The following is a 55,221-nucleotide window of genomic DNA, read 5'->3' as shown; positions in this document are numbered from 1 at the left end:
GGCGTACGACACCGGAGGGGGCCCGACGGCACAGGGGCCCAGGCGGAGGGCGCCCAGGGGGAAGGGCACAGGAGAGGGGCGGTGGGACACGGGCTCAGGCGGCGAGGGCGCCGTCCGGTCCCAGGCGGTCCAGGAGCTGGTCGAGGTGCAGCTCGGCGACGGGGGCGAGAAGGTCGGGGTGGCGCAGCAGCGCGGCGGCGCGGCAGTCACCGTCGTCGGGCGCGAGCAGGCGCCGGAACTCCACCGGTGCGCCCGAGGCGTGCTCGCCGTCGGCGAGTGCGGCGACGGCGAGCCCGGCCAGCTCGGGATCGGTGAGCAACCCGGCCGCCCAGCTCGCGACGACCTCGTCCACCCAGGTGCGCCAGGCCCAGTCGTCCACCGGGCCGTCCTCACCGGCCCGCTCGGTACCGGTGATCCAGTCGAGGCGTGCGGCGCCGCCGGGACCGGCCATCGTGACCAGGGCCGCGTCGATCTCCGTCGGGTAGCGCAGCCACGCGGCGACGGTCACGGCCTGCCGGGCCTGTGCCTCGCACAGGGCGGAGGCCAGCGCGCCGCCACTGGGTGGGTAGGCGACCGTCAGCCAGCGTGCCGTCGCGGCGATGAGAGGGGACAGATCAGTGAGCACAGCCGGGCCGTCCGAGAGGCGAGGGGAAGGGGAACAGGGGCTCGTCGCAACGGTAGCCTGGCGCGGGTACGACGGGGAGGGGGTTGCGAACCAGGTCATATGTGGCATTGCCCACGTCACAGGGGGTCTCGCACCACGCATCGGGTGGACGCCGCCCCGCCCGCGGGTCGGCGCCGTCCCGTCGGCGTCGGCAGCCGTCGCCGGCATCGGCGTGGGGCCAGCGGCGGCGGAGCGGTTCGGACGACCCTGACCCAGTCCACCGGTGCCGCATGCCGCCCCTGCCCGTCCACCCGTGCCCAGCCGGTGTCCCGGCCCGTCCACCCGTGCCCGGTCGGCATCCCGGCCCGCCCTCTCGCGCCGGGCCCGGTGCCCAGGGGGTACGTGTCGCCACCCCGGCCCGGGGAACTCGAGGCGGGCCCGCTGCCTGCTGGGCGGACGTGCGGGGAGGTTTGGGAGGTCTCATGACGACGGACGCCGTGCGGTACGACGACCAGGGCGACGTCCCGCTCGCCGGGTATGCCGTCCTCGCCTCCGTCTTCACGGCGGGCGCCGGCACCTTCGCGGTGCTGGCCCGGCGCCGGGGGGTCCGGCTGCCGGACGAGGTGCCGCCGTGGGACGTCGTACTGATGGGTGCGGGGGCGTACAAGGCGTCCAGGCTGCTGGCCAGGGACAAGGTCACGAGCTTTCTGCGGGCGCCGTTCACCCGCCGCGCGGACGAGGGCGAGGCGAACGAGGTCATCGACGAACCGCGGGGCCGCGGGATCCGGCGAGCCGTGGGCGACCTGCTGTCCTGCCCGTTCTGCATCTCGGCCTGGACCGCCGGCGCTCTGGTGTGCTCGTACGCCGCGACGCCGAGGCTCACCCGCCTCGTCTGCGGGGGCCTCGGCGCGCTGACGGTCGCGGACTGGCTGCAGTACGTCTGGACATGGACACAGCAGACGGAACAGACGCAAGGGAGCTGAGCGGCACGGGACCGGCGCTCCTGCGCCGGAGCGGCCGTACGCGCTATTCGTCGTCCGCCGCGGCGCTCACCTCGACGTCGAGCACCCCCGCGTCCTGGAAGAACTCCGACGCCAGCCCCGACGAGTCCCCGGTGCCCTCCAGTTCCAGCAGCACCCGGGCCGCGTCGTCCGCCCGGCCGGGCAGCCGTTCGACCTTGACCTGCACGATCCGGAAGCCGCGCCGCGTGCAGGTCTCCATCAGGCGTGGCAGCAGTGCCGCACCGGTCCGGTAGGTCAGCCGCGCCTCGAAGGTGCCTGCGGCCGTGCCCGGGATCAGACGGGACGTGAAGAGCGGATAGCCCCGCACCACCAGGAAGTGCAGGGCGGTCACCGCCAGCGCGAGGAGGGGCAGTCCGCCGCCGCAGGCCATGCCGACCGCACAGGTCAGCCAGATGGTGGCGGCCGTCGTCAGCCCCCGTACGGCGTCCCGCCGCACGAAGATCAGGCCGCCGCCGATGAAGCCGATGCCGGACACGATCTGCGCCGCGACGCGGGAGGGGTCGAAGGAGACGTTCTCCAGCCCGAGCACCGCCGTGAACCCGTGCTGGGACACCTCCATCATCAGCGCGCTGGCGATGCCGACGAGCGTATGGGTGCGCAGTCCGGCGCTCTTCTGCTGGGCCGCCCGCTCCCAGCCGATCAGGCTGGACAGCAGCAGCGCCAGCCCCAGCTCGGCCAGCTGCCGCAGCCCCTGGCCGTTGTGCACGTCCCACAACGGTGCCGCCAGTCCCGCTCCTATCATGCACACCTCACATCTCGCTCCGCCGGTGTCCGGTCGTTCGATGGTCCGCCGCCGGCGCCTACCCCGCGACGGGAGCGCGACTCCACCGGGGCGGACACCGGCCGCAACCGGGTACTGGGCCGCGGCAACCGGGTACTCGGCAGGCCCAGGTACCCGGACGGGCCGAGGCTCGCGCCTCACCCGCGGCGAGGGACGTACCACTGCGTCAGGACTTCGTGCGGAAGGAACCGGCCTCATGCGGCACGACGAGATGATCGGAAAGGTGCAGGAACTGGCCCAGCTGCCGGACCGGGGTTCGGCCGAACGGGCCGCGCACGCCGTCGTCAGCACCCTGTCGGAGCGGCTGCCGTCCGGGCTGGCCCGGCATGTGGCCGCCCAGCTGCCGCCCGACATGGCGGCGGCCATGCGGGAGGCGGCCGACGCCTCGGCGGCCGCCGACTCCGGCGTGGCGGGCGAGCGGTTCGGGCTGACCGTCTTCGCCGGACGCATCGCCGACCGGGCGGGCACCGACGAGGACACGGCCCTGCGGGAGGCCGCCGCGGTGCTGGAGGTGCTCGACGCCGCGCTCGCGCCGGAGCTGACCGAACGGATGGCCGGCGCCCTGCCCGCGGACATCCGTGACCTGCTGCCGGTGGGCCGGGCGACCGAGAGCGCCGAGAACACCCGTGGGGGCGGGCAGGGCTGACACCTGGGCACCTGCGCGACCCGGCGCGCTGCTGGTTCAATCTGTGTGTCGGCGCCCACCGAGGGCAGGCGTAGCAGTGACGCCCCCACTCCTGCAAAGGTGCTCCATGGCCTTCTTCGCGCTCTCCCGGCATCAGCCACTGGTCCTGCTCTCCTCCACCGACCTGGCAGCCGAGTACGAACGGCTGATGACCGAGAACGAGCAGCTGCGCCGCGCCGTGTCCTCGCACGCGGTGATCGACCAGGCCATCGGAGCCGTGGTCGTCATCGGGCAGATCGCCCCGGAAGAGGCCTGGCGGGCGCTGCGGGACGTCTCCCAGCGCACCAACACCAAGCTCCGGACGGTCGCCGAGCACATCCTGCAGTACGCCCGGGGCGGGTCGCTCCCCGAGCCGGAGCGGCTGGAACTCGCCAGGGCGATCGCGCGCTACCGGAGAGCCGCCGACCTTGACGAGATCCCGACGGGACGTCGGGCGACGGGGGATCCGGCACCGGATCAGTGACGGCCCGCCTTTGTACGGTTCGTCTTTGTACCGTTCGCGCGGCGAAGTCGGCGGTGCCTGCTGTGCCGGGCGGCCGGAGGCCGCAGGATCCACCGGTCCTCGACCTGGTCCAGCCCGTACAGCAGGATGCTGAGGATCGGAAGCAGCAGTACGGCGATGGTGATCACTGGTGGATCCCTCTCTGCCGGCGGCAGCTCCCGGGTGCCCCGCTCGGTCCGGCCCACCCCGGGCTGTTGTGAAGGTCCTGTGACGCACGCTCCGGTCACATCCCGAAGAAGCGCGCGGGCGTATTCCGCGCGCTCCGCCGGCCACGTGCGCTTACGGTGCTGTACATGTGACCGACCGTCATCAGGGGTGGCGGAGAGGAGCCGGAATCGGTGGAGGGCGATGGGCCGCGGGTGGCCGGAGCGGGCGGCCGGCGCCGCGGGAGGCGGGTACTGGGCAGCCGGCCGGCGTATGCGGTGCGGATCCCGGCCGCCCCGCGGCCCGAACCCGTGCCCGTGGCCGAGCGGACGGTGCCCTGGCTGCGGGTCGGGGCGGCCTACTCCTGGCGGCTCATCCTCGTCGGGATCGTCGTCTACGGCGTCTTCAGCGTCCTCGGCAGCTTCCAGCTCATCGCCGTCGCCCTCTTCCTCGCGCTGGTCGTGACCTCCGTCCTGCGCCCGCTGACGGACCTGCTCAGCCGGATCGTGCCGCGGCCGCTGGCCGTCGCCGTGACGCTGGTGGGCAGTGTGCTGCTCCTGCTGGGCCTGCTGGCCCTGGTGGGCAATGCCGTGGCGGGCGAGTCGGCCCGACTGGCGGGTGAGTTCCGGGGCGGGGTGCACCGCATCGAGGAGTGGTTGCGCAGGCCGCCGTTCAAGCTGAGTCCCGGACGGCTGTCCGAGCTGGAGAACCAGGTCACGCACTACATCTCCACGCACCGGTCCAGCCTGCTCAGCCGCGCCGTCAGCGGACTGAGCAGGGTGGTCGAGCTGGTCACCGGGGTCGCGCTGGCGCTGTTCGCCTCGGTGTTCTTCATCCACTCCGGCGAGCGCCTGTGGGGATGGATCCGCGACCAGCTGCTGCCGAGCGGCGCCCGTACGGCGTGGGACCGGGCCGGCCACGCGGCCTGGCAGGCCTTCGCCGGGTACACGCGCGGCATCATCATCGTGGCGGCCACCAATGCCATCCTCGTCGGAGTCGCACTCCTCGTGCTGCGGGTGCCGCTCGCGCTGCCGCTGACGCTGCTGGAGTTCTTCGCCGCGTTCGTGCCCCTGGTGGGCTCGCCGGTCGCGCTCGCCGTCGCCACGGTCGTCGCGCTGGCCGGACGCGGGCCGATCACGGCGGTGGCCGTGCTGGCGCTGATCGTCGTCATCGGCCAGCTGGAGGGGCATGTGCTGCATCCGCTGGTGATGAGCTGGGCCGTACGGCTGCATCCGCTCGTCGTCGCGGTCTCGGTGATCGCCGGCAGCATCATCGCCGGTGTGATCGGTGCGGTGGTGGCCGTGCCGCTGGTCTCGGTCGTGTGGGCGGTGCTGCGCGCGCTGCGCGCGGTGCCGCCCTGAGAAGAAGCGCGCCGCCGTCGTACCGCTCAGCGCAGAGCCGCCGCCACAAGGCCCCTGATCTCCTCCTCCGACACACTTCCGCCGTTCACCAGCCGGTCGAAGATCAGGCCGTCCACACAGGTCAGCAGCGTCACCGTGCGTTCCTCCGGGTCCGCCACACCCTGAGCTGCGAGAAAGTCGCATGCCGCCTGCCGCGCACGGTTCTCGCGCGGCAGCAGGATCTCGCGCAGTTCGGGATGACGCGCGCTCTCGACTGCACACGCGTAGCGCGCCAGGGAACGTCTGCGCCCCTCCCCGGTGAGCCGCGCTGCGGCGAACTGCGCCAGTCCGGCGACCATGTCACCGACGGTGCGCGGCACCGGCACCCGGGCGCCGATCTCCTGCAGCTCGGCCTGGTCGAGGGCCACCAGGCGCCGGACCAGCGCGGTGAGCAGGGCCTGACGGGTGCGGTAGTAGGCGGAGGTGGTGCCGTCGGGCAGTCCTGCCGCCCGGTCCACGGCGCGGTGCGTCAGCCCCCGCATACCGGTGTCGGCGAGCACGGCGATGGCCGCGTCGGTGAGGACAGTACGTCGATCTGTGGACACCCCCTCTTTCTACACCCCCGTTTCTACAGCCGTAGAACACGCCTGTACGCTCTTCTACATCTGTAGAAGACGAAGGGGGACCGGCATGGGCGGTACGGCGGTGGTGGTCGGCGGCGGCATAGGCGGGCTGGCGGCGGCGATCGGTCTGCGCCGGATCGGCTGGGAGGTACGGGTGGTGGAGCGGTCCGCGACCCTGGCCGACGCGGGAGCGGGCATCTCGCTGCACGCGAACGGTCTGCGCGCCCTGGACGCGCTCGGCGTCGGAGCAGCCGTGCGCGCGGCGGCCCGACCGCAGTACAGCGGCGGCACCCGCACTCCCGAGGGCCGCTGGCTGGCCCGGATGGACGGCACCGCCCTGGAACGCACGCTCGGCACGCCGATCGTCGGCATCCGGCGCGCGGTCCTGCACCGCCTGCTGCGCGCGGCCCTGCCGGCCGAGTGCCTGCACACCGGGATCACCGTGCCCGCACTGGACCGGTCGGCCCCGGACCGGGTGGCGGTGCCGGTCGGGGACGGCGTTCTGGACGCCGACCTGGTCGTCGCGGCCGACGGGGTGGGCAGCCGGCTGCGCGGACTGCTGTTCCCCGGCCATCCCGGTCCGGTCTACGGCGGCTCGACGGTGCTGCGGGCGATCACCGCAGGGCTGCTGGAGCTGAGCGGCGACTTCGAGCTGACCTGGGGCGGGGGTGCGGAGTTCGGGCACATCGCCTTCGCCGACGGCCGGGCCGAGTGGCACGCGGTGCTCACCGCCCCGGCCGGGGTCCGCCACCCCGACCCGCTCGGCATGCTGCGCCGGCGCTTCGGCGCCTGGCACGATCCGATCCCCGCGCTTCTGGAGGCGACCCGGCCGGAGGATGTGCTCCACCACGACATCCACGAGCTGGCCACGCCCTTGGGGTCGTTCGTCGCGGGTCGGGTGGCGCTCCTCGGTGACGCGGCGCACGCGATGACGCCGAATCTCGGCCAGGGCGCCTGTCAGGCGCTGGAGGACGCGGTCACGCTGGCCGCCGCGCTCGCCGGTGAGCCGTCGGTCGGCGCGGCACTGGCCCGCTACGACGCCGAGCGCCGCCCACGCTCCCAGGCGGTCGCCCGCGCCGCCCGGCAGGCGGGCCGCATGGGTCAGCAGCTGTCCCACCCCCTCGCCGTGACCCTGCGCAACACCGCGCTACGGCTCGCCCCGTCCCGGGCGACGACGCGGGCGATCCTGCGCCACGCCGACTGGACACCGCCCAGCCTGGGTTGACCGCCGACCGCCTGTTCGGCGGTGCGCGTCCCCCGTCGCCTTCGCTGCTGGCCCCGGCCTCCGCATGGGCGATCGCCCGACCGGCGGCTGCCGGTGCTGATCCTGGCCGGCCGGGCGCCCTCCGGACACGCCACAGACGTCGGTGGACGCCGGGCAACGGTTGATGCCTCGGTCGCCCACGTACAGGCGGACCGGAGGCAGGCCCGCTCCCGCGCGGCCGACGTGCTGCTCGTCCGGGCTGCGTGAGCCGCAGGCACCGGGCAGGCCGTTGGACGTCTGCGATGCGGGCGCCGGCATGGAACGAACGATTCAGGTTGGGCGGCATCGAGCGGGCGATTGGGGCGGCCGGCGTGGAGCGGAGGATTCGGGCCGCCGGCATGGAGCGCTGTCCGGGGTGGCACCCGGGCTCGGTGTGTGGCATGCGAGTGAGCTGGCAGGCGCTGTGGCGTGAGGTGAGGGCCGCGGCGCACGGTGCGGCACGGGCCTGGGCGGGGCCGTGCCGGGAGCGGGATCTGGCCGCCCAGGCGATGAAGGCGGCACTGGCCGCATGGCTGGCGTGGGCGGTGGCGGGCTGGTGGCTGCACGCACCGGTGGCGTTCGTCGCGCCGTGGGTGGCGGTGGTCCTCGTGGAGTCGACCGTGTACCGGTCGATCGCGCACGGGCTGCAGCAGCTCGCGGCGATCGCGGCCGGCACGATCGCGGCCACCGCGATCGCGCTGCCACTGCACGACACGGTGGCCGCGATGGCCGTCGTCCTGCCCCTCGCGATGCTGCTCGGCCAGTGGCGGCGCCTGGGCAGCCAGGGCATCTACGCCGCCACCGGCGCCCTGTTCGTCCTGACCAACGGGTCCGTCACCGTCGCCACCTCCGCGGCCCGGCTCGCGGAAGCCCTGTTCGGAGCCGTGGTCGGCATCGCGGTCAACGCCCTGGTCCGGCCTCCGCTGTATCTGCGGGACAGCCGGGCCGTCCTCAAGGACGCGACCGAGGAGGCCCACGACATCCTGCGGGCCGTGGCGCAGGGGCTGGCCGAGGGACGCTGGGACACCGACGAGGCCGGCGCCTGGCACGAGCGGGCCCTGCGGTTGCACCGGCTCGTGGAGCAGGCCCGCTCGGCGCTCGCGTGGAGCCGGGAGAGTCTGCGCGGCAACCTGCGCCGCAGGCGCCCCCGTGCCGCGCCACCGCCCGGCAAGGGGTACGACGACGCGGTCGTGGTGCTGGACTACGCGGCCGTGCACACGGCGGGCGTGACCCGCACGGTACTGGAGGCCGCGACCGAGCACCGCGCGGCATCCCGGCCGCACCCCGAACTCGCCCGCTGCTACGCCGAGTTCCTGCGCCGCACCGCACACGCGCTGCGGCTCTACAGCCACAGCCGGTTCGGCGACGAGGCGTGCGACGGAGAACTGCGCACGGCCGTCGCGCGGCTGCGCGGGACGTTGGACGAGCTGCGCCGGGACCTGGTCCGCTCCACGACGGACGACCCCGACGAGGTCGCCACATACGGCGCGCTGCTCGCCCAGGCACACCGGCTGGCCGATCAGCTGGCCGCCTCGGGGACGTGACACGGGGACCGGTCACCGAACGGCACGACGCCGAGCAGGCCCGCTCGGCGCTCGCTCGATGCCGCCCGCCATGCGCTCGTCAGTGCCGTTCCGGGGGCCGTGGCCGGCCGCGAGCTGCTGTGAAAAGGAGTTGTCCGGGCGGACGCGCCGCCGTCATGCTCGGCCCATGACCTCGCTGACCGTCCTTCTGCCGTCGACCGCCGCCGACCGATCGGTGTGTGGCCGACAGCAGCAGCCCGGTCGCCCGCGGAGGCCGCTGCCCGTCCGCGCATGACGGCGGCGCTGGTCGCGGGGCTCCTCGCGGGGTACGGCATCGCCGTTCCCGTGGGGGCCGTCGGGACGTATCTGGTGGCGTTGACCGCCCGGACCTCGTGGAAGACCGGCGCGTGCGCCGCGCTGGGGGTGGCGGTCGCTGACGGCCTCTACGCGTTGATCGCCGTGCTCGGAGGCTCCGCGCTGGCGGGCGCCCTTGAGCCGATCACGCACCCTCTGCGCTGGATCGCCGGCTCGGTGCTCGTCGTCCTGGCCGTACGCGGCGCAGCACAGGCGATCACCCACTACCGGGAGCCACGGACGGCCGCACGGAGCGAGGAGGCTCCGCCCCGCCCCGCACGGGCCTTCATCGGACTGTGGGGTGTCACGATGATGAACCCCCTCACCGTGCTCTACTTCGCGGCTCTGGTCCTGGGCGGCCAGACCTCGGCGGAGCCGAGTCACCTGGAGCGGGCCGTGTTCGTGGTGGCCGCCTTCGCGGCGTCCGCCAGTTGGCAGCTGCTGCTGGCCGGCAGCGGAGCCCTGCTCGGCCGGCTCCTGACCGGCAGCCGCGGGCGGCTCGGCACGGCCCTGGCGTCCAGTGCCGTGATGACCGCCCTCGCCCTTCGCATGCTCTTCGCACACGCCTCCTAGTCGGGCAACCGCTCCAGGAACGCCGCCAGTTCGGCATCGAAACGTGCCGGGTCCTCCATGTTCGGGTAGTGCCCGACGCCCGGCACGGTAACGGCCCGTGCGCCGGGCACGAGACGGGTCAGCCGGGTGGCCGCGGCGAGGTGATCGGGGGCGTCGAGGGCGCCGTTGATTGCGTACACGGGGACCGTGATGCCCGCTACGCGCTCCCAGGTGGCGGTGACGGGCACCCGGTGGTCGGGCTCTTCGGGCGTGTGCTTGGCGAGTGTGCCGTGGGCCATCTCCGCTATGCGGCGGACGACTTCGGGGGCGACGTCGGCGAGGTCGCGGTGCGGTCCGGCGGTGAAGCGCTGGAAGGCGTCCACCCAGCCGGCCACGTCACCGGCGACCAGGGCCTGCTGCTGGGCGGCGAACACGTCCAGGGCCCAGGGATCCTCGAAGACGGGCTCGCTCGTCCCGACGCCGCTGACGACGACGGCGCGGACCAGTTCGGGGTGTTCCAGCGCACAGTCGACCGCCGTGGCCCCGCCCATGGAGACGCCGACGAGCACGGCGGGGGCGGCGTCGAGGCCGCGCAGCAGCGCGGCGAGGTCGTCGACGGGCCGGAAGGGGCCGGTCGCGTTGGCCGAGCCGCCGTGGCCGCGGGCGTCGTAGGCGATGACCCGGTGGTGGGGCGCGAAGGTGCGGACCTGTTCCTCCCACATGCGGTGGTCGAGGAAACCGGCGTGCAGGAAAACCAGGGGCGAACCGGAGCCCGCCTCGCGGTAGGCGAGGGAACCGTCGGCGGTCGGCAGCAAACGGGTGGGCAATGAGGCGATGTCCACAATCATGACAACCAAGGTGTCATTTCTCGCGCGCGTTGGCAACCGAGGTGTCATCCTGGTGCCATGAAGGACGACCGCACCGCAGCCCCCGCCGAACGCTCCCCCGACGAACTGGCCGAACGCCTCACGGAGGTGTTCGACCTGGTCGGTCCGCTCTACCGGCGGGTGCACCGCAAGGTGGAGCAGACGGCGCCGATCGAGGGCCTGTCGGTCGGCGTGCGTGCCGTACTGGATCTGCTGCGCACCCAGGGGCCCATGACGGTGCCGCAGATGGGGCGGGCCCAGGCGCTCAGCCGGCAGTTCGTCCAGCGCATGGTGAACGACGCCGCGCGGCTCGGTCTGGTGGAGAGTGTCGCGAACCCCGCCCACCGCCGGTCCTCGCTCATCCGGCTCACCGGCCCGGGCCGGGCCGCGATCGGCGCGGTACGGGCCCGTGAGCACGCACTGCTGCGCCGCGTGGACGGGGATCTGACCCTGGCGGACGTGGACGCGTGTCTGCGCGTGCTCGGCGCGATGCACGCGCTGTTCGAGGACGTGGACGTGGACTGACCCAGGGCCGTCGGCGGTGCAGCCGGTGCCGGGTCAGCCGTTCACGAGGGCCTGCAACCGGTCCTGGGTGCCGTTGAAGCGGTCGTGATCGCCGACGGTCTTGCCGGACGAGGTGTACTGCCACATGGTGTGATACGGCCAGCCCGCCGGCAGTGTCCCGGCGGTCGAGGCATAGCGGGCGATCCACAACGGGTTGGTCTTGCCGAAGCCCGAGTAGTTGCCGGTGCACTCGGTCCACCAGCTGGTCGCCGTGTAGATGACCGCGTCCCGGCCGGTGCGGGACTTGTAACGGTTCACGAAGTCACGGATCCAGCTGACCATGCCGCTCTTGGACTTGCCGTAGCAGGAGCCGCCGTACGGATTCCACTCGATGTCGAGCACGCCGGGCAGGGTCTTGCCGTCCTTCGACCAGCCGCCGCCGTGCTTCAGGAAGTAGTCGGCCTGGGCGGCGCCGCCGGATGTGTCCGGGGTCGCGAAGTGATACGCGCCGCGGACCATGCCCGCGTTGTAGGAGCCGGTGTACTGCTGGGTGAAAGAGGGGTTGGTGTAGGACGTCCCCTCGGTGGCCTTGGTGTACGCCCATTTGACACCGTCGCCCCACAGCGTCGCCCAGGCGACGTTCCCCTGGTGGCTGGAGACGTCGACGCCCTCGATCTGGTTCGCGCGGGCAGGGGCGGGCGTGGCGTCGGGGCCACTGGCGCGTCCGTCGTGGGCGAGGACGCCGATGCCCATGTACGCGCTGCCGCGGGGAGGGACGTCCGGGGCCGACGCGGACTGGGCCGCGGGGCCGGGCAGGGAGAGCAGGAGGCCGGTCAGGACGCCCGTGACGACAAGGCGTGAGCGGCCGCGGGAGAGGGACATGACGCTTCGCACGAACACCATCTGACCCGTGGTCGGGCCACGGCGCACTTCGGGTTCCCCCCAACGAAGCCATTGCGGGCCGTGTTTGGTCCGTTCGGGTGGGCGCGGGGTGGCCTGCGAACGGTGTGCGGGCGACCTACGAGTGGTGGCGGGCGGTGTGCAGGGCCGGTCGTGGGAGCCACCCGGGGCGCTCCCGCGACCGGCCCGCACCCGTTCAGCCGTCGATGCGGTGCTGGGCCCAGAACGAGGTGAGGTCGGTGCTCGTGGCGGCCTGGGCGGCGGCCTTGAACTCGGCCGTGGTCGACACGCCGTACCAGTGGGCGGTCGCGTAGTCCTTCATCAGCTTGGTCATGGCGGTGTCACCGAGGACGCGGCGCAGGTCGTGCAGCGCGCACTTGCCGTAGCCGTAGACGACGGTGGAGTAGCGGGAGGAGTGCGCGTCCCAGTAGGCCATGGAATTGGTGATCTTCTCGGCGCTGGAGGCCCAGGAGACACTGCTCCAGCAGTTGGTACCGCTCTTGCCGAGGGCGAGGTCGGTGGCGTAGTCGGTGAACGCCTCGTCCAGCCACGGGCTGTTGTACTCGTCGTCGCCGACGATGCCGTACCACCACTGGTGGCCTATCTCGTGGGTGAGGGCGGTGGTGCTGACCAGGTCCAGGACGAAGCCGGGGTACTCCATTCCGCCGAACCAGTAGTTGTTGTCGATGACGGCGTCGAGCTCGCCGTAAGGGTAGGCGCCGAAGCGGGCCGCGTGCGCGTCGACGGCGGTCTTGGCGGTGCTGAGCATGGACTGGGCGCCGGAGGAACTGATGCCCGAGACGGAGTACACGTTCACCGCGACGCCGGCCGACGAGGTACCGGAGATCTTGGCGAAGGGCCCGGCGGCCCAGGCGAAGTCGCGGACCTTGGACGCGGTCGCCGTGGTGACGGTACGGCCGCTGGAGCCGGGGGTGTCGGTGGAGGTGCCGGTGGCCGGGACCAGCAGGCCGCTGGGGTGGTCGAGGGTCACCTTGAAGTCGGCGGCGAGGGAGTAGAACGACTCGCCGTTGTTCGTGTACGGGTCCAAGTGCCAGCCGGCGCTGTCACGGACCGCGAGGACGGGCAGGGCGTTGCCGATGAAGCTGTAGGCGCCGTCGTGGCCGAACCGGTCGGCGCCGCTGGGGACGGTGATGCCGAGGTCGAAGCCGATGGTGGCACTCTGGCCCTGGGCCAGCGGGGCCGGCAGGTCGATCTTGAGCGCGGTGCAGCCCACGGAGAGCGCGCCCGCGGTGCCGCCGGTGACGCCCGTGACCCGGATCGGCATGGCGTCGCAGGTGCCGTGGTAGTTGTCCCACAGCCTCAGGTAGACCTCGTTCAGCGCGGTGGCCGAGGCGTTGGTGAAGGTCGCGCTCTCGTGGCCGGTCCACAGGGTGCCGCTGGTGTCGCTGCTGAGGTTCACGGTGTACGAGGGCGCGGCCGGGGTGCGGGTGGAGTCGCCCGGCGGTGTGGTGCCGCCGGAGGTGGCGAGCGCGATGTCGTCGAGCACAAAGCTCGTCTGGAGGCTGGAGTCCTCGGTCCCGGTGAAGGAGAGGCTGACGGTCTGCCCGGCGTACGCCGACACGTCGATCGACTTCTGGACGTACCCGGTGTTCTCGTCGAGGTTCGAGTAGGTGGCCAGCGTCGTGCTGCCGATCTTGGCCGTGAGCTTGTCGTACGCGATGGACGAGGTCGTCTCGTCGGTGTCTATGTGCAGCCAGAAGGTGAGGGTGGCCGCATCGCAACCGGCCGGGATCGTGACGCTCTGGCTGAGCGTGTCCGTGTGGGTGCTGCCGGTTCCATCCAGCCAGGCGTAGGAGCTGCCACCGTGGGCGGCCTCACCCGTGCGGCTGGTGATGACGGTGGAGGAGGACGTCGACCAGGGCGATGTCCCGCTCTCGAAGCCGCCGTTGCCGACGACCTGCGCCGGAGTGCAGGCGGCGGGTGCCGCGGCCGGGCGGGCTGCGGCGGGCGTGCCGGGGAGCACGAGGGCGGCGACCGCGGCGACGGTGAGCGCACCGGCGCCGAGGGCCTTGTGGGGGGTCGATCTCACACGCTACTCCTTTGCGGCGGCCGGGATTCCCGGCCTGCTCGATGGCCGACGGCTGGGGTGAGCCGGGGCGGCCACGGACGGGGCTTGCGCGATCGCTGCACCGAGCGGTGCGCCGCGCCCTCACAGGCGTCAGGGCGCGGAATGCCGGACCTTCGAGAGAGTGCCAGATTTGACCGGGCCATGCCAGAAGGCGCGGAGTTTTGTGTGAGCGTGCCGGGTCAGGTGCCGGTCAGGGGGTGCGCAGCGTCACGAAGACCGCCGACAGCCCGGCACCCTGCGGGTCCTGCCAGCCGCGCGCGACATGGCCGATCGCTCCCTCGGGGCGCTGCGGCGGGTTGTCGGGGACGGGGTTCAGGACGCGATGCAGGTGCAGGACCGTGCCGTGCGGGGTGCGCAGCCGGGTGCCGTCCTGGTCGTCGGCCGGCTCGGGGGTGAAGCCGTCCGCGCCGAAAGGGGCGCCGGTGTAGGAGCGGACCACCTCGGAGTCGAGGGCGCCGTCGATGCTCTGGGCGTGCGCCTGCGCCTTGCCCTCGATCAGCGACAGCAACTCGCCGACCAGCACCGGATCGTGGCAGCCGTCGTAGACCCAGCGCTTGCCCAGCACGCCGTGCTCCATCGTGCCGACGAGCGCATGCTCCGCCCCCTCCAGCGGCGCACCGCGATAGGACAACACGGCCAGGTAGGCGGTCGGTTCGGGAGTGGAGGTGTCCGTGGCCACCATGAACTCCATACCGACCTCGCCCTCGGGATCCTCCAGCCGGAAGCCACCGGACTTGGTCAGCACCGGGGCGTCCGGGCCGCCGCGGTACCAGGGGCGGGTGGGCAGCCAGTCGGTGAGCAGTTCCAGCTTTGTGGGCTTGAGCGTGGTGTGATGGATGACGGCCATCCCGGCCGCTCCCTTCCGTCGTACGCAAGTTGACCAGCGCAGCTTCGCACACCGTTCGCTCTGTGCGGGGCGGAGGCCTGGGCCTACGGCGTCAGGGCGGCGCCGGGAGCGGGCCCGGAGGCCGAGTACGCAAACGCGCGACTGGGCCGCCCCTGCGGGGCGGCCCAGCGCGCCTCATGCTCCTACTCCTTCTCACCGCCCGACTTCGACGACTTCTCCGGGTGCTTCGGGTACTCGGGCTTCTCCGGGTGCTTCGGGTACTCGGGCTTCACCGGGCGCTGCGGGTACATGGGCTTGACCGGCTTCTCGGGGTAGACGGGCTTCACCGGAACCGCAGGCTTGACGGGCTTCTCCGGATACACCGGCTTGACCGGAACGGCCGGCTTCACCGGCTTCTGCGGATACACGGGCTTGACCGGAACGGCCGGCTTCACCGGCTTCTGCGGATACACGGGCTTGACCGGAACCGCGGGCTTCACCGGCTTCTGGGGATACACGGGCTTGACCGGATACGCAGGCTTCTCCGGATACACCGGCTTGACCGGCTTCTGCGGATACACGGGCTTCACCGGAACCGCAGGCTTCTCGGGGTAGACGGGCTTGACCGGCTTCTGCGGATACACCGGCTTCACCGGAACCGCAGGCTTGACCGGATACGCAGGCTTGACCGGGTAAGCAGGCTTGACCGGCTTCTCCGGATAGACGGGCTTCACCGGAACGGCCGGCTTCACCGGCTTCTCCGGATACACCGGCTTCACCGGGTACACAGGCTTTGCGGGACTACGCGGGTAAGCAGGCTTCTCTGGATACACCGGCTTCACCGGAACAGCCGGCTTGACCGGCTTCACCGGGTACGCGGGCTTCTCCGGGTAAACGGGCTTGACCGGCTTCACCGGGTACGCGGGCTTCTCCGGGTAAACGGGCTTGACCGGCTTCTGCGGGTAAACGGGTTTCACCGGAACGACCGGCTTGACCGGCTTCTCCGGGTAGACGGGCTTGACCGGAACCGCAGGCTTGACCGGGTAGACAGGCTTCACCGGAACCGCAGGCTTGGCCGGCTTCTCCGGATACACCGGCTTGACCGGATGCGCAGGCTTCTCCGGATAGACAGGCTTCACCGGATACGCGGGCTTCATCGGATGAACCGGGTACACGGGCTTCACCGGATGAGCCGGGTACACGGGCTTCACCGGCGTGACAGGCTTCTCGGGATGCATCGGATACGCCGGCTTCACCGGGTACGCGGGCTTCTCCCGGTGATGCGGATAACCGGCCTTCTTCGGGGCCGGCGGGTTCGGGGTGGTGTGGTCCTGGGCGTAGGCGGCTCCCGCGTTCGCCAGCGTGGCTGCGGCGAGCGCGGCTACCGTAGCGGCCGACGCCAGAACGTATCGCCGTCGCGGCGATGTCGTCATTCTTTCCACTCTCCTCGACTTGGGTCAGAGCTTTATGACGGCTGGTCAGTCCCAAGGGCTCGATAGTGGAATGATCAGGAAATCCGAGACACGAATAACGCTGCGGCAGCCATAAGCCACCAGATGGGGTAGCGCAGGGCGCCAGTTGGCCCGGTCGGCGACGGCAATCGGTGCAAGCCGGTGACGACCGGAGATACGGGCCGGCACATCGCCGCGGCAGCGCGGCACCCCGTGATCGCCGCCGTGGCATGCCGCGCGCCGCTGCGGGTAGTCGCGCTTGCGACTTCGTACACCGGCGACCCCCCAGGGAGGCGGAACCCATGCTGATGGCACACCCCGCGGTACTGCAGGACCTCATCGCCCAGTACGAGACCCTCACCCTCCTCGGGGCCGGGAAGAGCACCCCGCAGGCCCGGCAGCGACTCGCGGACATTTCGTACACGCTGTGCGTGGCCACGGGGACGGGCGACACCGACATGGCCCTGATCGCCGCCCGGCACCGTCTCTCCGGGGCCCGGCCCGACGACGACTCCCTGCTGCAGACGTCCGCCTCGCCGGCGGCGCCCGCTGTCTGATGCAAGAGACGTGAGAGATGCGAGAGATATGAGACGGGCCGCCGGCCGAACCCGCGGCCGGCCGGGCTCGGCCCGCTGAACACACCGGTTCCTCGGCGCGGTTGCGCCCGATACTCCGCCCAGTCGCCCCCGCGCCTCGGCGCCCCTGCCCCCTGCCTCCGCCCGGTTGCTCCCCCGCCGCGACGTCGGCGCACCCGCCCCCGAACTCGTTGCTTCCCGCTTCTGGTCGGCGAGACCTACCGGGCGGTATACAGAGCCGGTCGAACACGCGAGGGACGTTCTACGGTCCGTCACCGCGCGAGATACCGGTCTCAGGGGGAGGACTCATGGCGAACGACACGCGTCCGGCGGACGGTGCGAGAGGCCGACGGCGGGTCGCCGTGCTGGGTACGGCGCTGGGCGGTTGCGCGCTCGTCGCCGCCGCCACGGCACCGGCCGCCGCACACCCCGCCGGACACGGCCGCGACCTCGATTACGTGGCCCTCGGCGACTCCTACACATCGGGCCCCGGCATCCCGCGCCAGGTGGACGCCGGCTGTGCCCGCTCCGACCACAATTACCCCTCGCTGGTGGCGGCACAGCGCCAGGTGACCGCCTTCACGGACGTCAGCTGCGCCGGAGCGACGACCGCCCAGATGTGGCAGGCGCAGGGCACCAACCCGCCCCAGCTCGACGCGCTGGGCCGGGACACTGATCTGGTGACCGTTCAGATCGGCGGCAACGACGTCGGGTTCGGCTCGATCATGACCACCTGCGCCCGCCTGGCCGGCCAGGATCCGACGGGCAACCCCTGCGAGCGCTCCTACGAGGCGTCCGGTTACGACGAGCTGGCCCTGGCTGTGCTGCGGACCGCGCCGAAGGTCGACCGGGTGCTGCGGGCCGTGCACGCGAGGGCGCCGCACGCGCGCGTGGTGGTCGTCGGCTACCCGGACCTGCTGCCCGACGACGGCAGCGGCTGCTTTCCGCAGGTGCCTTTCGCACAGCAGGACTTCGCCTACCTGCGGGACACCGAGAAGCGGCTCAACCTGATGCTGCGCGTGGCGGCCGGCCTCAACCGGGCCGAGTACGTCGACACCTACGGCCCCACGGTCGGGCACGACATGTGCAAGGCGCCCGCGGACCGCTGGATCGAACCGCTGCAGCCGGCCTCGCCCGCAGCCCCGGCCCACCCCAACGCCACGGGCGAGCAGGCCATGGCGCAGGCGGTCCTGGGCCGGCTGGACAGGCGGCACGGGCGCGGCTGAACCGGCGGCGGCCACCGCAAACGCCCGCCGGGGGCCGCCGTATCCCTGCCCCTCAGTCGCCAAGGGCGCCCAGCACCACGGCCTGGGCCTCCTCCTGCACGCGGGCGAGGTGCTTGGGGCCGAGGAAGGACTCGGCGTAGACCTTGTACACGTCCTCGGTGCCCGAGGGGCGGGCCGCGAACCAGGCGTTGTCGGTGGTCACCTTGATGCCGCCGATGGCGGCGCCGTTGCCGGGCGCCTCGGTGAGCACGGCCCTGACCGCCTCTCCGGCGAGCGTGTCGGCGGTGACCTGGGCCGGGGACAGCTTGCCGAGCAGGGCCTTCTGTTCGCGGGTCGCGGGCGCGTCGATGCGGGCGTAGGCCGGTGCGCCGAAGCGGGCGGTCAGGCCGGCGTAGTGCTCCGACGGGGTGCGGTCGGTGACGGCCGTGATCTCGGAGGCGAGCAGCGCCAGGATGATGCCGTCCTTGTCGGTGGTCCACACCGAGCCGTCGCGGCGCAGGAAGGAGGCGCCCGCGGACTCCTCGCCGCCGAAGCCGAGAGTGCCGTCGGCCAGTCCGTCCACGAACCACTTGAACCCGACCGGAACCTCGACCAGGTGACGGCCGAGGTCGGCGGCCACCCGGTCGATCATGGTCGAGGACACCAGCGTCTTGCCGATGCCCGTGCCGGCGGGCCACTGCTCGCGGTGCCGGTAGAGGTAGGAGATGGCGACCGCGAGGTAGTGGTTGGGGTTCATCAGGCCCGCGTCCGGGGTGACGATGCCGTGCCGGTCGGCGTCGGCGTCGTTGCCGGTGGCGATGCGGTACCGGTCGCGCTGCTCGATGAGCGAGGCCATCGCGTACGGCGAGGAGCAGTCCATACGGATCTGGCCGTCCCAGTCCAGCGTCATGAAGCGCCAGGTGGGGTCGGTGTGCGGGTTGACCACGGTGAGGTCGATGCCGTGCTGTTCGGCGATGCGGCCCCAGTAGGCGACGGAGGCCCCGCCGAGCGGGTCGGCGCCGATGCGCACGCCGGCCGCGCGGATGGCGTCCAGGTCGAGCACGCTCGGCAGGTCGCCGACGTAGGCGCCGACGAAGTCGTACCGCCCGGTGGTGTCCGCGGTGAGGGCCCGGGCGCAGGGCACCCGGCGTACGTCCTTCAGGCCGCCCGTGATGATCTCGTTGGCCCGGTCCTGGATCCAGGAGGTCGCGGCGGAGGCCGCCGGGCCGCCGCTCGGCGGGTTGTACTTGAAGCCGCCGTCGGCGGGCGGGTTGTGCGACGGCGTGACGACCACGCCGTCGGCGAGGCCTGAGGTGCGGCCCCGGTTGTGGGTGAGGATCGCGTGCGAGACGGCGGGGGTGGGCGTGTAGCCGTCGGCGCTGTCGATGAGCACGGTCACGCCGTTGGCGGCGAACACCTCCAGCGCGGTGACCTTCGCGGGCTCGGACAGGGCGTGGGTGTCGGCGCCGAGGAAGAGGGGGCCGTCGGTTCCCTGGCGCGCGCGGTACTCGCAGATGGCCTGGCTGGTGGCGGCGATGTGATCCTCGTTGAAGGCGCTCGCCAGGGACGAGCCCCGGTGCCCGGAGGTGCCGAACGCCACCCGCTGTGCCGGGTCGGCCGGGTCCGGGTGCAGTGCGTAGTACGCCGTGACCAGCCGGGCCACGTCGACAAGGTCCTCGGGACCGGCCGGCCGGCCGGCGCGCTCGTGCGGCATGGGTCCGCTCCTCCGCGTGGGTGTGGTCGATCGCTCACTGCCCATCTTTCCTCGTCAGGGCCCTGACACGCGAGTCCGCCCCGCCTCATGATCCGGTGCTTCGATCTTCCCGCCGTCCCGCCGTCCCGCTGTCCAGACAGGACGCCTTCCACAGACAGGTCTTCCACCGCGCTCGCCGTGTCGGCGGCGGCCGGGGCCGACGTGGTCCGGGTGCTGAAGGCGCGCGCTGTTCCTCGTGTGGTTCGCCCGCCGGCGGCGCAACGCCGGCCTTCTCTCCCCCGACGCGGTGCGCGGCTCGGCCGGGTGGGCCGTGGTCGCCTGGCCGATACCGGTGATCAATCTCTGGCCGCCGCCCTGGCGGTCGCCGTGATCCAGCGCATCACGGCACGGCAGGCCGCCGCATTCGGCTCCGGGAACCCCGGTGCCCGCGTCCGACGGCCTGCCGCACACGCCGTAGCACGCGCGCGTCAGCCGATGTGGTAACTGTCCCCGTACACCTTCCAGTCGAGCGGGGTGTGCAGGTCGAGGTTGCCCTTGCGCAGGAACACCCGCTGCTCGGTGTCGACGCGGCTGGTGTCGCTGTGCGCCTCCTCCTGCTTCATGGCCCACACCCTGGCGTCGAGGAAGGCGTTGAGGTACGTCGTCTCGTTGCCGCCCTGCGCCGGCGGCTTGGCGCTGCGCAGGGCGCGCTTGCGGATGTTGCGGAAGCTGGTCGGGTCGTCTCCGTCGCCGTGCATGACGATGGCGTCGTAGTAGCAGAACTGGCCGAGGGCACGCAGGCCGTCCGCCTTGCCCTGGGTGACCGCGGGGTCGAAGTAGACGCGGTCTCGCTCGTCGTTCTGGCACTGCTGGAACACGGTGTCCTGGGCGGCCCTGCGCCAGTCCTTGGGGAAGTTCGGGTCGAGGCCGGCGTGCGAGTCGGTGCCGTTGACCTTGCGCAGGGCGGGCAGGTACGCGGCGAGGACGTTGCCGGGCTTGCGGTCGGTGTAGAGCTGGACCACATCGAGCATGTCGCCGGTGCCGGAACAGAAGCCGATGATGCCGCCGGTATAGCCGCGGCCGTCGCCGATGTCCTCGATGTACTTGTACTGGGCCTTCCAGTCGAGCGAGGAGTTCTCCGCGCTCGACACGAGTTCCATGGCGATCTCCTTCTTCGCCGGGTCGTCGAGGCCCGGCGCGGCCGCAGGGGCGGCGAGGGCGCGCTGGGTGCCTATCAGGGCACCGGAGGCGAGTGCGCCGAGCGCGGCGACGACGGTCCGGCGGGAGAGGCGGGCGGGGGCTGTTTCGCGGTCTGCGTGCACCACAGGGCTCCAAGGAGGGGTGGGGGGTGGCGAGTTGGTCCGTACGCCTACTGGTAGGAAAGTTTCCTATCAAAGCCAGCCGGCCCGGGTAACCCGGATGCGACAAGTTCGTAGGTTCGAACAGCTGGCACCGCGTGTCAGAAAACCCTGGACAGAAGGAAAAAGTAGGACATAATGGAGGTAGCTCGGACAGCGTTGTCATCGGGTGGCCACTGTCCCCTGCCTCTCATTCCCCCGCGTTCGTCCCGCGACTTCGAGGAGCCGCTCACCGCATGGCGTACGGAGCCCACCGCAGCCCCCTTCTGCCTCCCCACCCCGATCTGACCCTCGCCCGCGACTGCGAGCAGTGCCTCGGCTGGGGAACGGTCGTCACCCGCGACGGGGACCACGAACTGTGCCGCATCTGTCAGCCCGCCTCCGGCGACGACGAGGACACCTACCCCGCCGGTTCCTGACACACGTCAGCCCGCCACGTCGGCCGGTGAGCCGCCGCCCGGGCGAGAACCTGGCCGCTGATCGCGGCGACGTACCGTGGAGGCATGGCCGCCCCTCCGCTCCCGGGTCCGCTGGCGCACCTGGCGCCTCTGCTCGGCCACTACGGCTACTGGGCCGTGGGGGCCGTCGTCTTCGTGGAGGACTTCGGGATCCCTGCGCCCGGCGAGACGATTTTGCTGGCCGCCGGGGTGTATGCGGGCGCAGGGCGGCTGAACGTCGTCGCCGTGGCGGTCGTCGCGTTCATCGCGGCCGTCGCCGGGGACAACGTCGGCTATCTGATCGGCCGGGTCGGCGGGCGGGCCTTCGTGCACCGGTGGGGCCGGTACGTCTTTCTGACGCCGAAGCGGTTCCAGGCCGCCGAGGCGTTCTTCGGCCGGCACGGCGGCAAGATCGTGACCGTGGCCCGCTTCATCGAGGGCCTGCGCCAGGCCAACGGCATCATCGCCGGCACCACCGGCATGCGCTGGCGCCGCTTCCTCGCCTTCAACGCACTCGGCGCCGCCCTGTGGGTCGGCCTGTGGACGACGCTGGCCTACCTGGCGGGCCGGCACATCACGACCGTCTACGACGAGATCTCGCGCTACCAGCTCTACGTCCTGATCGCCGCCGCCGTCCTGGTCGCGGCTCTCGTCGCATGGCACTTCGTACGACGGCAGCACGAGCACTGACCCGCCCCGCGCGCCCCGCCCAGCCGCCCGCGGCGCACTGGCGGGGGCGTCGAGCGTTCCCGACAGCCCACTGACCGGAGGTCCGGGAGCGAACTGGTATGTGCTCAGGTGTTACCTGTGGGTAATCGCGGGTGGTTTGATGTGCGGCGCCACTTCGCCCCCTTCGTCCGACAGGGAGATCCAGTGACACCCTTCGCATCGCGCCGCGCACTCGCCGCTGCCGTGCTCGCCCTCGCCCTGCCCGCTGCCGCGCTCGCCGGCCCGACGCCCGCAGCCGCCGCCGAACCGGCACCCGCGCTGAAGGTCCTGACGTACAACGTCTTCCTGATGAGCAAGAACCTCTACCCCAACTGGGGGCAGGACCACCGGGCCGCCGAGATACCGAAGGCGTCCTTCTTCCGGGGCAACGACGTCGTGGTGCTGGAGGAGGCGTTCGACAACTCCTCCTCGGACGCGCTGAAGAGCGCGGCGGCAGCCGCATACCCCTACCAGACACCGGTGGTGGGGCGCAGCCGCACCGGCTGGGACGCGACCGGAGGGGCGTATTCCTCGACCACGCCGGAGGACGGCGGGGTCACCGTCCTGAGCAAGTGGCCGATCCTCCACCGGGAACAGTACGTCTACAAGGACGCGTGCGGCTCCGACTGGTGGTCCAACAAGGGCTTCGCCTATGTGGTGCTGAACGTGAACGGAACCAAGGTTCATGTGATCGGCACCCATACGCAGTCCACGGACTCGGGCTGCGCCGCGGGTGAGGCGGCGCAGGACCGCAGCCGCCAGTTCCAGGCGATCGACGCCTTCCTGGACGCCAAGAACATCCCGGCCGACGAGGAGGTGCTGGTCGCGGGAGACCTCAACGTCGACTCGTGGAGCGCCGAGTACACCTCGATGCTCGCCGACGCCGGCCTGACCGGGGCCGACGCGCGCACCGGGCACCCGTACTCGTTCGACACCCAGGAGAACTCCATCGCCCGCTACCGCTACCCGGGCGATCCACGCGAGGACCTCGACTACGTCCTTCCCCGCGCCGGCCATCCCCGTCCCGCCAGGTGGACGAACGAGGTCGTCCAGGAGGAGTCGGCGCCCTGGACCGTGACCAGCTGGGGCACGTCGTACACCTACACCGATCTGTCGGACCACTATCCGCTGCGGGCCTGCGCCGGCTAGGACGAGGTGCGTGTGGGCCGGGCCCCGGCCGGGTCCGGCCCGGGCTGCCGGGTGTCGTCGTCGGCGCGCTCGTGGCCGCCGCGCAGGGCGGAGGCCAGCGCGGCGGCCAGTGACATGACCGCGGCCACCGTGAAGACGATGGTCAGACCGTGGTGGAAGGGTCCGGAGACCAGCTCAGGAAAGAAGGTGTGGCCCGTCAGCCCGGCCCGCTGGGCGGCGGTCAGGTGGCCCAGGGTGCCACCGGAGCCGAGCAGATGACCGATCGGGTTGTCGCCGAGGAACGTGGCGAACAGAGTGCTGACCGGCGGCAGCGCGGCCACCTCGTGCGCGGTCCCGGCGGGCACGCCGTGCGCCTGGAGTCCGCTGCTGAGGGTCTTCGGCAGGGTGCTCGCGAGGCCGGAGACCATCAGGGAGAAGAAGACGCCGATGGACAGGGCCGTGCCGGAGTTCTGGAAGGTGGCGCGCATGCCGGAGGCCACGCCCCGGTGGCGGGCCGGCACGCTGCCCATGACGGAGGAGGTGTTGGGCGAGGAGAACATGCCCTGGCCCAGGCCGTTGAGCAGCAGCAGCGTCGCGAAGAGGCCGTACTCGAAGTTCACCGGGAGGGCCAGCAGGCCGAGGAAGGAGGCGGCGACGATCACCAGTCCGGCGGTGGAGAAGACACGCGCGCCGAACCGGTCGGACAGATAGCCGGAGACCGGCCCGGCGACGAGGAAGCCGAAGGTGAGCGGCAGCATGAAGATGCCCGCCCACAGCGGGGTGTCCTCGAAGTCGTAGCCGTGCAGCGGCAGCCAGATGCCCTGCAGCCAGATGATCAGCATGAACTGCAGTCCGCCGCGGGCGATCGCGGTCAGCAGGGCGGCCAGATTGCCGGCGGCGAACGCCCGCACCCGGAACAGCGAGAGCCGGAACATGGGCTCGGCGGCCCGCGTCTCGACGAGGCAGAACACCAGCAGCAGGCACACGCCGCCGATCAGGCCCGTGAGCACCCAGGGGTTGGTCCAGCCGGTGGGACGGCCGCCGTAGGGCTGGATGCCGTAGGTGATGCCGGCGAGCAGGATGCCGGCGCCGGAGGCGAAGGTGAGGTTGCCGAGCCAGTCGATGCGGCCGCGCCCGCCGGCCGAGGTCTCGCGCAGGCTCAGGTACGACCACACGGTGCCGGTGACGCTGACCGGGACGCTCACCCAGAACACCGCCCGCCAGTCCACCGCCGCGAGCAGGCCGCCGGCGAGCAGGCCCAGGAACTGCCCGGCGAGCGCGGTGATCTGGTTGACGCCGAGGGCCATGCCGCGCTGCCGGGCCGGGAAGGCGTCGGTGAGGATGGCGGCCGAGTTGGCGGTGAGCATGGAGCCGCCGAAGGCCTGCACGATGCGCCACAGGATCAGCCAGAGCGCGCCCGCACCCGCCCGGAACGGGTCGAGGGAGAGAGCGACGGAGGCGCCGGCGAAGACCAGGAAGCCCAGGTTGTAGATCCGCACCCGGCCGAACATGTCGCCGAGCCGGCCGAGGACGACCACCAGGACGGCAGAGACGAGCAGATAGCCCAGGATCATCCACAGCAGGTAGCCGATGTTGCCGGCCGCGAGCGGGTCGAGGCCGATCCCACGGAAGATCGCCGGCAGCGAAATGATCACGATGGAGGCGTCCATCGTGGCGATGAGCACGCCGAGCGTGGTGTTGGAGAGGGCGACCCACTTGTAGCCGGGGCCCGGAGGTGTGTCGCGCAGGCGGGCGGAGCGGGCGAGCAGCCGGGCGCGCAGACCGCCGGCCGGGGAGCCGTGCGGGGCGGAGGCGGGGCCGGTCACAGTCGTTCCGCCAGCCGGTCGAGCAGGGGCAGGGCATCGTGCAGGGCCTGCCGCTCCTGCGGGGTGAACTCCTCCAGGGCGTGCGCGAGGCGGCTCACGGACTCCGAGCGGCGCTGTTCCAGCACGGTCCGTCCCTCGTCGGTGATCGACACGATGGCCCGGCGGCGGTCGGCCGCGTCCGGGGTACGGCTCACCAGTCCGCGGTGTTCGAGTCCCGTGAGCGTGCTGGCCATCGCCTGCGGCCGGACCCGTTCCAGCTCGGCCAGCGAGCCGGGCGAGTCGGGACCGGTGCGGGCCAGCCGGGCCAGCACCGAGACGCCGGACAGCGTCACGTCCCCGACCGCGTGCGCCTGCCGCAGTCGGCGGACGACCCGGCCCATGGCCAGCCGCAGCGCGGCGGCAAGTGCAACCGTGTCCATGGGTACTAACGATAGGCTTATCAGTTTGGACTGTTCAACCAAACGTAAGTAGTCACGGGTCCGGTTACTGGTTTGGATGGCGTCCCAGTGGCAAGCCGAATGTCGTCCAGACACCGCGAACACGTTGGGATGTGACACCGATGGCTGGCAATCAGAAGGCGAAGGGCAAGGTCGAGCAGGCCAAGGGCAAGGCCAAGGAGGCCGTGGGCCGCGCGGTCGGCAACGAGCGCCTGGAGGCCGAAGGGCGCATGGAGGGTGCCCGCGGAGACGCGCGGCAGGCCAAGGAGAAGGCCAAGGACACCTTCAAGCACTGACGCATGCCGGTTCAGGCGGCTGTTCGACTCCGAGCGGGTCCGGGAAACCCAGCGGACGCTGGCCTCCCGGGCCCGTTCCGCCGTGTACGGGGGACCGTTTCCACTGCCCGTGCCCGTGCGCCTCGCACGGCCGCGGCCCCTCACCAGGGGGGCCTGCGCAACTGGAGGATTCCCCGCGAACGTGCCCTTGACCGATGGCTCAGCGGGTAACCGGGCAAGGACGGCACGACCCCCCGTGTGCGCAGGAAGGGACCCTGATCCCGGAGGAAAAGGGCAACGACGTATGGACATCTCGCTCAGGACCCTCGCGACGACGCAGGCGCGCTCCGCGCCCCTGCGCTACAGCCGCACCTGGGACACCGGCGTGACCAGCATCGGCGACGCCAGAGACGCCGTCGCCTCCCTGCTCTCCCGGGCCCGGCCCGCACTCGCGCGACGCTCGGTTCAGGATGCCCAGCTCGTCGTCAGCGAACTGGTCACGAACGCGGCCAAGCACGCGCCCGGCCCGTGCGCCCTGTGCCTGGAACTGCTGCCCGACGCCGCGGCGTTGCGGATCACGGTGACGGACACCTCCGCCGAGCCACCCCGGCGCCGCCCGCCCGATCCCGGCCGGGTCGGCGGCCATGGACTGCACCTCGTCGCCATGATCTCCCGCGACCTGGAGGTGACCCGGCTCCCCCGCGGCAAGCGGGTCACCGTCACCGTACCGCTCACCGACGGGGAGACCGGCCCCGCGGTCAGCCGACCCTGATGCCCACGATGCAGGTGTCGTCGTCGGTGTCCGACTTGCTGTAGGTGAGCAACCGGTCCAGCTGCTGGTCCAGGGTCGTCGGCGCCGAGCGCGCCATGTCCAGCAGATGGGACAGCGACTCCTCCACCGAGCGGTCCCGGCGCTCGATCAGCCCGTCGGTGTACATCAGCAGGGTGTCCCCGGCGGCCAGTTGCTCCTCGGTCTCCTCGTACACCGCCTCCGGCAGGGCGCCCAGCAGCAGTCCCTTGAGCGCGGGCAGCGCGGTGGCGTCCCCCTCACGGACCAGCACCGGCGGGAGATGGCCCGCGCGCGCCCAGCGCAGGGTCCGGCGCTCGCCGTCGTACAGGCCGCAGACGGCGGTGGCGGTGACGGCACCCGTCAGATGGTGGGCGACGATGTTCAGCCAGGCCAGCAGCTGGGCCGGACCGGCTCCGGTGACGGCGAGCCCGCGCAGCGCGTTGCGCAGCACGACCATGCTGGTGGCCGCCTCGATGCCGTGCCCGGCGACGTCCCCCACGCACAGCAGCACCAGCCCGGAGGGCAGCACGACGGCGTCGTACCAGTCGCCGCCGACCAGCTGCTCGGTCTCGGCCGGTCGGTAGCGCACCGCCACCTGCAGGCCGGGCACTCGCAGCGGTGCCTGGGCGGGCGGCATGATGGCGTGCTGGAGCTGGAGGGTGAGCCTGTTGCGTTCGTGGGCCTGCTGCTCGGTCTGGGCGAGCTGGTCGCGGGTCGCGGCCAGGGCGACCTCGGTCCAGTGCTGGGCCGAGATGTCCTGGTAGGCGCCCCGGACGACGAGCAGCTGACCGCCGGTGTCGAGGACCGGTTCGGCGACCACGCGGATGTGCCGGGTCACCCCGTCCGGACGCAGCAGCCGGAACGCGGCCGACGCCGGCCTGCGGTGGTGCAGCAGCGCGCGCAGGAAACGGCCGATGGTGACGGCGTCGTCGGGGTGGGCGTGGGCGGGCAGGTCCTCCAGGGGGACCGGCGGGCTGGTGGTCGGGCGCCCGTACAGGTTGAACAGCTGGCCGTTCCAGGTGATCTCACCGGTCAGCTGGTTCTCCTCGAAGCCGCCGATCCGCCCGAGCCGCTGGGCGTGCTGCAGCAGGCTGGCCAGCCGCGCGGCCTCGTCCTCGATGCGCCAGATGAGCAGCACGCTGCAGCCGTGCCGGCTGATGCTGATGTCCGCAACCGCGGAGAGCGGCACCTGGTCGACCAGCGCGGTGAGCCGCATACGACTGGCGCGGAACGGCTCGCCGGTGGCGTAGACCCGCTCCACGCGCTGGAACAGCTCGCTGGAGCCGGCGGCCATGGGATAGGCCTCCAGCAGCAGGGCGCCCCCGACGACGGCCCGCGGCCGTCCCGCGGGGTCGAGGAAGCGGCTGTTGACGTGCTGGATGCGGAAGTCGACGAGCTGCCCGGTGTGGTCGAGGTGCGGCACCAGGACCAGCGCCGGGTCGTGCAGGCCGTCCGCCAGGTCCATCAGCTCCACCACGTCGGGCAGCACCCGGAGGTCCTGCGTGGCCGCGGAGGGCAGTACGAAGGTCTCCAGGGTGTGCGCGCAGAGCTCGGCAAGCGCCTCCACCTGCCGCACCACTGGGCGCGGCAACGGCTCCTCGGGTCCCGGCCAGGCGATCTCCAGGACGCCGTGGATCCGCCCGCCCGCACCCGCGGGTACGGCGATCCGGGCGCCGTCGGCGTAGTCCCGTCGGCCGATCGTGGGCAGCCCGGAGGCGGTGAGCGAGGGCAGCCACTGCCCGTCCGGCTCGGTCAGGCCGCGCCGGGCCACCGTGGCCACGTCGGGTGGGACGTAGCGCCAGCGGGCTGCCTCGGCCGCAGGGAATCCGGCGCTGCCCGCCAGGGTCAGCGACCCGTCGGAGCCGGCCGCCCAGATCGCGACGGCGACCGCGCCGAGCGGGCGCAGGGCGTGGTCGAGCAGCGAGTCGGCCATCGCCTGGGTGTCGGGCGCGGCGAGGACGCCGCTCTCGGCGGCACGCAGCCGTACGGCGGCCGACTCCTCGACCGGCCCGGCGGGGTCCGCGGCGACGGACAGGAACGCCTCGCTGACCTCCGTGACCCGGTCCCGGGCCGCCTGGTTGATGACGTCCACCGCGAACTCCAGCGGGGTCACCTGGGCCTGCTCGGCGAGTTCGGCGAGCTGGCGGGCGGCCTGGGCGGGGCCACAGCCCAGGCGCTCCACCAGGATGCCCTTGGCCAGCTCGATCAGCGCCCGGCCCTCGGCCTCCGCCTGCGCGGACCGCACCTCGCGGCGCAGCCGCTCCACGGTGGCGGCGAGCCTGCCCACCGGCGACGTCGCCGGAACGTCGGCCGTCATGGTGTCCACGGCCGGCAGTTGAGCGGGCGCGCCGGTCGGCGCGTCCGCTCCGGCCGGCGGTTCATGGCGGTTCACCGGTTCGGTACTCCTCGGCCTGCGGACGGGCGGGTGAGCGGTGCCGTCGCCGCCGTCATGCGGGGAGCCAACGCCGGACGCAGGCGATGAGGTCATGGGTGTCCACCGGCTTTGTGACGTAGTCGCTGGCGCCGGAGGCGAGGCTCTTCTCCCGGTCACCCTGCATCGCCTTGGCGGTGACGGCGATGATCGGCAGGTCGGCGTACTGCGGCATCTTGCGGATCTCGGCCGTTGCCGTGTACCCGTCCATCTCGGGCATCATCACGTCCATCAGCACGAGTTCGACGTCCGGGTTGTTCACGAGCGTCTCGATGCCCTTGCGACCGTTGTCGGCGTGCAGGACGCGGAAGCCGTGCAGTTCGAGGATGCCGCTGAGCGCGAACAGGTTCCGCGCGTCGTCGTCGACGACGAGGACGGTACGGCCGCGGGTGTGCTCGTCGGCGAAGTCCGCCGCCGCGTGCTGCGGTTCCTCGGTGCGGACCAGGGTGAGCACCTCCCCGGGCTCCTCGGCCGACAGGTGCAAGGCGATCCGCTCCCGCAGCTCGTCCAGGCTGGACAGGTACTCCAGCGAGCCGCCCGGCTCCCCAGCCGGGTGCTCGGCACGCAGGGAGCTGTGCACCAGCACGGGGACGCCCGAGAGGGCCGAGTCCGCGCGCAGTGCCTCGAGGAACCGGGCCGACTCCCCGTCCGGCAGCCCCAGGTCCACGACGACACAGTGGCACGGCTCGGCAGCGAGGGCGCCGGCCGCCTCTTGGGCGCCGACCGCGGTGATGATGTCGACGGCCACGCCGGCGCCGTCGGCGCGGCTGTGCCGGAGGTCGCCGACCACGCTCTCGGCAACGAGCGTCAGCAGGCCGCGCGGCCGCTCCTCGACGATCAGCAGCCGGCGCGCACGCTGCCTCTTCCCGCTGCCGAGCGGCGCCGCTGCCGTCGGCTCTCCCCCGGTCGCTCCGTCCGTTCGCTCCGGTTCGGCCGCCTTCGGCACCGTGCGTCCACTGCGCAGGAGCGTGTCGAAGTCGGGCCGGGCGACGGGCAGGAAGAGCGTGAAGGTGCTGCCCTTGCCCGGTGTGCTGTCGACGGCGACGGCGCCGCCGAGCAGGTGGGCGATCTCCCGGGTGATGGACAGGCCGAGCCCGGTGCCGCCGTACTTGCGGCTCGTGGTGCCGTCCGCCTGCTGGAACGCGCCGAAGACGGACTCCAGTTGCTGTTCCGGAATCCCGATGCCGGTGTCCTTCACGCGGAACGCGACGACCGCGCCGCCGCGCATCACCTCCTCGGGCACCTCGTCGTCGGCAGCGGGCTCCACGCGCAGTTCGACACTGCCCTGTTCGGTGAACTTCACCGCGTTGGAGAGCAGGTTGCGCAGGATCTGCCGCAGCCGGGAGTCGTCGGTGAGCAGGTCGGCGGGTGCGCCGGCGGCCGTGCTGACGGTGAACTCCAGGCTCTTCTGCGAGGTCATGGGCCGGAAGGTGGCCTCGACGTACTCGAGCAGCTGCCTCAGCGACACCCGCTCGGGGGTGACGTCCATCTTGCCGGCCTCGACCTTGGACAGGTCAAGGATGTCGTTGATCAGCTGAAGCAGGTCCGAGCCGGCCGAGTGGATGATGCCCGCGTACTCCACCTGCTTCGGGGTGAGGTTGCGCGACGGGTTCTGGGCGAGCAGCTGGGCGAGGATGAGCAGGCTGTTGAGCGGGGTGCGCAGCTCATGGCTCATGTTGGCGAGGAACTCGGACTTGTACTTGGAGGCGAGCGACAATTGCTGGGCCCGCGCCTCGAGTTCCTGCCGAGCTTGCTCGATCTGCAGGTTCTTCGCCTCGATGTCCCGGTTCTGCTCGGCCAGCAGCGAGGCCTTCTCCTCCAGTTCGGCGTTGGACTGCTGGAGCTCCTCCTGCCTGACCTGCAACTCCGCCGAACGCGATTGCAGTTCACTGGTCAGCCGCTGCGACTCCTCCAGGAGTTCGTCGGTGCGGGCGTTGGCGACGATCGTGTTGACGTTGACGCCGATGGTGTCCACCAGCTGCTGCAGGAAGTCCCGCTGGACCGCGGTGAACCGGGTGACGGACGCCAGCTCGATGACGCCGAGGAGTTGCTCCTCGAACACGATGGGCAGCAACAACAGCGCGGTCGGCTCGATCCGTCCGAGTCCGGACGAGATGGTGACGTAGCCGGGCGGCAGCTCGTCCACCGCGATGGTACGGCGGCTGCGCGCGGCCTGGCCGACCAGGGAGCGGCCGAACGGGATGACGGCGGGCCGGGTGTCCTCCTCGGGCCGGCCGTAGGAGCCGACGAGCCGCAGCCCGGGTCCCGACGGGCCGTCCTCGGCGAGGTAGAAGGCCCCGTACTGGGCCAGGACCAGGGGCGCCAGCTCGTCCATGATGAGTTCGGCGACGACGGGCAGGTCGCGGTGACCCTGCATGAGGCCGGAGATCCGGGCGAGGTTCGTTTTCAGCCAGTCCTGTTCCTGGTTGGCCCGGGTGGTCTCGCGCAGCGACTCCACCATGGAGTTGATGTTGTCCTTGAGGTCGGCCACCTCACCGGAGGCGTCGACGGTGATGGACCGGGTCAGGTCGCCCTCGGCGACGGCGCTGGCCACGTCGGCGATGGCACGCACCTGCCGGGTGAGGTTCCCGGCGAGTTCGTTGACGTTCTCCGTGAGGCGCTTCCAGGTGCCGGAGACGCCCTCCACCTCGGCCTGACCGCCGAGCCGCCCCTCGGTGCCCACCTCGCGGGCCACTCGGGTCACCTCGTCCGCGAAGGCGGAGAGCTGGTCGACCATCGTGTTGATGGTGGTCTTCAGTTCGAGGATCTCGCCGCGCGCGTCGACGTCGATCTTCTTCGACAGGTCGCCCTTGGCCACGGCCGTCGTCACCAGCGCGATGTTGCGCACCTGGCCGGTGAGGTTGTTGGCCATGGAGTTGACGTTGTCGGTCAGGTCCTTCCAGGTACCGGCCACGTTGGGCACGTGGGCCTGCCCGCCGAGCCGGCCCTCGGTGCCCACCTCGCGGGCCACCCGGGTCACCTCGTCCGCGAACGCCGACAGAGTGTCGACCATGGTGTTGATGACGTCGGCGAGGGCGGCGACCTCGCCCTTGGCCTCGACGGTGATCTTCTGCGAGAGGTCGCCCTTGGCCACGGCGGTGGCGACCTGGGCGATCGAACGGACCTGGCCGGTGAGGTTGGAGGCCATCACGTTGACGTTGTCGGTCAGGTCCTTCCAGGTGCCGGCGACCCCGCGCACCTGCGCCTGCCCGCCGAGCCGGCCCTCGGTACCGACCTCGCGGGCCACCCGGGTCACCTCGTCCGCGAACGCCGAGAGCTGGTCCACCATCGTGTTGATGGTGTTCTTCAGCTCCAGGATCTCGCCGCGCGCGTCCACCGTGATCTTCTGGGACAGGTCACCCTGCGCCACGGCCGTGGCCACCTGGGCCACGTTGCGCACCTGGGCCGTCAGGTTCCCGGCCATGAAGTTCACCGAGTCCGTCAGGTCCCGCCAGGTGCCCTTGACGCCCTTGACGTCCGCCTGGCCGCCCAGCCGGCCCTCGGTACCGACCTCGCGGGCCACCCGGGTCACCTCGTCCGCGAACGCCGAGAGCTGGTCCACCATCGTGTTGATGGTGTTCTTCAGCTCCAGGATCTCGCCGCGCGCGTCCACCGTGATCTTCTGGGACAGGTCACCCTGCGCCACGGCCGTCGTCACCTGGGCGACATTGCGCACCTGGGCGGTGAGATTCCCGGCCATGAAGTTGACCGAGTCCGTCAGGTCGCGCCAGACGCCGGCGACGCCGGGAACCTGTGCCTGTCCGCCGAGCCGGCCCTCGGTGCCCGCCTCGCGGGCCACCCGGGTCACCTCGTCCGCAAAGGCCGAAAGCTGATCGACCATCGTGTTGACGGTCTCCTTCAGCTGAAGGATCTCGCCACGCGCGTCGACGTCGATCTTCTGGGACAGGTCACCCTTGGCCACCGCCGTGGCGACCTGGGCGATGTCACGGACCTGGGTGGTGAGATTGCCCGCCATCGCGTTGACGGAGTCGGTCAGGTCGGCCCAGGTGCCGGAGACCCCGGGCACCCGTGCCTGCCCGCCGAGGGTGCCCTCGGTGCCCACCTCGCGGGACACGCGGGTGACTTCGGAGGTGAACACGGACAACTGGTCGACCATGCCGTTGAAGACGGTGGCGATGTCCCCCATGAGCCCGGTGGAGTCGTCCGGCAACCGGGTGCCGAAGTCTCCGTCGCGCACCGCGGTCAGCCCCGCGAGCAGTCTTCTCAGTTCCTCATCACCCGGGACCACGTCCGTCGTCCCGCTAGCCCTGCCGGCCATGCACACCCTCGTTCCACTCCCCAGGAGCCCTCGTGCGGAAGGCTCGGAACCACTGCCGGGCACACGGCCTGACCCGGCGGCTGGCATGTGCATTTCCGCAGTTCACGGACGTGCACGATGAGAAAGTACGCCGCAGGTTAACCCGACTGCACCGGCTCGGACAAAGCATTCGGCCAACCTTCGACGATCATGAAAATCACCCGGGGAGACGGGAATGAGGCCGGATCAGCCGGGTATCCGAAAGGGTTTGTCCAAGGCGGTCGGGCGGCGCTTCTCCCCCGTCCCCGCGATGCGCGTCCGGGCCCCGCCGGACGCCCAGTCGGGCGGGGTCTCCCCGTCCACCACGAACTCCAGCACCGTGGGCCCCGGCTGGGCGAGCACGTCGGCCCAGACCGAGGCGACGTGCCGGGGCCGGTCGCAGCGGACCGCCGGCAGACCCGCCAGCCGCGCCCACTCGGCGTACGGCATGGCGGGGACCTCGGCGGACAGCGGGATCAGCGGATCGCCGGCCGCGGCGCGGCGTTGCCAGGTCAGCCGGTTCAGGTCGCCGTTGTTCAGCACGCAGAACACCAGCGGGGGAAGACCGGCCAGCCGGTCCGAATGGCGGCGGACCGTGATGAGTTCGTTCAGGCCGCCGCTCTGGAAGGCGCCGTCGCCGACGAGGGCGACGACCGGGCGGTCGGGGGCGGCGAAGCGGGCGGCGACGGCGTAGGGCACGGCCGCGCCCGGCATGGCCAGCCGGCCGGACAGCAGCGCGCGCATCCCGCCCCGGAGCCGGAGGTGGCGGATCCACCAGTCCAGCGAGGTCCCCGAGTCGGTGACGACGACGGCCCGGTCGGGCAGCCGCTCGGACAGCTCGGCGACCACGGCACGCGGGTTGACGGACGTACCGAAGTAGCGGCCGGCCTTGGTGTGTCCCTCGGCCCGCCAGGCCCGCACCGCGTCCTCGACCCGCGTGCGCCAGGTACGGTCGGCGGCGCGGTGCAGCAGCGGGATGAGCGCTTCGAGGGCCGCGGTGGCGTCGCCGTTGACCCGCACCGCCGCACGTGCTCGGTCCAGGGGGCAGTCGGCCGGTTCGGGATCGACCGTGACGATCCGGCACCGGTCGGGGCCGGGCACCAGCGCGGGGTCCAGGTCCTCCGCGCCGACAAGCAGCAGGGTGTCGCACTCCCGCAGCAGCGCGGCGGCGGCCTCGCTGCCGAGGGTGCCCGCCACGCCCGTGAGGTACGGCAGGTCGTCGGGCAGGGCGTCACGGGCCAGGGCCGTCGTGGCGACACCCGCGCCGAGCAGCGCCGCCACGCCCACCGCCGGCCCGGACGCGGCGCGCCCCGCGTTGCCCACGACCACGGCCGGTTTCCCGGCGCCGTCCAGAACTTCGGCCGCGCGCCGGACGTCCCCCTCGCCGGGGGTGTGCACCGGCGGGCGGAAGTCGACGGGTACCGCGCCGTCCGGCCCGTCGGGCGCCGGCGCCGCGAGGACATGGCGGGGTACGACGAGGCCCGCGACGCCCCGGTCGGTGAGCGCGGCCCGCACGGCCCGGTTCAGGGCGTCACCCATCAGCTCCGGCGCGGAGACCTCCTCGCAGAAGACACAGACCTCCGCCAGATGGCGCACGATCCGTCCGCCAGGACGACGGGCGCTCGCCGTGTCCCCCACGACGGCGAGCACCGGAGCCCGGTCCGCCGCCGCGTCCCACAGCCCGCCCAGCAGCCGCAGCGCGCCCGCGCCGGGCGGGGCGAGGCAGCAGCCGAGGCGGCCGGTGAGCTTGGCGTCGGCGCACGCCATGAGGGCGGCGGACTCCTCGCCACGCGTCTGCACGAACCACGGCGCCGCCGGCCCGCCGCCGAGGGCGCCGACCAGCGGATCGACCTCCACTCCCGGCACGCCGTAGACCCGCTCCGCGCCCCAGGCCCGCAGCCGGACGGCGAGCATATCGGCCACGTTCACCACGCCGGCCTCCTCACACCGGGACACCTGTCCGGGCGCCGGGTAGCCGCGCGCCGGTCCGGGCAAACGGACAACGGCACCGGGTACCCCGTCCGACCGTGCCGTTTCGAGCGAGCGGAGCAAGGGCACCCGTGCCAGGCTCGGGACAGAGCAACCGAGAGTGAGGGGCCCGGCACGGGCGGAAGGCGGGCGCGGTGGCGGTGTCCGAGGAGCGGCGGTCGGTCCGGAACGAGGGACGCGGTGAGCGCCTGGTGTCGGCGCTGGACAAGCGGCTGCCGGTCGCCTCGGCCGGCAAGGAGTTCCTCCGCAAGGCCTTCCCGGACCACTGGTCCTTCCTGCTGGGCGAGCTGGCGCTGTACAGCCTGCTGGTGCTGGTGCTGACGGGCGTCTGGCTGACGTTCTTCTTCCACCCGGACATGACGGAACGGCCGTACACCGGCTCGTATCTGCCGCTGCGCGGCACGATGACCTCCGAGGCGTATGCGTCGGTGCTGCACATCAGCTTCGACGTGCGCGGGGGCCTGCTGGTCCGGCAGGTGCACCACTGGGCGGCGCTGGTGTTCGTGGCGGCGATCGGGGTGCACCTGCTGCGGATCTTCTTCACCGGCGCGTTCCGGCGGCCTCGGGAGGTCAACTGGACGGTCGGGGTGACCCTGTTCCTGCTGTCCCTGCTGGAGGGCTTCTGCGGCTACTCGCTCCCCGACGACCTGCTGTCCGGCACCGGTCTGCGCACCTCCCAGGGCATCGTGCTGTCGATCCCTGTCGTGGGCACATATCTGTCGTTCTTCATTTTCGGCGGCCAGTTCCCGGGGCACGAGATCATCTCCCGGCTGTACGTGATCCACATCCTGCTGGTGCCCGGCCTGCTGCTGGCCCTCGTCGGGATGCATCTGACGTACATCGTGGTCCACAAGCACACCCAGTGGGCGCAGCCCGGCCGCACCAACCGGAACGTGATCGGCAAGCCACTGGTCCCGCAGTACTCCGCCAAGTCCGCAGGCCTGTTCTTCGTCCTGGCGGGCATCCTCACCCTGATGTCGGCTCTGTTCCAGATCAATCCGGTCTGGGCCTTCGGGCCGTACCGCGCGGACCATGTGTCGCTGGACGCGCAGCCCGACTGGTACGTCGGCTACCTGGAGGGCGCGCTGCGGCTGATGCCGGCGGCGGAGACGAACATCGCCGGACACACGATCGTCTGGGACGTCCTCCTGCCGGGCGTGATGCTGCCCGCGGTGCTGTTCCTGATCCTGTACGGCTATCCGTTCTTCGAGCGCTGGCTCACCGGCCCGCAGCCCGAGCAGCACCTGTGCGACCGGCCGCGCAACCAGCCGACGCGTACCGCGCTGGGCGCGGCGGCCGTCTCGGCGTACGGGGTGCTGCTGATGGCGGGCGGACAGGACGTGCTGGCCTACAAGTTCGGCCTGCCGGTGGAGTTGCTGACACGTGCCTTCCGTACGGCGCTGTTCGTGGTGCCGTTCCTGACGTACCACGCCACCAAACGCGCCTGTCTGGGCCTGCAGGCGGCGGACCGGCGGCGGCTGCTGGACGGCGAGACGACGGCGGAGGTGCGGCGCACGGCGGGTGGCGGCTACGAGGAGGCGCACACCCTGCTGTCCCGCGAGGAGGCCTATCGCATCCTCGTGCGCGACACGCCCCGGCCGCGCGCCGAGGGCACGGAGGCCTGGCGCTGGTTCCGCAAACACCGGCTGCGCAACGCCCTCAGCCGCTGGTACTTCGCCAAGAGCGTGGAGATGCCGGCCACCGCCTGGCAGAAACACCGGGTGGAGGTCGTGCGGGCGGCGCCGGGCGAGGTACCCGGGGAGGGCGAGGAGTGATGGGCGAGGAGGTACGGGGATGAGCGAGGGCGACGAGGTCCGCGGAAACCTGCTGTACGGCCCGCAGCCGGACGTGGCCGGTGACTCCGGCTGGCCGGGCGCCCCGCCGCGGATGGGCTTCTTCACCGACACCTCCGTGTGCATCGGCTGCAAGGCGTGCGAGGTGGCCTGCAAGGAGTGGAACGCCATCCCGGAGGACGGCCTCGAACTGACCGGCATGTCCTACGACAACACCCAGGGGCTGGGTGCCGACACATGGCGGCACGTGGCCTTCATCGAGCAGCGCAAGCCGTTCGGCGGACAGGAGCCCGGGGTCGCGCACGAGGACGTCGACGTGTTCGCCGCCGCCGCGCGCCTCGGCACCGATGACGCCTCTCCCGGTCCCGGCGCCACCACTCCCCCGCCCGGCCGGGCCCCCGGGGGCGCGCCCGCCGGGCAGATCTCTCCCGTCTCCCCCGACGGCCGCACCGAGCTGCGCTGGCTGATGGCCTCGGACGTGTGCAAGCACTGCACGCATGCGGCGTGCCTGGACGTGTGCCCGACCGGGGCGCTGTTCCGCACCGAGTTCGGCACGGTCGTCGTGCAGGAGGACATCTGCAACGGCTGCGGCTACTGCGTGCCCGCCTGCCCGTACGGCGTCATCGACCAGCGCGAGGACGACGGCCGGGTGTGGAAGTGCACGCTGTGCTACGACCGGCTCGGCGTCGGCATGGAGCCCGCCTGTGCCAAGTCCTGCCCCACGGACTCCATCCAGTTCGGCCCGCTGGAGGAGCTGCGCGAGCGGGCCCGGGCCCGGGTGGCGCAGCTGCACGCGGCCGGCGTGACCGACGCCCGGCTGTACGGCGAGAGCCCCGAGGACGGGGTCGGCGGCGACGGGGCGTTCTTCCTGCTGCTGGACGAGCCGGAGGTCTACGGCCTGCCCCCGGACCCGGTGGTCACCACCCGGGACCTGCCCGACATGTGGCGGCACGCGGCCCTGGCCGCCGCCTCCCTGGCCGCACTCGCCGTCGGCAGTTTCGTACGGAGGCCGCGATGAGCGAGTCGGACGTCACGCGGAACGGCGTACAGGGCGCGCGGCCCGGCCGGGAGGCGACGACGGGCGCGCACGCGGGTCGCCGCCGGCGTCGGCGCGGGCGGGGCGAGCAGCCGATGGTGCCGGACGCCGCCTTCTCGTCGTACTACGGCAAGCCCGTGCTCAACAAGCCGACATGGAAGCCCCTGGACATCGCGGGCTATCTCTACCTGGGCGGCCTGGCCGGGGCGTCGTCGCTGCTCGCGGCCGGGGGCCAGGTCACCGGCCGGCCGGGGCTCGCGGCACCGGCGAAGCTCGGGGCGGCCGGGGCCATCTCGCTCTCGCTGGCCGCGCTGGTGCACGACCTGGGCCGCCCGGCACGCTTCCTGAACATGCTGCGGGTCCTCAAGCCGACCTCCCCCATGAGCGTGGGTTCCTGGCTGCTGGCGGGGTACGCGCCGCTGACGCTGACCGCGGCGGCCACCGAGGTGACGGGCCGCTGCCGGCTGCTGGGCTCGGCGGCGACGGCGGCCGGCGCCGTCCTCGGCCCGGCGGTGGCGACGTACACCGCAGTCCTGCTCTCGGACACGGCGGTGCCCTCCTGGCACGAGGGCTACCGCGAACTGCCGTTCGTGTTCGCGGGTTCCGCCGCCACGGCCGCGTCCGGTCTGGCCCTGGCGGCGGCTCCGACCGCTCAGGCGGGGCCCGCGCGCCGGATGGCCGTCCTCGGGGCCGCGCTGGAGCTCGGGGCCTTCCGGACGATGAAGCGGCGCATGGGACTGGCCGCCGAGCCCTTCGAGCGGGGCGGGCCGCACCGGTTGCTGCGCGCGGCGGAGCTGCTGACGGCGGGCGGCGCGGCCCTCGCCCTGTTCGGCGGACGGGACCGGCGCCCCGCCCTGGCGGCCGGAGCCGCCCTGCTCACCGGCTCGGCGGCCCTGCGCTTCGGCGTCTTCCACGCCGGGGTGGCCTCCGCCGAGGACCCCAAGTACACGGTCGTACCACAGCGCGAACGGCTCGCCGCACGCGGCCACTGACCTACTCGGCCCCGAGCCGGGCCGCCAGGTCGGGCAGCGAGGTGGCGGTCAGGCCGGCGGGGTGCGCCACCGAGGGGTAGGGGTGCGATGTCCGGCGCAGCCAGGCGGTGGTCAGGCCCGCGCGGGCGGCGCCGTCGATGTCCCACGGATGCACCGAGACCAACAGGGCCTCACCGGCGGTCACTCCCACGGCGTCCAGGGCGTAGGCGTAGGCCTCGCGCGCGGGCTTCCAGCGGCCCGGGCCCGCCACGTCCAGGTGGGTGGTGAAGCACTCGGTCAGTCCGGCCCTGTCCAGCACCGCGCGGGTGGTGTCGGCCGAGCCGTTCGTCAGGGTGGCGAGTCGGAAGCCGGCCGTGTGAAGGGCACGTACCCCTTGGGGCACGTCCGGGTGCAGGGGCAGCTCCCGCAGTCCGGCGAGGACGTGGGCCGCGGCCTGTTCCGGGTCGGTGGCGCCCTCTTCTCCGGCCACCAGCGCCCGCAGTCCGTCCCCGGCGACGGCGGCGAAGGACGCGTGGCCGCCGGCGAGGGTGAGGGCCACGCCGTCGCGCAGCACTCCGGCGAACCAGGTGGCGAGGAGATGGCCGGGCAGACCGACGTGCTCCAGACGGGCGGCGAGCGGGGCCATGTCGGTGAGTGTTTCGTTGACGTCGAACAGCAGGACGCGGGGGCGCAGGTCAGCGGGCATATCGGTCACCTCCGTGCGCGGGCAGGGCCGGGCTCTGTGCCTCGCGCTCCTCCCGGTTCACCCAGGACCAGGTGAGGGCCGCCGCCGCGACACCGAGGGGCAGCATGCCGACGATCATGGCGAGGCCGGCCGCCGAGTGGCCCGTGGCGACGACACCCACGGCGGGCAGGTCCAGCAGGGGTGTGGCGAGGAACAGATACAGACAGCGGCCGGGGTCGTCCAGGCGGTGCCGGGTGCGGGCGGCGACCGGGAGCCAGAACAGCACGGCGGCCGCCAGGAGGACCGGTTCGGTGACGAAGGCGCCACCGGGAGCACGCAGGCCGGCGAACGCGCCGAGTACGGCCCACGCGTGGACCAGCACCAGCAGGGGCAGGGCCACGGGCGCGGGCACGCTGATCCGCTCCCACAGCGGGGAGCGCCGCAGGACATGGACCACGCCCGGGACCACGGCGGCGGCCAGCAGCGCGGAGGCGGCCATCGGGACGACGGACATGTGCGCCATATGGTCCATCCCGCGTCACCTCTCCCGGGCCGTCGTGCCCCGCACCGCCATGGCCGCCGACACGGCCAGCAGAGGTACGGCGACGACCAGCAGCCAACGGCCGTAGACGAAGCAGAGCGCCGCGAGCAGCAGGCCGAACGCGGCGGGCGGGACCGCGCCCCCGCCCCGGTCCGGGACGTGGTAGCGGACGTGCTGGTCGGGCGCCCTGCGCGAGGACAACAGCACGAGCAGTGCCGCCAGTTCGAGGACGAGGACGACTCCGCCCCACAGCCAGAAGACCAGCGCGCTCTCGCCGTAGACCGCGAGCACGGCGAGGAGGACGCCGTTCAGCAGGCCCCAGCCGGCGACCAGCACGGCGGACAGGTGCCGTTTCATGTGCCGCTCCTCTCCCGCCGCCTCAGGTCGAGCAGCGGGGCGAAACTGCTGACGGGCACGAGCGGGCGGTCGGCGGGGAAGTTGAGGCGCGGCGGGGGTGAGGTGGTGGTCCACTCCAGGGTGTGCGCCTCCCACGGGTCGTCACCGGCCGGCTCGGCCCGCCCGAGTGAACGCCTGCGCAGTGTCCGGAGCACATTGACGGCGAACACGGTCATGCCGGCCGCGAGGAAGGCGGCGCCGATGCTCGCCAGCAGATTGAGCAGTCCGAAGCCGTCGAAGACGGCGTAGGTGGCGACCCGGCGTGGCATGCCGAGGTAGCCGAGGGCGAACATCGGCAGGAAGGCCAGGTTGGTGCCGATCACCAGCAGCCAGAAGTGCAGCCGGCCCAGGCCCTCGTCGAGGAGCGTGCCGGTGACCTTCGGGAACCAGAAGTAGACGGCCGCGAAGAGACCGAAGGCGCTGCCCGCGAACAGCACGTAGTGCAGGTGGGCCACGACGAAGTAGCTGTCGGTGACGTGGTAGTCGATCACCGGGGTGCCGACCATGATCCCGGTGAGGCCGCCGATCAGGAACTGCGGGATGAACGCCAGCGCGAACAGCATGGGCGTGCGCAGCCGGAGCCGGCCGCCGAGGATCGTGCCGAGCATGCCGAAGTACTCCACGCCCGCGGGGACGAGCAGGGCGATGGAGGTCAGGGAGTAGTAGTCGTTGGCGGCCTGGCCGGTGGCGAACATGTGGTGGCCCCACACGCTCATCGACAGCGCGGCGAACACCAGCAGCGACAGCGCGGTGCCCTTGTAGCCGAAGAAGCGGCGGCCGGAGAACACGGCCAGCACCTCGGCGACGGCGGCGAGATAGGGGAAGAACATCACGTACACGACCGGGTGGCCGTAGAACCAGAAGAGGTGCTGGTAGCCGATGTTCCACACGTTGGACGCGAAGACGGAGGCGTCGGCGCGGCCCACGGCGAGCAGGATGAGCGCGGCGAGCAGGGCCGGGAAGGCGCCGATCACCATCAGACAGGTGGCGATCATCGCCCAGCAGAACACGGGCAGCCGCAGCATGGTCATCCCGCGGGTGCGGCGGCGCAGGACGGTCCACAGCACCGCCCAGCCCATGAGGATGGTGCCGGTGACGGCGAGGAGGACGCCCGCGATCCACAGATCCGTGCCGGCGCCCGGCGAGTGCTCGCTGTCGGCCATCGGCGGGTAGGAGAACCAGCCGTCGGCGTGCGCCCCGGTGGGTGTGGCGAAGCCGGCGAGCATGGTGAGCGCGCCGAGGACGTAGAGCCAGTGGCCGAGGAGGGTGAGGCGGGGCAGCGCGATGGCGGGGGCGCCGATCTGCAGGGGCACCAGGTAGACGCCCATGCCGAGGGCGAACGGCGTCATGACCAGGTAGATCATCCCGGAGCCGTGGACGGTGAACAGCTGGTCGTAGGTCTGCGGGGTGAGGAGATTCTCGTCGGGCTGGGCGAGCTGACTGCGCATGAGCAGGGCGAACACGCCGTAGACCAGCAGGAGGACCAGGGATGTGCCGACGGTCAGCAGGCCGATGCGCTTGTGGTCGGTGGTGGTGACCCAGCCGAGCCAGCTGCCCGGCGGGACGGGACGGCCGGCGTCGTCGCGCTGACCGGCGGCGGGCGGCGCGACCGTCATACGGCACCGGTCCCGCCGTGCACCCAGCGGTCGTAGTCCCGGGGCGGGACCGCCTTGATCCAGAAGTCCATGGCGTAGTGCCGCTGCCCGCAGAACTCCGCGCACCTGCCGCGCCAGCGGCCCTCCCGGTCCAGGGTGAGGGTGAAGGTGTTCTCGTGGTGCGGGAAGGCGTCCATCTTGTAGCGCAGGTCCGGCACCCAGAAGGAGTGGATGACGTCCCGCGCGGTGACGCGGAACTGCACGGTGCGCCCGGTCGGTACGACGAGCGTCGGGATGTCCTTGCCCTTGCAGGTGCCGGAGACGCGGCGGTGGGCCGGGGACTGCGGATAGCCGAAGGTCCAGCACCACTGGAAGCCGGTGATGTCCACGCGCAGGGGCCCGGGGTCGGCCGTGTGCTGTTCCTCGTGGTTCTGCCAGGCGGTCCAGGCCACCAGGAAGACGGCGAAGGCGACGAGGGCTCCGACGTAGAAGGCCTCCAGCCGGGGGCGCTCGGGCCGGTCGGAGGCTTCGGTGCGCCGTCTCACCAGCGCCCGGACGAGCACGCCGAGGATCACCAGGAACACGCCGCCGGCGACGATCCACTCCAGCGTGAAGACGGTCCCGAAGACATGACGTTGCCTCACCGCGCCGCCGCCCACGCCTCGATGACCCTGACGCTCATGCGATCACTCCCGTCACCTCACTCAGGGCCGCAACCAACCGGACATTACGATCATCGGGTACGGTCCGTGCGCCGACACACCAGCGCCGGGGTTTCCCGGCTGGGGGGACTCACACCTGCCGGTGCCGTTTGGCCCCGCCCGGCCGGGGTACTCCGCGGCTCACCAGGGCGCGAGATGCCGTGGCCGCGCGCATGCGGGAAAATCAGGGGACCGGGCGGAAGGAGTGGTCGTGGGCGTACGCACCTGGATCGACTCCTGGCCGGTCTACCGCCAGCTGACGGGCACCGACCCGCTGGGCCGGGGCGCTGCCGCGAAGAGCGGGCGCAGTGAGCGTCTGCAGCCCCGGGTGGCCACGGCCGACCGCGTGGTGAAGTCCGTCTGCCCGTACTGTGCGGTGGGCTGCGGCCAGAACGTCTACGTCCAGGACGAGCAGGTCACCCAGATCGAGGGCGATCCGGACTCCCCCATCTCGCGCGGCCGGCTGTGCCCCAAGGGCGCGGCGAGCCTGCAGCTGACGACCGGCGACGCACGCGAGCACCAGGTCCTCTACCGGCGTCCGCACGGCACCGAGTGGGAGCGCCTGGACCTCGACACGGCGATGGACATGATCGCCGACCGGGTGATCGAGGCGCGCAGGGCCGGCTGGGAGTGGGAGGTCGACGAGACCCGCACCCGGCGCACGCTCGGCATCGCCAGCCTCGGCGGGGCCACGCTCGACAACGAAGAGAACTACCTGATCAAGAAGTTGTTCACCGCGCTGGGAGCGATCCAGATCGAGAACCAGGCGCGTGTTTGACACTCCTCCACCGTTCCCAGTCTGGGAACGTCGTTCGGACGCGGCGGCGCGACCACCTTCCAGCAGGACCTGCAGAACGCGGACTGCATCGTCATCGAGGGCTCGAACATGGCCGAGTGCCATCCGGTCGGGTTCCAGTGGGTGATGGAGGCCAAGGCGCGGGGCGCGAAGGTGATCCATGTCGATCCGCGCTTCACCCGCACCAGCGCGCTCGCGGACCTGCACGTCCCGCTGCGTGCGGGCAGCGACATCGCCTTCCTCGGCGGGATCATCCACTACGTCCTCACGCACGAGAAGTACTTCCGCGACTACGTCGTGGCGTACAGCAACGCCCCGGTGATCCTGCGGGAGGACTTCCGCGACACCGAGGACCTGGCGGGTGTCTTCTCCGGTCTCGACGCCGACAGCCGCTCCTACGACAACAGCAGCTGGCAGTACGAGGGCACCGAGATCCAGGCGGCCTCCGGCGAGCGCGACCAGGAGTACGAGGAGCGCACCGGCGGCGGCAGTTCGGTGACCGAGGCGGCGCGCGGCGAGGCGCACGGTTCCGGCGGCGCGGTGATCGGCGAGGGCGAGCCCGAGCGGGACGAGACGCTCACCCATCCGCGCTGTGTCTTCCAGGTGCTCAAGCGGCACTACGCCCGCTACACACCGGAGATGGTCGAGCAGGTCTGCGGGGTGCCGCAGGATCTGTTCCGGCAGGTGTGCGAGCTGGTCACGGAGAACTCCGGGCGCGAGCGGACCACGGCGTTCGCGTACGCGGTCGGCTGGACGCAGCACACGGTCGGAGTGCAGTACATCCGGGCCGCCTGCGTGCTGCAGACCCTGCTCGGCAACATCGGCCGGCCGGGCGGCGGCATCCTCGCGCTGCGCGGACACGCCTCGATCCAGGGCTCCACGGACATCCCGACGCTGTTCAACCTGCTGCCGGGCTACATCCCGATGCCGCACGCCCACCAGAACCAGGACCTGGACGCCTTTGTGCAGGCCGAGGCGGCTCACAAGGGCTACTGGGGCAACATGCGCTCGTACCTGGTGAGTCTGCTCAAGGCGTACTGGGGCGAGGCGGCCACCGACGAGAACGACTTCTGCTTCGACTACCTGCCCCGGCTCACCGGCTCCCACTCCGCGTACGAGACGGCCATGGCCCAGCGGGAGGGCACCTGCAAGGGCTACTTCCTGTTCGGTGAGAACCCCGCGGTGGGCAACGCCAACTCCAAGCTGATGCGGCTCGGCATGGCGAACCTGGACTGGCTGGTGGTCCGCGACTTCTCGCTGATCGAGTCGGCGACCTGGTGGAAGGACGGCCCGGAGACCGAGACCGGGGAGCTGCGTACGGAGGACATCCGCACCGAGGTGTTCTTCCTGCCGGCCGCCGCGCACACCGAGAAGGACGGCAGCTTCACCAACACCCAGCGGCTGCTGCAGTGGCACCACCAGGCCGTCGAACCGCCCGGCGAGGCGCGCAGCGACCTGTGGTTCACGTACCACCTGGGGCGGATCATCCGGGAGAAGCTGGCCGGGTCCACCGACGAGATGGACCGCCCGGTGCTCGATCTGGCCTGGGGCTATCCGACGCGGGGGCGGCACGCCGAGCCGGACGCGGAGGCCGTCCTCGCCGAGATCAACGGCCATGACGCCGACGGCAACCCGCTCTCGTCGTACGAGCAGCTGAAGCCCGACGGCTCGACGACCTGCGGCTGCTGGATCTACTGCGGTGTCTACGCCGACGGCGTCAACCAGGCGGCCCGCCGCAAGCCCGGACGGGAGCAGGACTGGGTGGCGGCCGAGTGGGCGTGGGCCTGGCCCGCCAATCGGCGCATCCTGTACAACCGCGCCTCCGCCGATCCCGACGGCAGGCCGTGGAGCGAGCGGAAGGCGCTGGTGTGGTGGGACCCGGAGAAGGGCGAGTGGTCCGGGCACGACGTGCCCGACTTCAAGAAGGACAAGTCGCCCGATCACCGGCCGCCCGAGGACGCGACCGGCCCGGAGGCGCTGTCCGGTACGGACCCGTTCATCATGCAGGCCGACGGCAAGGCCTGGCTGTACGTGCCGTCCGGGCTCACCGACGGTCCGCTGCCGACCCACTACGAACCGCAGGACTCGCCGTTCCCGAACCTGCTCCACGACCAACAGCGCAACCCGGTACGGCAGTTGATGCCCACGGTGCGCGACAACCGCTACCAGCCGAGCGGTGACGAGCCCGGCGCGGAGGTGTTCCCGTACGTGGCCACCACCTACCGGCTGACCGAGCACCACACGGCGGGCGGCATGTCCCGCTGGCAGCCGTACCTGGCCGAGCTGCAGCCGGAGTTCTTCTGCGAGGTCTCCCCCGAGCTCGCGGCCGAACGGGGTCTGGAGCACACCGGGTGGGCGACGATCGTCAGCGCGCGCGGGGTGATCGAGGCGCGGGTGCTGGTGACCGACCGGATGGCGCCGCTGACCGTGCAGGGGCGGCGGCTGCACCAGGTGGGCCTGCCCTACCACTGGGGTCCCAACGGCTACAGCACCGGCGACGCGGCCAACGAACTGCTGCATCTCTCCCTGGACCCGAACACGCACATCCAGGAGTCGAAGGCGTTCGCCGTGGACATCCGCCCGGGCCGCCGGCCACGGGGCCCGGCGTCCGTGGAACTGGTGCGGGCCTACCGGATCCGGGCGGGCATCGACGAGCACACGGGCACGGAGCCCTGAGTCACCTGAGCACCAGGGAGTGGGGGCCGCGCGGCACCAGTTCCCCCACCACCGGCGCTCCGGGCACATCGCCCGCGACGAGCAGCCCGCCGGAGGTCTGGGCGTCCGCCAGCAGCAGCCGGGTGTCGGCGTCGGTGGTCCCGAAGTCGGTGTGCGGGGCGACCCATTCGAGGTTGCGGCGGGTGCCACCGCTGACGTAGCCGTCCCGGACGGCCTCCCGCGCCCCGTCCAGGTAGGGCACGGCGGCCGTGTCGACCACGGCGGTCACGCCGGAGGCGCGGGCCAGCTTGTGCAGATGGCCGAGGAAACCGAACCCGGTGACGTCGGTGGCGCAGGTGGCCCCGGCCGCGAGCGCGGCCTCCGCGGCGTCCCGGTTGAGCGCCGTCATGGTGGCGACGGCCTGCTCGAACCGCTCGCCGGTGACCTTGTGCCGGTTGTTCAGCACCCCCACGCCCAGCGGCTTGGTCAGCGACAACGGCATGCCCGGCCGTCCGGCGTCGTTGCGCAGCAGCCGCTCGGGGTCGGCGAGGCCGGTGACGGCCATGCCGTACTTCGGTTCCGGGTCGTCGACGCTGTGCCCGCCGCCGACGTGACAGCCGGCCTCGGTGGCGATGTCCAGGCCGCCGCGCAGCACCTCGCGGGCCAGGTCGAAGGGAAGCCGGTCGCGGGGCCAGGCCAGCAGGTTCACCGCGAGCACCGGCCTGCCGCCCATCGCGTACACGTCGGACAGCGCGTTGGCGGCGGCGATGCGTCCCCAGTCGTAGGGGTCGTCCACGACCGGGGTGAAGAAGTCGGCCGTACAGACGACCGCCGTGCCCCGGTGGGTGACGACGGCGGCGTCGTCCCCGGTGGCGAGTCCGACGAGCAGCGGGGTGTCGCCTCCGGCGAGCGGGGGCACGGTCAGCCCGGCGACCACCTCCTCCAGCTCTCCGGGCGGGATCTTGCAGGCGCAGCCGCCGCCGTGGGCGTACTGGGTGAGCCGGACGGGCGCCCGGCCGATCGGCGGGGATGTCGATGTCATACCGGCGGTCTCCTGGGGCAGTAGCCTGACGTGCGGGGAGGCGTGTGGGTGCCTGGTGGCCCTCCCGGTCTTCAAAACCGAGGGGCCCGAGGATCTCGGGCCGGCGGGTTCGATTCCCGTCCGCCTCCGTTCACCGCGTCGGTGCGGCAGCGTCTGCGCTGGTCGTCGACGCGTTCGGTGTGGCCGTGGACGTCCAGGAACTCCAGCAGCGGTACGGCCACCCGGCGGGTGGTGTCCAGGGCGCGCCGGGCCTCGCTGAGCGTGAACGGCTGGGGCAGGGTGCGCAGCACGGCGGCGGCCTCGGTGTCGGCGCCGGGCAGCAGCACGATCCCGTCGGCGATCCGCAGCAGGGCGCCGGCCGTGACGGCGGCGGCCAACGCCTTGCGGTCCAGGCCGAGTTCGGCGAGCCGACCGGCCTCCGGCGCGCGGAACGGCGCACGGGTGAGGTCGTCGCGCACCGCGTCCACGCCGGCCTGGACGGGCGGCGGCAGGGCGGGCCGGAGGCTGTCCGAGCGGTACAAGCGGCCCTGCCGGGCGTGGAGTCGGGGTGTTGCCCCGGCCAGCGCGTCGACCAGGGCGCGGTCGGGCAGGCCGAGCAGCCGGCGGGCCGCCTCGGCGGGCAGACCGGGCTCCAGCGGGTGCGCGCGGGCATGCCGGCCGACCTCAGTGGCCAGCCGGTCCTTCAGGGCGTTCCAGTAGGCCGCATCGGCCACCCAGTCCCCGGCGACGGTGTGGGCAGGGGACCGCCCTTCGCCGGTTCGCCGGCCGGCGGTGCCCGCCGGGTCCTGGACCTCGGGTGCGGCAGGTGGCGGAACGCCCATCGCCCTCAGGTCGGCGCACCGGATCAGCTTGCGGCGGCGCAGTTCGGCGGTGCCGTCGGGACGGCCGGTCATGCCCGCGAGTTCCGCCGCGCGGGCCCGGCCGGCGCCGCGCCGGGTCAGCCGGGGCGGCCGTACGTCGAGGACCGTGACACCGCAGGGCATGCGGCTGCCACCGGGTTCGCGCAGCACCGCGCGGTCGCCGACCCGCAGGGGCAGCCCCCGGGCGAGGGTGAGCCGGGCGGTGTCCTCGCCGAGCGGGCGTACGGCCACCGGTACGGCGGCGGTGCCGATGTGCAGGGTGACGGAGCGGGGCAGGTCGGCGACCGGCTCACCGGTGACCCGGACGTCCGTCACCTCACTGCTCAGCCAGCGGTCCGGGGTCAGCAGCACCTGACCCCGGCGCAGGCGGTCGTCGCCCGGTCCGTGCACGTTGACCGCCACGCGGGCCACGCCGCTGACCTCCGTCCGCTCCTCCTGCAGCGTCTGCAGCGCGCGCACCCGGAGCACGGCCGTACCGTCCCCGGTGACCAGCCGGTCGCCGATGCGCAGGGTGCCCGCGCCGAGCGTGCCGGTCACGACGGTGCCGTGTCCGCGCACGGTGAAGGCCCGGTCGAGCCAGAGCCGTACATCGGCGTCGGGGTCGGGGTCCGTCAACTCGCCTGCCAGTCGCGCCAGTTCATCGCGCAGCTCGTCGAGTCCGGCGCCGGTGACCGCGCTCACCGCGACCGCGGGCACCTTGCCGAGGGAGGTCCGGGCCAGCCGTTCGACGGCGTCGGCGCGCACGGGTCCGGGGTCGGCGAGGTCGCTGCGGGTCACCGCGAGGACGGCGTGCCGGACGCCGAGCGCGTCGAGGACGGCCAGGTGCTCCTCGGACTGGGGCTGCCAGCCCTGGTCGGCGGCGACCACGAACAGCACGGCGGGCACCGGTCCGACTCCGGCCAGCATGGTGGGCACGAAGCGTTCGTGCCCGGGAACGTCGACGAAGGCGAGGTGGTCCCCGTCCGGGCCGAGCCGGGTCCACACGAAGCCCAGATCGAGGGTGAGTCCGCGGCGGCGCTCCTCCTCGTAGCGGTCGGTCTCCATGCCGGTGAGGGCCCGTACCAGGGCGGACTTGCCGTGGTCGACATGGCCGGCGGTGGCGAGCACCCGCATCACGCCCGCCCTTTCCCGGCGGGCCGGGCCGAGCGCACGGCATCGGCCAGCCGTTCGTCGTCCTGCTCGGGCACCGCCCGCAGATCCAGCAGGCAGCGACCCGCCTCCAGCCGTCCGACGACCGGGCCGCGGCCGGTGCGCAGCGCGGCGGCGTACGGCTCGGGCAGGGACAGGGCGGCGCTGGGCAGGGTGACCCCGGGGGCTCCGCCGCCGCCGACGGTCGCGGCGGACTCGACGGCCCGTACGTCGATGCCGTCGGCGGCGAGGCTGTCGGCCAGCCGGTCGGCGCGGGCGCGCAGGCGGGCCGGGTCGGCGGTGAGGGCGAGGGCGGTCGGGGTGGGCGGGCCGGTGAGGGTGGCCTCCAGCGCGGCCAGGGTCAGTTTGTCGACGCGCAGGGCGCGGGCCAGCGGGTGCCGGGCGAGGGCGCGGACGAGGTCCCGGTCACCGAGCAGCAGTCCGCACTGGGGGCCGCCGAGCAGTTTGTCGCCGCTCGCGGTGACGAGCGCGGCGCCCGCGCGCAGCTGCGTCTCGGCGTCGGGCTCCTGAGGCAGCGCCGGATGCGGGGCGAGCAGCCCCGAGCCGATGTCGACGACGACCGGCACACCGAGAGCGGCGAGGTCGGCGACCTCGGCGGACTGCGTGAAGCCGGTGATACGAAAGTTGGACGGATGCACCTTGAGCACGAACCCGGTGTCCGGGCCGATCACGGTGGCGTAGTCGGCGGCGGTCGTGCGGTTGGTCGTACCGACCTCGCGGAGCCGGGCGCCGGTCGTGACGAGCAGGTCGGGCAGGCGGAAGCCGTCCCCGATCTCCACCATCTCGCCCCGGCTCACGACGATCTCCTTGCCGACTGCGAGGGCGGTGGCGGCGAGCACCAGCGCGGCGGCGCCGTTGTTGACGACGTGCACCGCCCCGGCGGCCGGGACCCGCTCGCGCAGGGCGGCGAGGGCGGAACGGCCACGGCGGGCGCGTACGCCGGTCACCAGGTCCAGTTCGACGTCCGTGGGCCCGGCGGCCTCCTGCACGGCCTGCCGGGCGGCATCAGACAGCGGGGCCCGGCCGAGGTTGGTGTGCAGCAGCACTCCGGTGGCGTTGAGCACCGGACGCAGCCCGCTCGCGGTACCGGGCAGCAGGGCGAGGGCGGTCGGCAGCACCTGCTCGGGCGGGACGGTCTTCTCGCGGGCCCGCCGCTGCGCCTCGTGCACGGCAGCCTTGACCACGCCGACGCCGAGCCGGTCCACGGCTGCGGCCAGGCGGGGGTCGCGCAGCAGACGGTCGGTGCGCGGAATACGACGGCGCACGTCGGCGCCGTCCGGCGGCCGTACGGAATCCTCCGACAGCCGTGCACAGTCCTCCGGCGGCCGTGCGGAATCCCCCAGCGGCCGACCACAGTCCTCCGGCGGCCCTGCGGAGCCCTCCGGCGGCCGTGCGGTGTGATTCCGTGGTCCTGCGGTCGTGCCGGAACGCCGTTGCGGGGCGGCCGGGCCGGGCTGGGTCGCCCCGGTCCGCTGTTCGGCCGCGCTCGCCGTCCGCTGCTCCATGCCGCCGCTGTCCCTCCGGTCCGGCCCGGGCCCGTCCGGGCTGCGCCCATCGTCTCCCAGTGCCCCGGACCGGCCGTTCGACACGCCGGGAGCCGGGTTGGCGGCGGCCACCGCCCGGGTACTCGACGCCGCATGAACGACAAGGAGCGCGTACACGCCGGCGAGGACCGCGGCCGGCAGGACGAAAGGGCCGCGGCCGCCGAGCGCGCCGCACACCGCCGGCGCGAGACGGAGCGCGAGCGTGCCTCCGCCGAGCCGTTCGACCACCCGTACCCGGAGCGCCGGGCGGGGATCCGGGCCCGGCGGCACGTGAGCGAGGCCCACGCTGTCGCGGACGCGCCGCCGGGCATCCCGGGCGGCTACGGCACGACCGGCGGGGGCCAGGCCGGCGCCACCGGCTCCGCACATCCGCCGGTGCAGCGGGACACCACGTCAGGTACGGGCTCCGCGGAGCCGGGCGGCGACGACGAGGGCCGGTGAAGCGCTCCGGCCGGTGAAGCGGGACCGCGGTGTCCTGGCACTCCCGTTCCTGTGTGACGGGGGCCCGGTCGGTCAGCCCCGGCCGTCCGTGTTCGGGAAATTCTCGGCGTTCTCGGCGTCCGGCTGCGGCCGGGGCGGCGGGGCTTCGCCGGCGGTGAGGTGTTCCAGTACCTCGACCAGTTCCTGGCAGGCCCTCTCCACCGAGCGCCGGGTGTTGCGCTGCTCGGTGATCAGCGCGGACAGCAGGAGCGCGGTCAGGGCCATGGAGCCGTTGAACGCCTGGAGCTTCGCCATGACCTCGATCCGGCTGAGCCCGGTGAAGGAGCCGACGCCGTCCGTCGCCGCGACGGTGGCCAGCACGGACGTCAGCAGCGCGGACAGCGCACTGCCCGCCAGCTGGAAGCGCAGGGCGGCCCAGATGAGGAGCGGGTAGACGAGGAAGAGCAGGCTGACCGTGCTGTAGACGGCCAACGGCACCAGACAGCAGGCGACGACGGTCAGGGCGGTCGCCTCCTTCCACCGGGCCAGGGGCAGCGGCCGGCGCGCGCGGTGCAGCAACAGCAGGAGCGGGGTGACGATCAGGACGCCCATGGCGTCGCCCACCCACCAGGCCAGCCAGACGAGCCAGAAGTCCGCCGCGTCGAGCTTGTCCGTGAGAACCAGGAGGCCCACGCCGACGGTGGCGCTGATCAGCGTGGCCGTCAGTGCGCCCAGGAACACCAGGGCGATGCCGTCCCGCAACCGGCCGAGGTCGGTGTGGAAGCGGGCGCGGCGCAGCAGAAGCGCCGCGCACACCGGTGCGCCGGTCTGGCCGGCGAGGGTGATCAGCACGTCGGGGCGGAAGCTGGTGACGGACATCACGGCGAAGAAGGCGCCGATCGTGATGCCGGGCCAGCAGCGCAGACCCAGGATCAGCAGGGCGGCGACGGCGACGCCCGTCGGCGGCCAGATGGGGGTGACGACGGCGCCCTCGACGGTGAGTTCGCGCACGAGTCCGAGCCGGGCGGCGGCGTAGTAGCAGGCCGCGACCGCCAGTACCTGGACGGCGTAACCGCCTGGCCGGCGCAGAACCTGGAAACCCACCACAGCAGCCATCTCACACCGGCGGCCCCGGGTCGGCGAGGCGAGAGGCGGTGCCGTCCGGCCCTATGGCTGAATCCCCGCCCCGGTCGAGCGGCGGCGGGCCGCCCCGGTCGGCGCCGGATCCGGACGACGCCGGACCCACGGCTCCGTCACGATGGGGCCGAATGGCGCGGTGGCCCGGCGGTCGGGGCGGGTCATGTGCGGATTCCGTCCAGGCCGACGACGAGGACGGCCGCGTCGTCCTCGTGCCCGACGCTCTCCGCGCCCTTGATCACGGCGGCGGCCAGCGCGGGCGCCTCCAGGCCGGCGACGGCGGCGATACCGGCGAGGCGCACCACTTGGTCGAGGCCGTCCTCGACGGTCAGCGAGGGGCCCTCCACCACGCCGTCGGTGAGCAGCACGAACACGCCGCCCGTGGTGAGCCGGTGTCGGCTGACCGGGAACTCCATGCCCTTGTCGATGCCGAGCGGCGGCCCTCCCTCCGCGTCGACGACGCCGGACCTGCCGTCCGCCGTGGCCCACACGAACGGGATATGGCCGGCCCGTGCGCTCTCCAGCACTCCGGTGGCCAGGTCGAGGCGCATGAAGGTGCAGGTGGCGAACAGGTCGCTGCCCAGCGAGACCAGCAGGTCGTTGGTGCGGGCGAGGAGTTCGCCCGGCTCGCCGGTGACGGAGGCGAGGGCGCGCAGTCCGGCCCGCACCTGGCCCATGAAGGCGGCGGCCTCGATGTTGTGCCCCTGGACGTCGCCGATGGACAGCCCGATCCGGCCGTCGGGGAGGGTGAACGCGTCGTACCAGTCGCCGCCCACATTGAGACCGAGGTTGGCCGGTGCGTAGCGGACGGCGAGATGCAGGCCCGGTGCCGTGGGCAGGTCCCGGGGGAGCATGCCGCGCTGCAGGGCGATGGCCAGCTCGACCTGGGTGCGCTGCAGCTCCGCGCGCTCCCGTGCCTGGGCGGTGAGCGAGCCGAGCCTGGCCAGCAGCTCGTCGCCTTCGTCCGTGGAGCGCTTGCGGGGCATCGATCACTTCCGGCGGGGCGGTGGTCTTCCCTGACCGGCCGCCTGCATGTTCGGCAAACGCCTAGATTTTACCTATATCGGAAGATCTCGCCCTGCGGGTGGAGCGCGGTACGGCTCCCGGTCAGCGCACCTCGGAGTCGATCCCGGTGATCACGGCCGGTCCCAGCGGCGCGCTCCGTTCGTCCAGTCCCGCGTCGTGCAGAGCGGAGTCGGCCAGCCGACGGGCTTCCTGCTCGGCATGCGGACCGGTGTCGGCCTCCACGGTCAGGCGGAGCGTGAAGGTGTTGTCCTCGTTGACGCTGAGCACGTCGAGATCCTCGGCGCTGCCCATCCGCGTGCCGTGCGGATCGGCGGGCCTGAGCGACGCGGCCAGGCGGCTGCGGGTACTGGTCCCGACATCCGCGGTGAAGGTGCCGGGAACGCTGATCACGTAGGTCGTCATGACGATCCTTTCCTCGGGCGTCCCCCCGCCTACCCCGATTCACGGCGTTCGCACGGTGCCCCCGCGGATCAGCCCGTGCAGGCCGGAGGCGGCCGTCCACACCAGGAGCGGCAGCACGGCGACCCGTTCCATGCCGCCCATGCCGAGCCCCGGGTAGTGGTGGGAGACGAAGAGCCCGAAGGCGACGAGACCGACACCGCCGAGCACCGCGCTCCCCCACCGCAGCAGGCGCGGCACGCCGTCGGCGAGAACGAATCCGGTCAGCATCAGGCCCGTGTTGCCGGTCACCATGATCAACAGGGCGCCGAGCACGTGCTGGTTCTCGTGCACGTCCGCGGGTGCCGACCCGACCAGCACGAACCCGACGCCGGACCCCGCGAGCAGCACCCGGCACAGGAGCGCCGCGCTGCCGCGCCGCCAGAGCGAGCCCGTCAGCACGACCCCGGCGACGAGCAGCAGGCCGAGGGTGACGAACGAGGTGTTCATCAGGGCGTGGCGGGGAGAGCAGACATACCGCGGCTCGGGCTCGGCCTGCCAGGCGCAGCGCGCGTTGCCGAGATCGCTGATGTTGTTCCGCGCCCAGCTGTACGGCCGTGCCCACGCCGACTCGGCGAGGCCGTGGCACACGAAGAACTGCGCCACTCCCGCGATCCACGCCGCACGCCCGACCCTGTCCCACATCCGTTCGCCTCCCCGTCCCCGGCCTGTGTCACGGCAAGCCGATCACGAGGCGGGCGAGCGGCACACTGCGGCAGGCCCCCGTATCCCTGGTGCCGGTACCCCCCGGCACCTGTCCTGGCCCGGATCCGCCGTAAACCGGGTGGCAAGCACGTGCGCTTCAGGGTTGACGGGCCGGGGCCACGTTGCTCACCGGCCGGCCGCTGCTCGCACCGGCCGCCGGGCACACCGTGGCGACCGTCCTCCTTGTCCTGCCCAGGCCCTCCGTGTTCGGGGTCGGTGCGACGCTGATCAGCCGGGTGCTGTACGAGGCCACGGACGACCCGTCGCTCGCGGGTGCGTTCGCGACGTCGGCGCTGAACGCCGGCGCCGCCCCGGGGCCGGTGCTGGGCGGCGCCGTGATCGACGGCGGCCTCGGCCACCGCTCGCCGGGCTGGGTCGGCGCCCTGCTGGTGACCTTCGCACTCGCCGCCCTGGGCGGCGTACGTCGGGGCGGGCGGGAGCGGCAGTCCGTGTGACGAGCCGGCGGTGGCTCACAGCGGGGAGTGGGCCACCGCCGTCACATAGGCGCCGAACAACAGGGACACGACGGTCAGGGCGCCGTAGACGACCACGGCGTGGGCCGGCCGGTGCCGC

The 55,221-nt window shown here is 72.5% G+C and carries 50 protein-coding genes, 1 tRNA gene and 2 pseudogenes (1 of these 53 running past the window's edge); 24 read left to right on the top strand and 29 right to left on the bottom strand.

The window, feature by feature from the left end; all coding sequences use genetic code 11:
- Positions 1-94: 94 nt before the first annotated feature.
- Positions 95-625 (bottom strand): hypothetical protein, encoded by a 531-nt coding sequence (locus ACZ41I_RS13955; RefSeq protein WP_468514156.1) that lies wholly within the window; start codon positions 623-625, stop codon positions 95-97.
- Between the two features lie 461 nt (positions 626-1,086).
- Here ACZ41I_RS13955 and ACZ41I_RS13950 point away from each other — a divergent pair, with 461 nt between their 5' ends.
- Positions 1,087-1,587, top strand: a complete 501-nt coding sequence (locus ACZ41I_RS13950) for a DUF1360 domain-containing protein (RefSeq protein ID WP_399767474.1) — start codon at positions 1,087-1,089, stop codon at positions 1,585-1,587.
- 43 nt (positions 1,588-1,630) lie between these two features.
- Here the strand turns inward: ACZ41I_RS13950 and ACZ41I_RS13945 are convergent, their stop codons facing one another.
- Complete coding sequence (locus ACZ41I_RS13945; RefSeq protein ID WP_468514155.1) at positions 1,631-2,368, bottom strand: MgtC/SapB family protein; 738 nt, start codon at positions 2,366-2,368, stop codon at positions 1,631-1,633.
- Between the two features lie 235 nt (positions 2,369-2,603).
- On the opposite strand from ACZ41I_RS13945, the gene ACZ41I_RS13940 reads away from it, so the two are divergent.
- The 3 genes from ACZ41I_RS13940 to ACZ41I_RS13930 all read left to right on the top strand — a co-directional run bounded on the left by ACZ41I_RS13940 (position 2,604) and on the right by ACZ41I_RS13930 (position 5,099).
- Complete coding sequence (locus tag ACZ41I_RS13940; protein WP_399767470.1) at positions 2,604-3,053, top strand: DUF2267 domain-containing protein; 450 nt, start codon at positions 2,604-2,606, stop codon at positions 3,051-3,053.
- Positions 3,054-3,159: 106 nt separating this feature from the next.
- On the top strand, positions 3,160-3,555 hold the full coding sequence (locus tag ACZ41I_RS13935; protein ID WP_399767467.1) for an ANTAR domain-containing protein: 396 nt from the start codon (positions 3,160-3,162) through the stop codon (positions 3,553-3,555).
- Between the two features lie 377 nt (positions 3,556-3,932).
- Positions 3,933-5,099, top strand: a complete 1,167-nt coding sequence (locus ACZ41I_RS13930) for an AI-2E family transporter (RefSeq protein ID WP_468514154.1) — start codon at positions 3,933-3,935, stop codon at positions 5,097-5,099.
- A 26-nt stretch (positions 5,100-5,125) separates the two neighbouring features.
- On the opposite strand, the gene ACZ41I_RS13925 is transcribed toward ACZ41I_RS13930, so the two are convergent.
- Positions 5,126-5,683: a TetR/AcrR family transcriptional regulator gene (locus ACZ41I_RS13925; protein WP_399767461.1), complete on the bottom strand. Its 558-nt coding sequence runs from the start codon at positions 5,681-5,683 to the stop codon at positions 5,126-5,128.
- Positions 5,684-5,768: 85 nt separating this feature from the next.
- On the opposite strand from ACZ41I_RS13925, the gene ACZ41I_RS13920 reads away from it, so the two are divergent.
- The 3 genes from ACZ41I_RS13920 to ACZ41I_RS13910 all read left to right on the top strand — a co-directional run bounded on the left by ACZ41I_RS13920 (position 5,769) and on the right by ACZ41I_RS13910 (position 9,394).
- Complete coding sequence (locus ACZ41I_RS13920; RefSeq protein WP_468514153.1) at positions 5,769-6,926, top strand: FAD-dependent monooxygenase; 1,158 nt, start codon at positions 5,769-5,771, stop codon at positions 6,924-6,926.
- A gap of 419 nt (positions 6,927-7,345) precedes the next feature.
- Positions 7,346-8,488, top strand: coding sequence for an FUSC family protein (locus ACZ41I_RS13915; RefSeq protein ID WP_468514152.1), 1,143 nt, complete (start codon positions 7,346-7,348; stop codon positions 8,486-8,488).
- Positions 8,489-8,758: 270 nt separating this feature from the next.
- A complete protein-coding gene (locus ACZ41I_RS13910) occupies positions 8,759-9,394 on the top strand; it encodes a LysE family transporter (RefSeq protein ID WP_468514151.1) in 636 nt (211 codons plus the stop codon).
- Here ACZ41I_RS13910 and ACZ41I_RS13905 read toward each other — a convergent pair.
- Positions 9,391-10,221 carry an alpha/beta fold hydrolase gene (locus ACZ41I_RS13905; RefSeq protein WP_468514150.1) on the bottom strand — a complete coding sequence of 277 codons (831 nt, stop codon included), beginning with the start codon at positions 10,219-10,221 and terminating at the stop codon, positions 9,391-9,393. The genes ACZ41I_RS13910 and ACZ41I_RS13905 overlap by 4 nt on opposite strands.
- Before the next feature lie 57 nt (positions 10,222-10,278).
- On the opposite strand from ACZ41I_RS13905, the gene ACZ41I_RS13900 reads away from it, so the two are divergent.
- Entirely contained in the window at positions 10,279-10,764 is a 486-nt protein-coding gene (locus ACZ41I_RS13900; RefSeq protein ID WP_399767446.1) for a MarR family winged helix-turn-helix transcriptional regulator, read from the top strand.
- Positions 10,765-10,797: 33 nt separating this feature from the next.
- On the opposite strand, the gene ACZ41I_RS13895 is transcribed toward ACZ41I_RS13900, so the two are convergent.
- The 4 genes from ACZ41I_RS13895 to ACZ41I_RS13880 form a co-directional block, all read right to left on the bottom strand.
- On the bottom strand, positions 10,798-11,625 hold the full coding sequence (locus ACZ41I_RS13895) for a lysozyme (protein ID WP_399768406.1): 828 nt from the start codon (positions 11,623-11,625) through the stop codon (positions 10,798-10,800).
- Between the two features lie 214 nt (positions 11,626-11,839).
- A complete protein-coding gene (locus ACZ41I_RS13890) occupies positions 11,840-13,693 on the bottom strand; it encodes a M1 family metallopeptidase (protein WP_468514149.1) in 1,854 nt (617 codons plus the stop codon).
- Positions 13,694-13,922: 229 nt separating this feature from the next.
- Positions 13,923-14,579: a maltokinase N-terminal cap-like domain-containing protein gene (locus tag ACZ41I_RS13885; RefSeq protein ID WP_468514148.1), complete on the bottom strand. Its 657-nt coding sequence runs from the start codon at positions 14,577-14,579 to the stop codon at positions 13,923-13,925.
- A 182-nt stretch (positions 14,580-14,761) separates the two neighbouring features.
- Complete coding sequence (locus tag ACZ41I_RS13880; protein WP_468514147.1) at positions 14,762-15,991, bottom strand: hypothetical protein; 1,230 nt, start codon at positions 15,989-15,991, stop codon at positions 14,762-14,764.
- Between the two features lie 320 nt (positions 15,992-16,311).
- On the opposite strand from ACZ41I_RS13880, the gene ACZ41I_RS13875 reads away from it, so the two are divergent.
- On the top strand, positions 16,312-16,566 hold the full coding sequence (locus ACZ41I_RS13875; RefSeq protein ID WP_399767435.1) for a DUF5133 domain-containing protein: 255 nt from the start codon (positions 16,312-16,314) through the stop codon (positions 16,564-16,566).
- A gap of 326 nt (positions 16,567-16,892) precedes the next feature.
- The gene (locus ACZ41I_RS13870) at positions 16,893-17,810 is read left to right on the top strand and encodes an SGNH/GDSL hydrolase family protein (RefSeq protein WP_468514146.1); all 918 of its coding nucleotides are present in this window, start codon (positions 16,893-16,895) and stop codon (positions 17,808-17,810) included.
- Positions 17,811-17,862: 52 nt separating this feature from the next.
- Here the strand turns inward: ACZ41I_RS13870 and pgm are convergent, their stop codons facing one another.
- Entirely contained in the window at positions 17,863-19,503 is a 1,641-nt protein-coding gene (gene pgm, locus ACZ41I_RS13865; RefSeq protein ID WP_468514145.1) for a phosphoglucomutase (alpha-D-glucose-1,6-bisphosphate-dependent), read from the bottom strand.
- A gap of 235 nt (positions 19,504-19,738) precedes the next feature.
- Between pgm and ACZ41I_RS13860 the strand changes: the two genes are divergently transcribed.
- A complete protein-coding gene (locus ACZ41I_RS13860; RefSeq protein WP_468514144.1) occupies positions 19,739-19,873 on the top strand; it encodes a DUF4328 domain-containing protein in 135 nt (44 codons plus the stop codon).
- Between the two features lie 97 nt (positions 19,874-19,970).
- Here ACZ41I_RS13860 and ACZ41I_RS13855 read toward each other — a convergent pair whose 3' ends face one another.
- Complete coding sequence (locus ACZ41I_RS13855) at positions 19,971-20,807, bottom strand: chitosanase (protein ID WP_399767426.1); 837 nt, start codon at positions 20,805-20,807, stop codon at positions 19,971-19,973.
- A gap of 269 nt (positions 20,808-21,076) precedes the next feature.
- Between ACZ41I_RS13855 and ACZ41I_RS13850 the strand changes: the two genes are divergently transcribed.
- The 3 genes from ACZ41I_RS13850 (at position 21,077) to sph (ending at position 23,134) form a co-directional block, all read left to right on the top strand.
- A complete protein-coding gene (locus tag ACZ41I_RS13850; protein WP_399767424.1) occupies positions 21,077-21,259 on the top strand; it encodes a hypothetical protein in 183 nt (60 codons plus the stop codon).
- 84 nt (positions 21,260-21,343) lie between these two features.
- Positions 21,344-21,967 carry a DedA family protein gene (locus ACZ41I_RS13845; RefSeq protein WP_363219651.1) on the top strand — a complete coding sequence of 208 codons (624 nt, stop codon included), beginning with the start codon at positions 21,344-21,346 and terminating at the stop codon, positions 21,965-21,967.
- A 183-nt stretch (positions 21,968-22,150) separates the two neighbouring features.
- Positions 22,151-23,134: a sphingomyelin phosphodiesterase gene (gene sph / locus ACZ41I_RS13840; RefSeq protein WP_468514143.1), complete on the top strand. Its 984-nt coding sequence runs from the start codon at positions 22,151-22,153 to the stop codon at positions 23,132-23,134.
- Here the strand turns inward: sph and ACZ41I_RS13835 are convergent.
- Entirely contained in the window at positions 23,131-24,783 is a 1,653-nt protein-coding gene (locus ACZ41I_RS13835; RefSeq protein WP_468514407.1) for an MFS transporter, read from the bottom strand. The genes sph and ACZ41I_RS13835 overlap by 4 nt on opposite strands.
- Before the next feature lie 152 nt (positions 24,784-24,935).
- Complete coding sequence (locus ACZ41I_RS13830; protein ID WP_468514142.1) at positions 24,936-25,358, bottom strand: MarR family winged helix-turn-helix transcriptional regulator; 423 nt, start codon at positions 25,356-25,358, stop codon at positions 24,936-24,938.
- A 140-nt stretch (positions 25,359-25,498) separates the two neighbouring features.
- Between ACZ41I_RS13830 and ACZ41I_RS13825 the strand changes: the two genes are divergently transcribed.
- The gene (locus tag ACZ41I_RS13825; protein ID WP_191873756.1) at positions 25,499-25,672 is read left to right on the top strand and encodes a CsbD family protein; all 174 of its coding nucleotides are present in this window, start codon (positions 25,499-25,501) and stop codon (positions 25,670-25,672) included.
- Positions 25,673-25,955: 283 nt separating this feature from the next.
- On the top strand, positions 25,956-26,423 hold the full coding sequence (locus tag ACZ41I_RS13820) for an ATP-binding protein (RefSeq protein ID WP_399767415.1): 468 nt from the start codon (positions 25,956-25,958) through the stop codon (positions 26,421-26,423).
- On the opposite strand, the gene ACZ41I_RS13815 is transcribed toward ACZ41I_RS13820, so the two are convergent.
- The 3 genes from ACZ41I_RS13815 to ACZ41I_RS13805 all read right to left on the bottom strand — a co-directional run bounded on the left by ACZ41I_RS13815 (position 26,410) and on the right by ACZ41I_RS13805 (position 35,098).
- The gene (locus ACZ41I_RS13815) at positions 26,410-28,758 is read right to left on the bottom strand and encodes a SpoIIE family protein phosphatase (protein WP_468514406.1); all 2,349 of its coding nucleotides are present in this window, start codon (positions 28,756-28,758) and stop codon (positions 26,410-26,412) included. The genes ACZ41I_RS13820 and ACZ41I_RS13815 overlap by 14 nt on opposite strands.
- A gap of 130 nt (positions 28,759-28,888) precedes the next feature.
- Complete coding sequence (locus ACZ41I_RS13810) at positions 28,889-33,151, bottom strand: HAMP domain-containing protein (RefSeq protein WP_468514141.1); 4,263 nt, start codon at positions 33,149-33,151, stop codon at positions 28,889-28,891.
- A 225-nt stretch (positions 33,152-33,376) separates the two neighbouring features.
- On the bottom strand, positions 33,377-35,098 hold the full coding sequence (locus ACZ41I_RS13805) for a thiamine pyrophosphate-binding protein (protein ID WP_468514140.1): 1,722 nt from the start codon (positions 35,096-35,098) through the stop codon (positions 33,377-33,379).
- A gap of 200 nt (positions 35,099-35,298) precedes the next feature.
- Here ACZ41I_RS13805 and qcrB point away from each other — a divergent pair, with 200 nt between their 5' ends.
- The 3 genes from qcrB to nrfD are packed head-to-tail and all read left to right on the top strand — an operon-like array spanning position 35,299 to position 38,979.
- Positions 35,299-36,933, top strand: a complete 1,635-nt coding sequence (qcrB, locus tag ACZ41I_RS13800) for a cytochrome bc1 complex cytochrome b subunit (RefSeq protein ID WP_468514405.1) — start codon at positions 35,299-35,301, stop codon at positions 36,931-36,933.
- Between the two features lie 19 nt (positions 36,934-36,952).
- Positions 36,953-37,969 (top strand): 4Fe-4S dicluster domain-containing protein, encoded by a 1,017-nt coding sequence (locus tag ACZ41I_RS13795; RefSeq protein ID WP_468514139.1) that lies wholly within the window; start codon positions 36,953-36,955, stop codon positions 37,967-37,969.
- On the top strand, positions 37,966-38,979 hold the full coding sequence (gene nrfD / locus ACZ41I_RS13790) for an NrfD/PsrC family molybdoenzyme membrane anchor subunit (protein ID WP_468323989.1): 1,014 nt from the start codon (positions 37,966-37,968) through the stop codon (positions 38,977-38,979). Before ACZ41I_RS13795 ends, nrfD begins: the two co-directional genes overlap by 4 nt.
- A 1-nt stretch (position 38,980) precedes the next feature.
- Here nrfD and ACZ41I_RS13785 read toward each other — a convergent pair whose 3' ends face one another.
- The 5 genes from ACZ41I_RS13785 to ACZ41I_RS13765 are packed head-to-tail and all read right to left on the bottom strand — an operon-like array spanning position 38,981 to position 42,819.
- Complete coding sequence (locus ACZ41I_RS13785; RefSeq protein WP_468514138.1) at positions 38,981-39,664, bottom strand: haloacid dehalogenase type II; 684 nt, start codon at positions 39,662-39,664, stop codon at positions 38,981-38,983.
- Positions 39,654-40,175 (bottom strand): hypothetical protein, encoded by a 522-nt coding sequence (locus tag ACZ41I_RS13780; protein ID WP_468514137.1) that lies wholly within the window; start codon positions 40,173-40,175, stop codon positions 39,654-39,656. Before ACZ41I_RS13780 ends, ACZ41I_RS13785 begins: the two co-directional genes overlap by 11 nt.
- 6 nt (positions 40,176-40,181) lie before the next feature.
- Positions 40,182-40,541, bottom strand: coding sequence for a hypothetical protein (locus ACZ41I_RS13775; RefSeq protein ID WP_468514136.1), 360 nt, complete (start codon positions 40,539-40,541; stop codon positions 40,182-40,184).
- Positions 40,538-42,196: a cytochrome c oxidase subunit I gene (locus tag ACZ41I_RS13770; RefSeq protein WP_468514135.1), complete on the bottom strand. Its 1,659-nt coding sequence runs from the start codon at positions 42,194-42,196 to the stop codon at positions 40,538-40,540. Before ACZ41I_RS13770 ends, ACZ41I_RS13775 begins: the two co-directional genes overlap by 4 nt.
- A complete protein-coding gene (locus ACZ41I_RS13765; RefSeq protein ID WP_468514134.1) occupies positions 42,193-42,819 on the bottom strand; it encodes a cytochrome c oxidase subunit II in 627 nt (208 codons plus the stop codon). Before ACZ41I_RS13765 ends, ACZ41I_RS13770 begins: the two co-directional genes overlap by 4 nt.
- 268 nt (positions 42,820-43,087) lie before the next feature.
- Here ACZ41I_RS13765 and fdh point away from each other — a divergent pair, with 268 nt between their 5' ends.
- Positions 43,088-46,348 carry a formate dehydrogenase gene (gene fdh, locus ACZ41I_RS13760; protein WP_363219244.1) on the top strand — a complete coding sequence of 1,087 codons (3,261 nt, stop codon included), beginning with the start codon at positions 43,088-43,090 and terminating at the stop codon, positions 46,346-46,348.
- A gap of 1 nt (position 46,349) precedes the next feature.
- Here fdh and selD read toward each other — a convergent pair whose 3' ends face one another.
- A complete protein-coding gene (gene selD, locus ACZ41I_RS13755; protein WP_468514133.1) occupies positions 46,350-47,369 on the bottom strand; it encodes a selenide, water dikinase SelD in 1,020 nt (339 codons plus the stop codon).
- A 36-nt stretch (positions 47,370-47,405) separates the two neighbouring features.
- On the opposite strand from selD, the gene ACZ41I_RS13750 reads away from it, so the two are divergent.
- Positions 47,406-47,498, top strand: a tRNA-Sec gene (locus ACZ41I_RS13750).
- Positions 47,499-47,581: 83 nt separating this feature from the next.
- Here the strand turns inward: ACZ41I_RS13750 and ACZ41I_RS13745 are convergent.
- Positions 47,582-48,190, bottom strand: a pseudogene (locus ACZ41I_RS13745) (selenocysteine-specific translation elongation factor); the annotation flags it as partial.
- Positions 48,191-48,260: 70 nt separating this feature from the next.
- Between ACZ41I_RS13745 and ACZ41I_RS13740 the strand changes: the two are divergent.
- Positions 48,261-48,584 (top strand): hypothetical protein, encoded by a 324-nt coding sequence (locus ACZ41I_RS13740; protein WP_363219246.1) that lies wholly within the window; start codon positions 48,261-48,263, stop codon positions 48,582-48,584.
- Between the two features lie 332 nt (positions 48,585-48,916).
- On the opposite strand, the pseudogene ACZ41I_RS13735 reads toward ACZ41I_RS13740, so the two are convergent.
- Both ACZ41I_RS13735 and selA read right to left on the bottom strand, forming a co-directional pair.
- A pseudogene (locus ACZ41I_RS13735) lies at positions 48,917-49,342 on the bottom strand (GTP-binding protein); the annotation flags it as partial.
- Positions 49,342-50,883: an L-seryl-tRNA(Sec) selenium transferase gene (selA, locus tag ACZ41I_RS13730; RefSeq protein WP_468514132.1), complete on the bottom strand. Its 1,542-nt coding sequence runs from the start codon at positions 50,881-50,883 to the stop codon at positions 49,342-49,344. The pseudogene ACZ41I_RS13735 and the gene selA, both read right to left, overlap by 1 nt.
- A 132-nt stretch (positions 50,884-51,015) precedes the next feature.
- Here selA and ACZ41I_RS13725 point away from each other — a divergent pair, with 132 nt between their 5' ends.
- On the top strand, positions 51,016-51,363 hold the full coding sequence (locus tag ACZ41I_RS13725) for a hypothetical protein (RefSeq protein WP_468514131.1): 348 nt from the start codon (positions 51,016-51,018) through the stop codon (positions 51,361-51,363).
- Between the two features lie 72 nt (positions 51,364-51,435).
- Here the strand turns inward: ACZ41I_RS13725 and ACZ41I_RS13720 are convergent, their stop codons facing one another.
- The 4 genes from ACZ41I_RS13720 to ACZ41I_RS13705 all read right to left on the bottom strand — a co-directional run bounded on the left by ACZ41I_RS13720 (position 51,436) and on the right by ACZ41I_RS13705 (position 54,588).
- Positions 51,436-52,458 carry an MASE1 domain-containing protein gene (locus ACZ41I_RS13720; RefSeq protein WP_363219248.1) on the bottom strand — a complete coding sequence of 341 codons (1,023 nt, stop codon included), beginning with the start codon at positions 52,456-52,458 and terminating at the stop codon, positions 51,436-51,438.
- A 182-nt stretch (positions 52,459-52,640) separates the two neighbouring features.
- On the bottom strand, positions 52,641-53,465 hold the full coding sequence (locus ACZ41I_RS13715; protein ID WP_468514130.1) for a PP2C family protein-serine/threonine phosphatase: 825 nt from the start codon (positions 53,463-53,465) through the stop codon (positions 52,641-52,643).
- A 121-nt stretch (positions 53,466-53,586) separates the two neighbouring features.
- Complete coding sequence (locus ACZ41I_RS13710; RefSeq protein ID WP_363220299.1) at positions 53,587-53,907, bottom strand: hypothetical protein; 321 nt, start codon at positions 53,905-53,907, stop codon at positions 53,587-53,589.
- 39 nt (positions 53,908-53,946) lie between these two features.
- On the bottom strand, positions 53,947-54,588 hold the full coding sequence (locus ACZ41I_RS13705) for a DUF998 domain-containing protein (protein ID WP_468514129.1): 642 nt from the start codon (positions 54,586-54,588) through the stop codon (positions 53,947-53,949).
- A gap of 182 nt (positions 54,589-54,770) precedes the next feature.
- Here ACZ41I_RS13705 and ACZ41I_RS13700 point away from each other — a divergent pair, with 182 nt between their 5' ends.
- On the top strand, positions 54,771-55,103 hold the full coding sequence (locus ACZ41I_RS13700; RefSeq protein WP_468514128.1) for a hypothetical protein: 333 nt from the start codon (positions 54,771-54,773) through the stop codon (positions 55,101-55,103).
- Between the two features lie 15 nt (positions 55,104-55,118).
- Here the strand turns inward: ACZ41I_RS13700 and ACZ41I_RS13695 are convergent, their stop codons facing one another.
- A protein-coding gene (locus tag ACZ41I_RS13695) for a glycosyltransferase family 39 protein (RefSeq protein ID WP_468514127.1) crosses the window boundary here: on the bottom strand, positions 55,119-55,221 show its final stretch. The gene runs 1,127 nt beyond the window's last position; the window shows 103 of its 1,230 coding nt (coding positions 1,128-1,230); its start codon lies beyond the right edge, outside the window; it ends in the stop codon at positions 55,119-55,121.

The sequence above is a fragment of the Streptomyces sp. NPDC030799 genome (assembly GCF_055572255.1).
The sequence above is the reverse complement of the archived record's forward strand: the minus strand, read 5'-3'. Positions and strand labels throughout refer to the sequence as shown.

Coding starts and splice junctions, on each gene's coding strand:
- ACZ41I_RS13950 (WP_399767474.1), top strand. CDS start 1,087: ATGACGACGGACGCCGTGCGGTACGACGACCAGGGCGACGTCCCGCTC.
- ACZ41I_RS13945 (WP_468514155.1), bottom strand. CDS start 2,368: ATGATAGGAGCGGGACTGGCGGCACCGTTGTGGGACGTGCACAACGGC.
- ACZ41I_RS13940 (WP_399767470.1), top strand. CDS start 2,604: ATGCGGCACGACGAGATGATCGGAAAGGTGCAGGAACTGGCCCAGCTG.
- ACZ41I_RS13935 (WP_399767467.1), top strand. CDS start 3,160: ATGGCCTTCTTCGCGCTCTCCCGGCATCAGCCACTGGTCCTGCTCTCC.
- ACZ41I_RS13920 (WP_468514153.1), top strand. CDS start 5,769: ATGGGCGGTACGGCGGTGGTGGTCGGCGGCGGCATAGGCGGGCTGGCG.
- ACZ41I_RS13915 (WP_468514152.1), top strand. CDS start 7,346: ATGCGAGTGAGCTGGCAGGCGCTGTGGCGTGAGGTGAGGGCCGCGGCG.
- ACZ41I_RS13910 (WP_468514151.1), top strand. CDS start 8,759: ATGACGGCGGCGCTGGTCGCGGGGCTCCTCGCGGGGTACGGCATCGCC.
- ACZ41I_RS13905 (WP_468514150.1), bottom strand. CDS start 10,221: ATGATTGTGGACATCGCCTCATTGCCCACCCGTTTGCTGCCGACCGCC.
- ACZ41I_RS13900 (WP_399767446.1), top strand. CDS start 10,279: ATGAAGGACGACCGCACCGCAGCCCCCGCCGAACGCTCCCCCGACGAA.
- ACZ41I_RS13895 (WP_399768406.1), bottom strand. CDS start 11,625: ATGTCCCTCTCCCGCGGCCGCTCACGCCTTGTCGTCACGGGCGTCCTG.
- ACZ41I_RS13885 (WP_468514148.1), bottom strand. CDS start 14,579: ATGGCCGTCATCCATCACACCACGCTCAAGCCCACAAAGCTGGAACTG.
- ACZ41I_RS13880 (WP_468514147.1), bottom strand. CDS start 15,991: ATGACGACATCGCCGCGACGGCGATACGTTCTGGCGTCGGCCGCTACG.
- ACZ41I_RS13875 (WP_399767435.1), top strand. CDS start 16,312: ATGCTGATGGCACACCCCGCGGTACTGCAGGACCTCATCGCCCAGTAC.
- ACZ41I_RS13870 (WP_468514146.1), top strand. CDS start 16,893: ATGGCGAACGACACGCGTCCGGCGGACGGTGCGAGAGGCCGACGGCGG.
- pgm (WP_468514145.1), bottom strand. CDS start 19,503: ATGCCGCACGAGCGCGCCGGCCGGCCGGCCGGTCCCGAGGACCTTGTC.
- ACZ41I_RS13850 (WP_399767424.1), top strand. CDS start 21,077: ATGGCGTACGGAGCCCACCGCAGCCCCCTTCTGCCTCCCCACCCCGAT.
- ACZ41I_RS13845 (WP_363219651.1), top strand. CDS start 21,344: ATGGCCGCCCCTCCGCTCCCGGGTCCGCTGGCGCACCTGGCGCCTCTG.
- ACZ41I_RS13835 (WP_468514407.1), bottom strand. CDS start 24,783: ATGGACGCCTCCATCGTGATCATTTCGCTGCCGGCGATCTTCCGTGGG.
- ACZ41I_RS13830 (WP_468514142.1), bottom strand. CDS start 25,358: ATGGACACGGTTGCACTTGCCGCCGCGCTGCGGCTGGCCATGGGCCGG.
- ACZ41I_RS13825 (WP_191873756.1), top strand. CDS start 25,499: ATGGCTGGCAATCAGAAGGCGAAGGGCAAGGTCGAGCAGGCCAAGGGC.
- ACZ41I_RS13820 (WP_399767415.1), top strand. CDS start 25,956: ATGGACATCTCGCTCAGGACCCTCGCGACGACGCAGGCGCGCTCCGCG.
- ACZ41I_RS13815 (WP_468514406.1), bottom strand. CDS start 28,758: ATGACGGCCGACGTTCCGGCGACGTCGCCGGTGGGCAGGCTCGCCGCC.
- ACZ41I_RS13810 (WP_468514141.1), bottom strand. CDS start 33,151: ATGGCCGGCAGGGCTAGCGGGACGACGGACGTGGTCCCGGGTGATGAG.
- ACZ41I_RS13795 (WP_468514139.1), top strand. CDS start 36,953: ATGAGCGAGGGCGACGAGGTCCGCGGAAACCTGCTGTACGGCCCGCAG.
- nrfD (WP_468323989.1), top strand. CDS start 37,966: ATGAGCGAGTCGGACGTCACGCGGAACGGCGTACAGGGCGCGCGGCCC.
- ACZ41I_RS13785 (WP_468514138.1), bottom strand. CDS start 39,664: ATGCCCGCTGACCTGCGCCCCCGCGTCCTGCTGTTCGACGTCAACGAA.
- ACZ41I_RS13780 (WP_468514137.1), bottom strand. CDS start 40,175: ATGGACCATATGGCGCACATGTCCGTCGTCCCGATGGCCGCCTCCGCG.
- ACZ41I_RS13775 (WP_468514136.1), bottom strand. CDS start 40,541: ATGAAACGGCACCTGTCCGCCGTGCTGGTCGCCGGCTGGGGCCTGCTG.
- ACZ41I_RS13770 (WP_468514135.1), bottom strand. CDS start 42,196: ATGACGGTCGCGCCGCCCGCCGCCGGTCAGCGCGACGACGCCGGCCGT.
- selD (WP_468514133.1), bottom strand. CDS start 47,369: ATGACATCGACATCCCCGCCGATCGGCCGGGCGCCCGTCCGGCTCACC.
- ACZ41I_RS13740 (WP_363219246.1), top strand. CDS start 48,261: ATGCCCGCGAGTTCCGCCGCGCGGGCCCGGCCGGCGCCGCGCCGGGTC.
- selA (WP_468514132.1), bottom strand. CDS start 50,883: ATGGAGCAGCGGACGGCGAGCGCGGCCGAACAGCGGACCGGGGCGACC.
- ACZ41I_RS13725 (WP_468514131.1), top strand. CDS start 51,016: ATGAACGACAAGGAGCGCGTACACGCCGGCGAGGACCGCGGCCGGCAG.
- ACZ41I_RS13720 (WP_363219248.1), bottom strand. CDS start 52,458: ATGGCTGCTGTGGTGGGTTTCCAGGTTCTGCGCCGGCCAGGCGGTTAC.
- ACZ41I_RS13715 (WP_468514130.1), bottom strand. CDS start 53,465: ATGCCCCGCAAGCGCTCCACGGACGAAGGCGACGAGCTGCTGGCCAGG.
- ACZ41I_RS13710 (WP_363220299.1), bottom strand. CDS start 53,907: ATGACGACCTACGTGATCAGCGTTCCCGGCACCTTCACCGCGGATGTC.
- ACZ41I_RS13705 (WP_468514129.1), bottom strand. CDS start 54,588: ATGTGGGACAGGGTCGGGCGTGCGGCGTGGATCGCGGGAGTGGCGCAG.